42 protein-coding genes (2 of these 42 running past the window's edge) are annotated in these 57,671 nt (G+C 44.9%); 18 read left to right on the top strand and 24 right to left on the bottom strand.

What is annotated here, in order from left to right:
• The 3 genes in view from ACXAH6_RS10200 to ACXAH6_RS10190 are tightly spaced (at most 21 nt apart) and all read right to left on the bottom strand, a layout consistent with a single transcriptional unit that may run on beyond the window.
• Positions 1-1,532, bottom strand: the 5' portion of a protein-coding gene (locus ACXAH6_RS10200) for a prolyl oligopeptidase family serine peptidase (RefSeq protein WP_474876559.1). It extends 598 nt beyond the left edge of the window; 1,532 of the gene's 2,130 nt are visible here — the first part of the coding sequence; the start codon lies at positions 1,530-1,532; its stop codon lies off the left edge, out of view.
• Between the two features lie 21 nt (positions 1,533-1,553).
• Positions 1,554-4,700, bottom strand: a complete 3,147-nt coding sequence (locus tag ACXAH6_RS10195; protein WP_474876558.1) for an efflux RND transporter permease subunit — start codon at positions 4,698-4,700, stop codon at positions 1,554-1,556.
• Positions 4,700-5,905 (bottom strand): efflux RND transporter periplasmic adaptor subunit, encoded by a 1,206-nt coding sequence (locus ACXAH6_RS10190; RefSeq protein WP_474876557.1) that lies wholly within the window; start codon positions 5,903-5,905, stop codon positions 4,700-4,702. The genes ACXAH6_RS10195 and ACXAH6_RS10190 overlap by 1 nt, the downstream gene beginning before the upstream one ends.
• A gap of 365 nt (positions 5,906-6,270) precedes the next feature.
• Between ACXAH6_RS10190 and ACXAH6_RS10185 the strand changes: the two genes are divergently transcribed.
• Complete coding sequence (locus ACXAH6_RS10185) at positions 6,271-6,579, top strand: isoamylase early set domain-containing protein (protein WP_474876556.1); 309 nt, start codon at positions 6,271-6,273, stop codon at positions 6,577-6,579.
• A gap of 74 nt (positions 6,580-6,653) precedes the next feature.
• Here ACXAH6_RS10185 and ACXAH6_RS10180 read toward each other — a convergent pair whose 3' ends face one another.
• Both ACXAH6_RS10180 and ACXAH6_RS10175 read right to left on the bottom strand, forming a co-directional pair.
• Positions 6,654-7,583, bottom strand: a complete 930-nt coding sequence (locus ACXAH6_RS10180; protein ID WP_474876555.1) for an electron transfer flavoprotein subunit alpha/FixB family protein — start codon at positions 7,581-7,583, stop codon at positions 6,654-6,656.
• On the bottom strand, positions 7,580-8,332 hold the full coding sequence (locus tag ACXAH6_RS10175) for an electron transfer flavoprotein subunit beta/FixA family protein (protein WP_474876554.1): 753 nt from the start codon (positions 8,330-8,332) through the stop codon (positions 7,580-7,582). The genes ACXAH6_RS10180 and ACXAH6_RS10175 overlap by 4 nt, the downstream gene beginning before the upstream one ends.
• A 366-nt stretch (positions 8,333-8,698) precedes the next feature.
• Between ACXAH6_RS10175 and ACXAH6_RS10170 the strand changes: the two genes are divergently transcribed.
• The 6 genes from ACXAH6_RS10170 to ACXAH6_RS10145 all read left to right on the top strand — a co-directional run bounded on the left by ACXAH6_RS10170 (position 8,699) and on the right by ACXAH6_RS10145 (position 13,701).
• Positions 8,699-10,348 carry an electron transfer flavoprotein-ubiquinone oxidoreductase gene (locus tag ACXAH6_RS10170; RefSeq protein ID WP_474876553.1) on the top strand — a complete coding sequence of 550 codons (1,650 nt, stop codon included), beginning with the start codon at positions 8,699-8,701 and terminating at the stop codon, positions 10,346-10,348.
• A gap of 111 nt (positions 10,349-10,459) precedes the next feature.
• Positions 10,460-10,855, top strand: a complete 396-nt coding sequence (locus ACXAH6_RS10165; RefSeq protein WP_474876552.1) for an H-NS histone family protein — start codon at positions 10,460-10,462, stop codon at positions 10,853-10,855.
• A 50-nt stretch (positions 10,856-10,905) separates the two neighbouring features.
• Positions 10,906-11,688 (top strand): alpha/beta fold hydrolase, encoded by a 783-nt coding sequence (locus ACXAH6_RS10160; protein WP_474876551.1) that lies wholly within the window; start codon positions 10,906-10,908, stop codon positions 11,686-11,688.
• Positions 11,689-11,780: 92 nt separating this feature from the next.
• Positions 11,781-12,002, top strand: coding sequence for a DUF2788 domain-containing protein (locus ACXAH6_RS10155; protein WP_474876550.1), 222 nt, complete (start codon positions 11,781-11,783; stop codon positions 12,000-12,002).
• A 22-nt stretch (positions 12,003-12,024) separates the two neighbouring features.
• The gene (gene fldA, locus ACXAH6_RS10150) at positions 12,025-12,549 is read left to right on the top strand and encodes a flavodoxin FldA (RefSeq protein WP_474876549.1); all 525 of its coding nucleotides are present in this window, start codon (positions 12,025-12,027) and stop codon (positions 12,547-12,549) included.
• 195 nt (positions 12,550-12,744) lie between these two features.
• Positions 12,745-13,701, top strand: coding sequence for a GGDEF domain-containing response regulator (locus ACXAH6_RS10145; RefSeq protein WP_474876548.1), 957 nt, complete (start codon positions 12,745-12,747; stop codon positions 13,699-13,701).
• Between the two features lie 37 nt (positions 13,702-13,738).
• Here ACXAH6_RS10145 and ACXAH6_RS10140 read toward each other — a convergent pair whose 3' ends face one another.
• The gene (locus ACXAH6_RS10140; RefSeq protein ID WP_474876547.1) at positions 13,739-15,748 is read right to left on the bottom strand and encodes a methyl-accepting chemotaxis protein; all 2,010 of its coding nucleotides are present in this window, start codon (positions 15,746-15,748) and stop codon (positions 13,739-13,741) included.
• A 212-nt stretch (positions 15,749-15,960) separates the two neighbouring features.
• Here ACXAH6_RS10140 and fur point away from each other — a divergent pair, with 212 nt between their 5' ends.
• Complete coding sequence (gene fur / locus ACXAH6_RS10135) at positions 15,961-16,389, top strand: ferric iron uptake transcriptional regulator (protein ID WP_474876546.1); 429 nt, start codon at positions 15,961-15,963, stop codon at positions 16,387-16,389.
• A gap of 41 nt (positions 16,390-16,430) precedes the next feature.
• On the opposite strand, the gene ACXAH6_RS10130 is transcribed toward fur, so the two are convergent.
• The 4 genes from ACXAH6_RS10130 to ACXAH6_RS10115 are packed head-to-tail and all read right to left on the bottom strand — an operon-like array spanning position 16,431 to position 19,703.
• Positions 16,431-17,297, bottom strand: a complete 867-nt coding sequence (locus ACXAH6_RS10130; RefSeq protein ID WP_474876545.1) for an aminotransferase class IV — start codon at positions 17,295-17,297, stop codon at positions 16,431-16,433.
• A gap of 17 nt (positions 17,298-17,314) precedes the next feature.
• Positions 17,315-18,247: a 5-oxoprolinase subunit C family protein gene (locus ACXAH6_RS10125; RefSeq protein ID WP_474876544.1), complete on the bottom strand. Its 933-nt coding sequence runs from the start codon at positions 18,245-18,247 to the stop codon at positions 17,315-17,317.
• A complete protein-coding gene (locus ACXAH6_RS10120; RefSeq protein ID WP_474876543.1) occupies positions 18,244-18,957 on the bottom strand; it encodes a 5-oxoprolinase subunit B family protein in 714 nt (237 codons plus the stop codon). The genes ACXAH6_RS10125 and ACXAH6_RS10120 overlap by 4 nt, the downstream gene beginning before the upstream one ends.
• Entirely contained in the window at positions 18,954-19,703 is a 750-nt protein-coding gene (locus ACXAH6_RS10115) for a 5-oxoprolinase subunit PxpA (RefSeq protein ID WP_474876542.1), read from the bottom strand. Before ACXAH6_RS10115 ends, ACXAH6_RS10120 begins: the two co-directional genes overlap by 4 nt.
• A 67-nt stretch (positions 19,704-19,770) precedes the next feature.
• On the opposite strand from ACXAH6_RS10115, the gene ACXAH6_RS10110 reads away from it, so the two are divergent.
• From ACXAH6_RS10110 to ACXAH6_RS10090, 5 genes are all read left to right on the top strand, one after another.
• A complete protein-coding gene (locus ACXAH6_RS10110; protein WP_474876541.1) occupies positions 19,771-20,610 on the top strand; it encodes a CvfB family protein in 840 nt (279 codons plus the stop codon).
• Positions 20,611-20,621: 11 nt separating this feature from the next.
• Entirely contained in the window at positions 20,622-21,023 is a 402-nt protein-coding gene (locus ACXAH6_RS10105) for an OsmC family protein (RefSeq protein WP_474876540.1), read from the top strand.
• A gap of 192 nt (positions 21,024-21,215) precedes the next feature.
• The gene (locus tag ACXAH6_RS10100; RefSeq protein ID WP_474876590.1) at positions 21,216-22,292 is read left to right on the top strand and encodes an efflux RND transporter periplasmic adaptor subunit; all 1,077 of its coding nucleotides are present in this window, start codon (positions 21,216-21,218) and stop codon (positions 22,290-22,292) included.
• A gap of 38 nt (positions 22,293-22,330) precedes the next feature.
• A complete protein-coding gene (locus ACXAH6_RS10095; RefSeq protein WP_474876589.1) occupies positions 22,331-25,618 on the top strand; it encodes an efflux RND transporter permease subunit in 3,288 nt (1,095 codons plus the stop codon).
• Positions 25,611-28,676: an efflux RND transporter permease subunit gene (locus ACXAH6_RS10090; RefSeq protein WP_474876539.1), complete on the top strand. Its 3,066-nt coding sequence runs from the start codon at positions 25,611-25,613 to the stop codon at positions 28,674-28,676. The genes ACXAH6_RS10095 and ACXAH6_RS10090 overlap by 8 nt, the downstream gene beginning before the upstream one ends.
• A gap of 92 nt (positions 28,677-28,768) precedes the next feature.
• Here ACXAH6_RS10090 and ACXAH6_RS10085 read toward each other — a convergent pair whose 3' ends face one another.
• Both ACXAH6_RS10085 and ACXAH6_RS10080 read right to left on the bottom strand, forming a co-directional pair.
• On the bottom strand, positions 28,769-29,098 hold the full coding sequence (locus ACXAH6_RS10085) for a DUF3718 domain-containing protein (protein WP_474876538.1): 330 nt from the start codon (positions 29,096-29,098) through the stop codon (positions 28,769-28,771).
• A 576-nt stretch (positions 29,099-29,674) separates the two neighbouring features.
• Positions 29,675-30,469, bottom strand: coding sequence for a DUF2189 domain-containing protein (locus ACXAH6_RS10080; protein ID WP_474876537.1), 795 nt, complete (start codon positions 30,467-30,469; stop codon positions 29,675-29,677).
• 396 nt (positions 30,470-30,865) lie between these two features.
• Between ACXAH6_RS10080 and ACXAH6_RS10075 the strand changes: the two genes are divergently transcribed.
• Both ACXAH6_RS10075 and yfbR read left to right on the top strand, forming a co-directional pair.
• Positions 30,866-32,083, top strand: coding sequence for a pyridoxal phosphate-dependent aminotransferase (locus ACXAH6_RS10075; RefSeq protein ID WP_474876588.1), 1,218 nt, complete (start codon positions 30,866-30,868; stop codon positions 32,081-32,083).
• A gap of 40 nt (positions 32,084-32,123) precedes the next feature.
• Positions 32,124-32,735 (top strand): 5'-deoxynucleotidase, encoded by a 612-nt coding sequence (gene yfbR, locus ACXAH6_RS10070; protein ID WP_474876536.1) that lies wholly within the window; start codon positions 32,124-32,126, stop codon positions 32,733-32,735.
• Here yfbR and ACXAH6_RS10065 read toward each other — a convergent pair.
• Positions 32,732-33,235, bottom strand: a complete 504-nt coding sequence (locus ACXAH6_RS10065) for an RNA methyltransferase (protein WP_474876535.1) — start codon at positions 33,233-33,235, stop codon at positions 32,732-32,734. The two genes, yfbR and ACXAH6_RS10065, sit on opposite strands and share 4 nt — an antisense overlap.
• 84 nt (positions 33,236-33,319) lie before the next feature.
• A complete protein-coding gene (locus ACXAH6_RS10060; protein ID WP_474876534.1) occupies positions 33,320-34,099 on the bottom strand; it encodes a hypothetical protein in 780 nt (259 codons plus the stop codon).
• 197 nt (positions 34,100-34,296) lie between these two features.
• Here ACXAH6_RS10060 and ACXAH6_RS10055 point away from each other — a divergent pair, with 197 nt between their 5' ends.
• From ACXAH6_RS10055 to ACXAH6_RS10045, 3 genes are all read left to right on the top strand, one after another.
• Complete coding sequence (locus tag ACXAH6_RS10055) at positions 34,297-35,049, top strand: flagellar basal body L-ring protein FlgH (protein WP_474876533.1); 753 nt, start codon at positions 34,297-34,299, stop codon at positions 35,047-35,049.
• An 8-nt stretch (positions 35,050-35,057) separates the two neighbouring features.
• Complete coding sequence (locus ACXAH6_RS10050; RefSeq protein ID WP_474876532.1) at positions 35,058-36,281, top strand: flagellar assembly protein T N-terminal domain-containing protein; 1,224 nt, start codon at positions 35,058-35,060, stop codon at positions 36,279-36,281.
• A 133-nt stretch (positions 36,282-36,414) separates the two neighbouring features.
• Entirely contained in the window at positions 36,415-37,725 is a 1,311-nt protein-coding gene (locus ACXAH6_RS10045) for a Na+/H+ antiporter NhaC family protein (RefSeq protein WP_474876531.1), read from the top strand.
• A gap of 15 nt (positions 37,726-37,740) precedes the next feature.
• On the opposite strand, the gene ACXAH6_RS10040 is transcribed toward ACXAH6_RS10045, so the two are convergent.
• From ACXAH6_RS10040 to sucA, 10 genes are all read right to left on the bottom strand, one after another.
• Positions 37,741-38,592: a patatin-like phospholipase family protein gene (locus ACXAH6_RS10040; RefSeq protein ID WP_474876530.1), complete on the bottom strand. Its 852-nt coding sequence runs from the start codon at positions 38,590-38,592 to the stop codon at positions 37,741-37,743.
• 196 nt (positions 38,593-38,788) lie between these two features.
• Entirely contained in the window at positions 38,789-43,117 is a 4,329-nt protein-coding gene (locus ACXAH6_RS10035; RefSeq protein ID WP_474876529.1) for an alpha-1,6-glucosidase domain-containing protein, read from the bottom strand.
• 65 nt (positions 43,118-43,182) lie between these two features.
• A complete protein-coding gene (locus tag ACXAH6_RS10030) occupies positions 43,183-46,230 on the bottom strand; it encodes a TonB-dependent receptor (protein ID WP_474876528.1) in 3,048 nt (1,015 codons plus the stop codon).
• Between the two features lie 173 nt (positions 46,231-46,403).
• On the bottom strand, positions 46,404-47,897 hold the full coding sequence (locus ACXAH6_RS10025; RefSeq protein ID WP_474876527.1) for a tryptophan halogenase family protein: 1,494 nt from the start codon (positions 47,895-47,897) through the stop codon (positions 46,404-46,406).
• Positions 47,898-47,905: 8 nt separating this feature from the next.
• Complete coding sequence (locus ACXAH6_RS10020) at positions 47,906-49,411, bottom strand: tryptophan halogenase family protein (RefSeq protein WP_474876526.1); 1,506 nt, start codon at positions 49,409-49,411, stop codon at positions 47,906-47,908.
• A 130-nt stretch (positions 49,412-49,541) separates the two neighbouring features.
• Positions 49,542-52,322, bottom strand: coding sequence for a TonB-dependent receptor (locus ACXAH6_RS10015; RefSeq protein ID WP_474876525.1), 2,781 nt, complete (start codon positions 52,320-52,322; stop codon positions 49,542-49,544).
• A 431-nt stretch (positions 52,323-52,753) separates the two neighbouring features.
• Positions 52,754-53,626 carry a succinate--CoA ligase subunit alpha gene (gene sucD / locus ACXAH6_RS10010; protein ID WP_474876524.1) on the bottom strand — a complete coding sequence of 291 codons (873 nt, stop codon included), beginning with the start codon at positions 53,624-53,626 and terminating at the stop codon, positions 52,754-52,756.
• The gene (gene sucC / locus ACXAH6_RS10005) at positions 53,626-54,792 is read right to left on the bottom strand and encodes an ADP-forming succinate--CoA ligase subunit beta (RefSeq protein ID WP_474876523.1); all 1,167 of its coding nucleotides are present in this window, start codon (positions 54,790-54,792) and stop codon (positions 53,626-53,628) included. Before sucC ends, sucD begins: the two co-directional genes overlap by 1 nt.
• 145 nt (positions 54,793-54,937) lie before the next feature.
• Positions 54,938-56,422 (bottom strand): 2-oxoglutarate dehydrogenase complex dihydrolipoyllysine-residue succinyltransferase, encoded by a 1,485-nt coding sequence (gene odhB, locus ACXAH6_RS10000; protein WP_474876522.1) that lies wholly within the window; start codon positions 56,420-56,422, stop codon positions 54,938-54,940.
• Positions 56,423-56,431: 9 nt separating this feature from the next.
• Positions 56,432-57,671 carry the 3' portion of a 2-oxoglutarate dehydrogenase E1 component gene (sucA, locus tag ACXAH6_RS09995; RefSeq protein WP_474876521.1) on the bottom strand. It continues 1,580 nt past the right edge of the window, so the window shows 1,240 of its 2,820 coding nt (coding positions 1,581-2,820); the start codon falls outside the window, past its right edge — the gene reads right to left on this strand; it ends in the stop codon at positions 56,432-56,434.

The raw sequence follows: 57,671 nt of genomic DNA, 5'->3' as shown, positions 1-57,671 counted from the left end.
GCTAATACGTGGCCTTTTTCAATCCATGCCATACGCGTTACAGAATATCCCGGAGTGAGTGACACATTAAAACCACCGTAACCGTACAACAATGTTTTGTTGTTGCCGTCTAACTTGATGTCTTTTTTGTGTACTAAGAACATGGGGATTTTAGTGCCGTCTTTACTCGGATAAAACACTTGTTCCGTGACGAACTGTGAAAAATCTACTGGCACGTCAACAGATTGATACAGTTCACTTTCACCAGTCTTTAAGTCGTACTTATATAAAGTGCCAGGGTTGGTGAAACTACTAATACGGTAGAAAGTCACCGGGCTGTCTTCGTCACCATAAAAACCACTAATTGTGCCTATTTCATCAATTGGCAAAGTGCTTTCATGCTTGCCATCTAAGCCGTGGATTTCAATCACTGACTGAACATCTTTAAGGTACTGAAGGAACAACTTACCACCCAATAAGCTTACGCCATCAAGGGTTTCGGCGCGCGCTGCAACCACTTCTGTTACTTTATTGGAGGCCAGGTCAAAGCTAATTAATTTACCGGTAGCGGCATTTTCTGTACTGGTGAAATACAGGGTGTCATCAACTTGGTCTACATACCCATAGTTTCCGTCCCAGTCAGCAAAAACAGGTTGTAACTCGGCGTTATCATCAAGCGACAAACGGTAAATCGCATTCGCTTCATAACCGTGGAACACAGAAATAAGAATGTCTTTGCCATCATTAATAACAACCGGATACGGATTCCATTCTGGCTTGTCGACAAACCCAAAAATACGTTTGTCTTGCGTTTGATCGTCACCTAATTTATGGAAATAAATTGCCACGGGTTGGCTGTCATCCCACTCACCCGCTTCGTTTTTCGGATAACGGCTGTAAAAGAAGCCCGTTTCATCAGGCAACCAAGAGACTCCCGTGAATTTAACACCGGCTAGCGTATCGGTAAGGTCAGATTTGTCGCTAACGTTGCGAACATGAATGGTATTCCAGTCACTGCCGCCATCAGATTTTTGATAAGCGATCAAATTCGCTTTGGGGCTAACTTCATACCCTGCCAACGACACCGTTCCGTCTTCACTAAAGGTATTCGGGTCGATCAGTACTTCCGCCTCTCCCTCTAGCGAGGTTTTTGTATAAAGTACGTATTGGTTTTGAAGCCCGTTGTTATGAGAATAGAAATAGCGCCCTTCAATATAATACGGCACCGAGTATTTTTCGTAGTCCCACAACTCAGTAATTCTGTTTTTGTAAGCCTCGCGAGTAGGTAACTTTTCAAGATAAGGGCGAGACAAGGTATTTTGCTCAGCAACCCAATCTTTAACCTCTTGATTGTCCATATCTTCTAGCCAACGATAAGGGTCGGCCACGTCGGTTCCATGGTAGTTGTCGAATTGCTCTACCGTTTTCGTCATTGGATAACTCATTTGTGCTGCCACTTCTGCGGCGGGTGCATCATCTTGAGCCGGTTTAGAACACCCGGTTACCGCGAGTGCGGTAACCAGTAGGCTCATTGCTTGTATCGATTTATTCATATTTTGTCGCTATTGTCGTTGTTATGATTGTGCGTCTGTTGTGAGAGTCACAGCAGGTTTAGCGGGTTTTCGGAAAAGCCCCTTAATGTCATCTAAAATCATGTACATGGCGGGTACAAGTAGCAAGGTAATAACGGTGGCAAACAAAATGCCAAACGCTAAAGAAATTGCCATTGGGATCACCACTTGAGCCTGCAAACTGCGTTCAAAAACAATTGGCATCAAGCCCATAAAGGTTGTTAGTGAAGTAAGTACTATAGCGCGGAAACGCTGTGTACCAGCATTGACCGCCGCATCAATAATACGATGCCCCTCTTCTCTAGCGCGGTTAACAAAGTCAACCATGATCAGACTATCGTTAACCACAACGCCTGACAAGGCTATGATGCCGCAAATCGATAGTACACTTACCGCATGCCCTAATACCAAATGGCCTACAATCGCGCCAACGATACCAAATGGGATCACAAACATAATCAATATAGGCTGGCTGTAAGAGCGCAGAGGTACGGCTAAAAGCGCATAAATAGAGAACAAAGCAAATAACAAGCCCATCGCAAGCGACAACAATGCATCTTGCTGTTCTTTAGAGTTCCCTTGCAAGGCGAAATGCACGTTCGGGTAGCGTTCTAATAAATCAGGAATTACCGACGTAATTATATTCATCGTAAGCTTACCTGGTTCTACGTTGTCTTTATCCACTTTTGCAGTGATCGTCACCGAGCGACTGCCATCCACGCGGATAATTGAGTCAAACCCTTTACCAAGTTTCAACTCGCCCACTTCTTCAAAAGGTACGTCATCACCGCTAGGGGTACGAACACGCATATTTTCAAGGTGGCCCACAGAAGAACGCTGCTCTTTGGGGTAACGAACCATGACTTTTACTTCTTCGTCATCACGCTGAACTCGTTGTACTTCAGCGCCGTAAAAGCCGTACCGCACTTGCTGACCAAGATCTTGCAAAGTAATCCCCAGAGCTTCTGCTTGAGGTTTTAACGCTAACTGAATTTCATCACTGCCGCCGGCAAACGTGTCATTAATGTCATAAACACCTTCATACGTGCTGAGCTTTTCTTTGATCTCAGTAGCAATAGCTTTTAACTCGTTAATATCGTGTGAGCTAAACTCAAAACTCAGATCTGCACCACTTCCGAAACCACCGGGCGCACCAATCTCTAGTGTTTTTACACCTGCAATTTCTGGCATTTCATCACGCCATGCCTGGTGAATTTGCACGTCGGTTAAATCGCGTGCTTCGGCTTTGGTTAATTCAACAAAGACTTGTCCACCCGTACCGCCGTTGTCAAAGGCAATAACGTGTTTTACCACACCTACTCCGCTTTCACTCTCCTGCTTTTTCTCCATTCGCTCCAAGCTGTCTAATAAGGTCTGAATTGCTTGGTCTCGTTGTGCAATAGAAGAACCCGGCTGTAATTCAACCGTTGCATTCATAAAGTCATTTGGAATAGTTGGAAAGAAAACAAAGCGCACAAAACCGCCACTGAACAAGCCTATGGTCAATATCAACATACCGATAAACGCACTCAGCGTGGTGTATCTATGCTTAATACACTTGCGTAACGCTGGGTCATAATAATTAGCGATAAAGGATTTAATCCCTTCACTAAAGTAATCGCGGAATCGTTGTAACGCATTGGCTTTAGAGGGGTCGTAGGGCTTCATGCTCATATGTGCTAAATGGGCAGGAAGGATGAGTTTCGATTCGATCAGAGAAAACACCAAGCAGACAATGACCACCATGCCGATGGTTTTCCATATCACGCCGAATGGGCCTGACACCATTAACATGGGAGAAAATGCAGCGATGGTTGTCAAAACCCCAAAGGTAGCGGGCATTGCTACCTTCTTCACACCGGCAATGACGTTCTCGGTACTGTGCCCTTTTTTGTCTATCTCGGAATAAGCAGATTCGCCCATGATGATAGCGTCATCCACCACAATTCCCAACACGAGAATAAAGGCAAACAAACTTAACATGTTGATAGTCACGCCAATGCCATCGGCTGGTAACACCAAAAGCGTGCCAAGGAAACACACTGGTAACCCAACAATAACCCAAAACGCGAGCTTAATTTTCAAGAACAATGACAATACCAAGAAAACTAGCAAGGCTCCCCAAAACATGTTTTCCAACATCATGTTCAAACGGTCATTGAGGTAAAATGAACTGTCGCCCCACGTGTCAGCTTGAATGTTATCTGGGAAATCTTTACCCGCTTTGACCAAGAAAGCGTTAACAGACTTTGATATTTCCAATGCATTTTGATCACCCACTGCGCGTACCCGAATACTCACTGAAGGTTTGCCGTCAAAAGTCGCAAATGGATTGTCTTCAACAAAACCGTCGTCAATCAACGCAATGTCACCGAGTAGCAAACGCGTACCATCTTCACGCGTTAGTAACACCACTTGCGCAAACTCCCAGCCGGTGTAAGCCTGCCCTTTCGTGCGCAATAAAATATCGCCGTTATCGCTTTTAATAGAACCGCCCGGTAAATCGATAGAAGAACGACGTACTGCGTTTACTACATCTGAAAAGGTAAGGTCGTATTTCTGCAATACATATTCGGATACTTCGACTGATATTTCGTAATTGCGATCGCCCACCACTTGCACGCTGGAAATCCCAGACAAATTCGCAATGTCGTCGCGCAAACCTTTGGCAAACTCTTTTAATTCACGTTCAGACGCATCGCCATACACACTGACCCACAACACGTCTTGCTGAAACTTTTGTCGATAAACTACGGGTTTTTCGGTGTTACCGGGGAAGCTTGGAATAGCATCAACCTGCACTTTCACTTCATCTAGCAGGTTTTGGATATCGTAATCCTCCTCTGCTTCTATGGTCACGGTTCCCATCCCTTCAGAAGCCCGAGAAGTGATTTGTTTTATCCCTTCTAGATCTTTAATTGCCTCTTCCACTTTGAGAATAACGCCCTGCTCAACCTCTTGAGGCGCCGCTCCAAGATAAGGAACCCGAACGCTGATGTAATTGACTTCGATATTGGGAAACACTTGTTTTTGAATGGAGAGTGCTCCCCAAATACCGCCCACAATCAAAATCCACATAAACAAGTTTGCCGCGACATTATTGCGAGCAAACCAAGCAATCATGCCTGTTTGTGTATCAATAGGTCTCATTATTCTGTCTCGGCTTGTTCGTTAGAAGCTAATGCGGGCTTTTCGCTTTTCGGAGTTTCGCCCAACAGTCGCACCTTCATGCCATCAAAAGGATTCGGCACGGCACTGACCACCACTTTGTCAGTGGGTTTAATTCCGCTTCCAATGTATACATTGTCAACCTCTGAACGCACCACATTCACAGGGCGGATAGCCAGTTCGTTGTCTGGTGTGACAACGAGTACAGAGTTATCTAAGCGCAGTAAGTTGCGCGGTAACACCAATAATGATTCAGACTGGGTACCGCTGATCTCGGCTTGCACAAACTGGCCAAAACGGAGAATAGGGCCATTGGCGTCACCGTTGCGCTGATAAGGGTCATCAATTTCTGCCACAGCGTAAATTAAACGGTTAGACGCATTGAGTACCCCTTCAGTGCGTACCAGCTTTCCATACCAGGTTTGCGGCTTGCCGCCAACGCGAGCCGACACGGCTACGCGGTTACCTGAAGCCACGCCTTTATTAAGGTCAATGAAAGATAAATCGTTGTCGGTTAACGGCAAACGCACTTCAGCCACTTGTGTAGAATACACTTCACCAATTGTGCTTCCTACACTGATGTATTGACCTAAATCGATATCTCGAGAAACCACAATGCCGTTGTATGGGGCGCGAATTTCAGTGCGTTTTAAATTGCGTTTTGCTCTAGCGAGTTTCGCTTGGGCTGCTTTAACATTAGCTTGTTCTTTCGCTAACTGGGGCTTGCGTAAACCCAGTTCAGGGGGAACCACAGACTTCACCGAACGCCATTCATTTTCAGCCACCTTACCGCGTGCAATTTCTTCTTGCAGCGCAGCTTCCGCTTGGGCTAATTCAGCTTCGGCGAGCATGACATCAGTTTGATAATCGTCTTGCTCTAGGGTAACCAGTACGTCGCCCTGCTTGAACATGCCGCCTTCTTCGAAAATGGGTGCCACGGCAACAACCGTTCCGCCCACCTGAGCCGAAATCACGGTTTGATGTTTAGGCAACACATTACCTTGTGATTGCACGGTAAATTCAACGTCTTCTAATGACATAGGTTTTGCATCAACCAAAAATGCCTTTTCTTCGATAGGCTTTCTCTCTGGTGGTTTTTTCGACATTATCATAATGCCGGCAGCGACAATACAGGCAACCAATATAATGAGTGGTGCCATTGACTTGATCAAACTAGAGTTCTTCATTCCCGTCCCTCTGAGAGCGTGGTGGTTTGCAGCAACATTGCGAAGCGGCAAAAATTTATTTTTGTTATTGCTGTTAAGTCTATCCAGTTTTACGGAGTACCGCTTGTGATAGATTGTTAAATTTTATTACTGAATGTAACAGTCTTATAAGCCACGTCTTATCAGCTTGTTTTTTCGACGATAAAGTCACACATTTTCACCTTATCCGACTTGTCTTGGTCGTTTTTTGGGCGTAACGTATTTTTATTGACCCGACGTCATGTTGTTTTTCTTTCCCGCGGTTTGCTTTAAGGGAACCATAACACTCGTTTTATCGGGACGAATTCATATCAAAATATCACTGCCTCAATGACCAGGAGCTGACGATGAGTCTAAAAAAGCAATATCTAAAATCTAAACCCGTATGCAAAGTCACGTTCAAGTTAAGTGCTGAAGAAGCAAAAAGTGCAGAGTCAGCCAAATTAATTGGTGACTTTAATGATTGGAGTGTAGACGTAGAGCCTATGAAAAAGCTTAAAAATGGCGATTTCACTCAAACTATCGCACTTGAAAAAGATAAGGCTTATGAATTCCGCTATTTACTCGACGATGAAGCATGGGAAAATGACTGGAGTGCAGACAGCTATGTCCCCTCTCCTGTGAGTATGGAAGATAATTCAGTCGTTGCGGTATAGAAAGCAGCCTTTGCGACAACGCACAAAAAAGCCCTGAAAATAGTCAGGGCTTTTTAGTCTTTATAGCAATAGTGTTATTGCAGTGCCGCTTCTAGCTCAGGCAACACATCAAACAAATCGCCCACCAAGCCATAATCAGCCACTTGGAAAATTGGCGCTTCTTCGTCTTTGTTAATTGCTACGATAACCTTAGAGTCTTTCATACCGGCTAAATGTTGAATAGCACCGGAAATCCCCACCGCAATATACAATTGAGGCGCAACAATTTTACCAGTTTGACCAACCTGCATATCATTGGGCACAAAGCCAGCGTCAACCGCAGCACGAGATGCACCAATTGCAGCACCTAATTTGTCGGCAATACCTTCCAACAAACTGAAGTTCTCACCGTTTTGCATACCGCGACCTCCTGAAATGATCACGTCTGCGGCAGTGAGCTCTGGACGCTCAGACTCAGTCAACTGAGCAGAAACAAACGATGACGTTTCAGATGCAATCGCATCTGCCACTGTAACGACATCAGCACTCCCGCCTACTGGCGCTGCATCAAACGCCGCTGCACGTACAGTAATAACTTTGACTGTATCGTCAGACTGCACCGTGGCGATAGCGTTACCAGCATAAATAGGGCGAACAAAGGTGTTTTCGTTTTCTACATCGATAATGTCAGAAATTTGTGCCACGTCTAGCAAGGCTGCAACGCGCGGCATAAAGTTTTTACCTGTAGTGGTAGCAGCGGCTAGCACATGGGTTTTTCCTGCAGCTTGCGCCACCACTAACTCTGCGATGTTTTCCGCTAGTTGATGCTCATACGATTCGTTGTTAGCCAATAGTACTTGGCTCACGCCTTCAATTTCCGCTGCGGCTTGGGCAACCGACTCACAGCCGAAACCCGCCACTAAAACGGTAATGTCAGATGCCATTTTTTTGGCCGCTGAAACCAACTTAAGAGTTTCAGGCTTCAACTGCGTACTGTCATGCTCCGCGTAAATTAACACACTCATGAAATCACCTTCGCTTCGTTTTTAAGTTTAGCTACCAACTCGGCAACATCTGCTACCTTCACCCCACCTTGACGTTCAGCGGGTGGCGTTACTTTTACGACCTTCACCTTAGACACTAAATCGACACCAAAATCAGCGGCGGCTTTTACCGCTAACGGCTTGCGCTTCGCTTTCATAATATTAGGCAAAGAAGCATAACGAGGCTCATTTAAACGCAAATCTGTGGTAACCACTGCTGGTAACGTCAAACTCACGGTTTGCAAACCGCCATCTATTTCGCGTGTTACTGCCACTTTACCGTCGGCAATTGCAACTTCAGAAGCAAAGGTACCTTGTGGCATTCCGGTGAGTGCAGCGAGCATCTGGCCAGTTTGGTTGTTGTCTGAATCAATAGACTGTTTCCCCAAAATGACTAATTCAGGTTGCTCTTCTTCGACAACTTTACTAAGCAATTTTGCGATTTGCAGTGATTCTAAGCCAGTGTCATGTTCAATATGAATGCCACGATCAGCGCCGAGCGCCAGCGCCGTACGAATTTGTTCCTGACACGCCTTTTCACCAATAGAAACGACCACGATTTCCGAAGCCACACCCTTTTCTTTTAAGCGAACCGCTTCTTCTACTGCAATCTCACAGAATGGATTAATTGCCATTTTGGCATTGGTGAGATCAACACCCGATTCGTCAGGTTTTACGCGCACTTTTACGTTGTAATCAATTGCGCGTTTTACCGGTACGAGTATTTTCATAATTACCTCAATAACTCAATCACGAGCCAGTTATTACTCATCAATTAGTCTGCGACACATTAGTTATTGCACTATATTTAACAAAACCGCAATAATTCAAACACTTGTTTGAACCCTATACAACAAAGCCCGACAGACTATCCTTAAAAAACAATTATAGTGTGTTAATTGCGGAAAATACCCAAAAAACACGGCTAAAAGGCGACACTTTACGTTTACGTCAACAGCTCGACTCTACTTACTGTTGACGTAAACGTCAACCTGAATTACCTTTAGCTGCGACATATAATTTACATCTTATTGACAAGTATTAGTAATTTGTTTCTTCAATAGTTTTCCATAAAACAACTCAATAAGGAGCCGACCGTGGAAAGAGAATCGATGGAGTTTGACGTAGTCATCGTAGGTGCTGGACCGGCAGGATTATCGACCGCATGTCGCCTTGCTCAACTCGCGCAGGAGGCACAGCAAGAACTCATGATTTGCGTGGTTGAAAAAGGCTCCGAAGTGGGTGCGCATATATTGTCTGGTGCCGTTTTCGAAACCCGCGCACTTGACGAATTATTCCCCGATTGGAAAGACAGAAATGCACCATTGAACACCCCTGTTATTGGCGACGATATTTATTTTTTAAAAGACGATGTGGCGGGTACAAAAATTCCCGGTTATGCCACGCCAAAAACCATGCACAACGAAGGTAACTACATCGCCTCAATGGGCAACATGTGTCGCTGGTTAGCCGAGCAAGCGGAGCAACTCGGCGTAGAAATTTTCCCTGGCTTTGCCGCTGCAGACATTATTTATAACGAAGACGGCGACGTAGAGGGTGTGATCACCGGAGACATGGGCGTAGGTGCAAACGGTGAAGAAAAAGACGGTTTTATGCCGGGTATGGAATTAAAAGCAAAATACACAGTATTTGCCGAAGGATGCAGAGGACATTTGGGGAAACAACTCATTACCAAGTACTCACTCGATAAAACGGCTACGCCCCAACACTATGCAATTGGTTTTAAAGAAATTTGGGATATCCCTGCAGAACAACATCAAGAAGGCTTGGTGGTACATAGCGCTGGGTGGCCGCTTAACGAATCAAGTGGTGGCGGTTATTTATACCACGCTGAAAACAATCAGGTTTACGTGGGACTGATCGTCGATTTAAATTATGAAAACCCCAATTTAAGCCCTTTCGATGAATTTCAGCGCTTAAAACACCACCCCGTTTATAAACAATATTTAGAAAATGGAAAACGCGTAGCGTATGGCGCTCGTGCCATTGCCAAAGGTGGGTTTAATTCACTACCTAAAATGACTTTTCCCGGCGGTTTATTAGTAGGTTGTGAAGCGGGAACGTTAAATTTTGCCAAAATTAAAGGCAATCACGGGGCAATGAAATCAGGCATGCTGGCTGCCGAAAGTATTTTTGAAGCGCTTTCACAAGCAACCCAGCAAACGAAAGATTTAACTGCATTTACCGAGAATTTTAAAGCTTCGTGGCTGTACGACGAATTATATCGGTCACGTAACTTTGGGCCAGCATTGCATAAATTTGGTACATTTTTAGGTGGTGCCTTTAATACATTTGATCAAAATTTATGCAAAGGCAAACTCCCTATTACGTTAAAAGATGAAAGCCTTGATTACGACCAATTAATGCATATTTCTAAAGCGCGGCAAATAAACTACCCTAAACCTGATGGAAAATTGAGCTTTGATAAACTGTCATCAGTTTTTTTATCAAATACGAATCATGAAGAAGATCAACCTTGTCATTTAAAATTAAAAGACAATAACATTCCAATTACGGTCAACCTCGATATGTTTGATGAACCGGCCCAGCGCTATTGCCCTGCGGGAGTGTATGAAATAATTGCCGATGACAATAATCAACCTCAATTACAAATTAACGCACAAAACTGTATTCACTGTAAAACATGTGACATTAAAGACCCATCGCAAAATATTACATGGGACGTACCTGAGGGAGCAGGCGGGCCCAATTACCCAAATATGTAATCATTTACGATTAATTTAATTATAAAGCGGTTGAACTCCGCTTTTTTTTTACACTTTTATTAACTATTATATGTGGGAACTAATTGAAGTTTAATTTTACAAGGCGAATTAATGAGCGAATTCTTAGATATTTTCACTCATGGAAGAAGACTACAAGGTGCAGTAAAGGAATTATCTGTAGAAGAACTTGAAACCGTTGCAGATAAATTAGCAACGATTATAGAAAGAAGAAAAGAGCAAATATTACTAGACCAAAAACAAGCGGAAGAAAAAAAACTGAAGCTTGAAGCCATTAAAAAACAAATGGAAGAAGCGGGTTTAGACATTAGCGATTTACAAGAAGTAAGTGCTGAAAAACCAAAACGTAAAACAGGGCAAAAACGCCCAGTAAAATACAAAATCACCGTTGATGGTGAAGAGCACGCTTGGACCGGTATAGGCCGTATGCCTCGGGTCTTCAAAGATGTAGTAGATAGCGGAAAGTCACTAGAACAATACGCTATTTAATTTAAGAGCCTGGTTAAAACCGGGCTTTTTTCTTTTACTTGCCAAAAACAATGAATCACGAATTACATTTTCAAACATTCCTTCACGATGAAAAGTCCCCTTGGGTTGTATTAATTCACGGACTTTTTGGAAACTTAGATAACCTCGCGGCACTTCGGCGGCATCTCGAAAGCCAATTTAATGTGTTGGCTATCGACCTCCCCAATCACGGATTATCAAAATGGGTATCGTCTTTTTCGCTGCAAGATTGTGTTGAAAAAACCGATGCGTTATTAGCCCAACTACATATTGAAAGCGCATTTTTTGTCGGCCACTCTCTTGGCGGTAAAGTGGCTATGATGATGGCATTACAATTTCCGCACCGCGTAAAAAAACTGATTGTCGCTGATATCGCTCCTGTGAGTTACCCGCCTCATCATCAAGCTGTTTTCAAAGGTTTAAGCAATACTGATTTACATCAAGTTAAGTCTCGCTCAGATGCGGATAATCAATTACGTCAATTTGTAGAAGAACCTGGAACAAGGCAGTTTTTATTAAAAAGCTTGTATCAGGATGAACAAAAACAATGGCACTGGCGATTTAATTTTAAAGGTCTTGAACAAGACTACCACGCCATTGGAAATTGGCCGGAAATAAATACCCAATATCACGGTGATACGTTATTTATTAAAGGCGGTAAGTCCAACTACATTATGCCTGAGTATAAAGAAGCAATAACAAAGTACTTCCCCAACGCAAAAGCACACGTTGTGGAAGGCACAGGGCATTGGCTACACGCGGAAAAAGCGCCAGTGTTTAATAAAATTGTAGAACGCGCGCTAACAAAACCTTAATGAGAATTATTATTAAGAAAATAGGCCCAATCGCATAGTCCGACACGACCACTCTGTGATATAGTGCTCGGCGCTTTTAGTAGAGGTACACCATGCTGGCTGAAAACTATGAACAGATAGAAGCGATCGTATTCAATATAGCCATGATTGGGCTGTTTTGTTTGATGGGCTATGCCGTGCATGATGTGCTGAGTAAAAATAATGTCCCCAAAATGGGCAGGTTTGTTGCCTATGGCGTACTGTTTTTAGGCGCCGCAGGTTTTATTGCGAAAGGAATAATTCAGTTATTCTGGCAAAGCAATGGTATTGGTTAAAGATTTAAAATAGAGGTTATATATGGCAAGTGTTGGCCTTTTCTTCGGTAGCGACACTGGTAACACTGAACATGTTGCCAAAATGATTCAAAAAGAATTGGGTAAAAACCTGATTGCGGTGCACGACATTGCCAAGAGCAGTAAAGAAGACATCGCGGCTTTTGATCTACTTATTTTTGGTATTCCTACTTGGTATTACGGTGAAGCGCAGTGCGACTGGGATGACTTTTTCCCCGAGCTAGAAGACATCGATTTTACAGACAAGTTAGTCGCCATTTTCGGTTGTGGTGACCAAGAAGACTATGCAGAATATTTTCTTGATGCGATGGGTATGGTGCGCGACATCGTTGAAGCCCGCGGCGCAATTCTGGTTGGCCAGTGGTCAACAGAAGGTTACGACTTCGAAGCTTCAAAAGGCATGGCAGACGACAACCATTTTGTCGGTCTTGGTATTGATGAAGATCGTCAGCCAGAACTCACTGACAGCCGAGTTAAGGCATGGTGTGCACAGTTAAATGAAGAGCTTTGCCTCGCAGAACTAGCTTAAGCCTCGTTAACACTTACTTGAAAAGCAGCATTACGCTGCTTTTTTTAATCTCATGCCCTCTTTTATCCACTTATATTTATAAACGCTTTTGGTTCAATAGCCTCAGCTCTATTTTTTGCAACATTTTTAACCAAATAGTGATAGTATCCCTGTCGAAACAATTATAAAAATACCATGTTGAACGAAGGTAGGCAGATGCCAATCTCTAAATACGATATTAATAAAAATACTGGGGAGCCGACATCACTGTTTTCAAGAGAGAAACCTCGAGTACTTATCGTTGATGACTCTGAAATTAGTGTGTCTTTTTTGTCAGAACTATTAAAAGAGCAATACACCATTGATACGGCTAATAATGTGAAAGATGCACTAACGCTGTGCTTGTCTTTCGCGCCAGATTTGGTGCTTGTTGATTACCAATTAAACGATGCATCAGGTGTAGAAGTTTGCCGTCAAATAAAGCAGTCTCACTATACTGAAAATACATCGGTGATCATGATCTCTGGCGAAAATGATTTAGAGTCAGAGCGACTATGTTGGGAAGCGGGGTGTGTCGACTACATCAACAAGCCCTTCATAAAAGAGTCATTGCTCCATCGCGTCGCAGCGCATACTAAGCTCAAACAAATGACCGACAAACTGCGTCAGTTATCAATGATCGACAACGTGACCAACGTGTTTAATCGTCATTATTTAGAGCAGTACATGTACCAAAATTCGGTACGCTCAGAAACAAACGCTGTGTCTCTTTTCTTTATCGACATCGATTACTTTAAACGATACAACGACCACTACGGCCATTTAGCCGGCGATATTTGCCTTAAAGAAGTGGCGAAAGCAATAGAAAAGAACCTCAAGCGTCCCAGTGATTTTGTGGCTAGATATGGTGGTGAAGAGTTTGCAATTATCCTACCGTCTACCGTGTATGAAGGCGCGACTATGCTGGCGGACAATATTATTAACTCAGTATGGGAAGCTGACCTCCCCCATGCGGCTTCTCCGCTCGGGAAAATAACTGTTTCGGTAGGTGGCGTGACCTACGATGAACCATTATTGAATTGGAAAGAAATGTTGCTCAAAGCCGATGAGTTGTTGTACAAGGCCAAAGAGTCAGGCAGAAACCAAATTCAATTTGAACACGTTAAAGCATGACAAGAGGCGCTAATGTTAGCGCCTTTTTCTTTGGTCGTTAACTCAGTTTAAAACGTCTAACTGCGTTTCTCAGGCTTTCCATCCCACTGTCGAGTTGCAGTGTTGACTCGTTCGCTTTACGTGTACTCTCTGCGCTGGCCTCAGCTAAATCAACAATGCGCTGTAAGCTTGCTGCTACGTCGGATAACAAATCGTCTTGCTGCCCCGAGTCGGTCACAATTTGGCCGTTGATTTCTGTGATTTGACCAATGATTTGCGTGATATTAGTGACTTCTTCAGTGACTTTTTCGGTAATTTCAACACCCGATTTAGCTTGCTCATGACCAACATTTATTGCCTTCACCGCTTGCACTGCATCTTTTTGCAAGTTGGCAATCATATTTTCAATTTCTTCCGTTGAGTCGTGAGTACGATTAGCCAAAGTTCTTACCTCATCTGCCACCACAGCAAACCCACGCCCCTGCTCTCCTGCTCGCGCAGCCTCAATGGCCGCATTAAGTGCGAGTAGGTTTGTTTGTTCGGCAATCGTTTTAATCACATCCAAAATACTGCCAATGTTGCGGCTGTTCTGGTCAAGCCGCCCGATAATATCGGCTGATTGTTCAGCTTGTTTCGCTTGTTGATTAACTTGCTCTCTGTTTTTCTCAACTAACTGCGCGACGTGTTGGCTCTGCTCTGATACACGGTGTAACGCTTCCATCGACTGATTGATTTGCTGCAAGTTACGGGCGCTGGTTTCTCGTACATTTTGCGTATTGTCAGCGGTTAAACCAATTTGTTGGCGCTGTTCATCAACCTGTCTTAGGCTTCGATTTCCCATATCAACACTTTGCTTGGTCATTTCTTCAAGGTGTTTCTCTTGCTCAAGAATATTCCCCACCAGTTCTCGTAAGCTCCCAGTTAACGCATTCACCTTGGCGGCTAAGCTGGAAAACTCGTCATTACCCAACTGCTTCAAACTGCGTGATAAGTCGCCTTCGCTAATATGAGTAAGCCCTTTGTTCACTCGCGCTAGAGGGATAGCAATACTTCTGGTTGCAATAATAGCTAAAGCAATAGCTGCAATAATTCCGGCAACAGAGACCACCGCATTGCGCACAACATTGTTTTCAACTGTATTGAGTATGTCTTCTTGGCCTTCTAAGGTGCTCTTGCTGACTTGCTCTGATAATCGATTGATGTCGTCTAACGCTCGGTCTAGTGCATCTTTAGCAGATTTACGACGGTCAATGCTGTCGGCGATAAATGTTAGCTTTGCTTGCTGAGTTTGTATCAAGCCACCATCGCCAGTGAGTTGCGATACCAGTGTATCGTACTGCTCATTAAATGATGCAATGATGCCATCGGTATCCACCTCTTGAGCTAGCCGATTTAAATAGTCTCGGTCAACTTGTAGGTTACTTATCTGGTAATCGAGATCTTCAATAATAATCTGCGTTTGTTGTGGGTCGTTCGACTCTCCAAGCTCTTTAATACCTGTGTTCATGGTCAACAATTTATTGTCTATGTTTGTCCCCGCGCCTATCAGCGTGGGCAAGGTGGGAGAATTGCCCTCTAGATAACTCAAATCCAACATTAATGCGCTGGCTTCATCGGCCGAAGCCAAAACGTCTTCGGTAAGCGTGGCTAATGCCGTTTCAGTTTTCATTCGCTCTGCAAGAGCAACATACATGGCCGAGCTTTCAGATAAGTACAATTCAGAATCAACTTTGGCTTTTTGTGTGTGCTGCCCCTGCCCTAATAGCACTGTTAAGGCAGCGAGTTCGTCGGTGAGCGTTGCCGCCGACGCTTCGAAACGCTGTTGATTTTGTGCGAGTGTTTCCAGAGAGGTCTCATGAAATCCGTTAGCCGTCACTGTAGCTAACGTCAATATCGACGTTTTTACCTCGTTCATTTTCGATTGGATCGGCATTTTTTCTTCTACCACTGTTACGGCAGAATCACGAATCTCACTCAAGCCTAAATAGGAGAGAATACTCATCATCAAGAGTAAACCGCCGATCAATGCGAAGCCTAAACTTATCTTATTTACCACTGTTAAGCGCATCAGACACCATCAAATTGATTTAAAACAGATATTACAACCGATTAACAATATTATCTTACTCTTATAAACAATAGACAATAAAGTGTTAATTAGCGTAATCTACGATTAAATTTCCAACGAATTGCCGAATAGCGGTCGCTTTTTCTTTTAAATCTGTACAAGTTACCTATAATAGCGGCTAATAAAGCTAGGCAAATAAAGAATACGTGCTCATGGATCAAAACAAAGAATTGAAAAAAGCTGGCCTAAAAGTCACGCTACCTCGCCTGAAAATACTGCAAATTTTGCAGGAACCGAAGAACCAACACATCAGTGCTGAAGATGTGTACAAGATCCTAATCGAACAAGGTGAAGAAATTGGTCTTGCTACCGTTTACCGTGTTCTTAACCAGTTCGACGACGCCGGTATCTTAAATCGTCACCATTTTGAAGGTGGTAAATCGGTATTTGAAATTAGTCACAAAGAACACCACGATCACTTGGTATGCCTCAAGTGTGGCAAGGTTGTAGAATTTGAAGACGAATTGATCGAAGAACGCCAAGAACAAGTGGCTAAAAAGAACAATATGAAACTGACTCATCACAGTTTATACCTGTACGGTGAATGTACTGACGGTAACTGTGATTCTTCAGAAGATTAAGTGTAAAAAAGGTGCGTTCACTCACGCACCTTTTTTCATTGTTAATAGTTAAATTTACCTTCCGCGTAGCACTTTATTGCATACGCCCAGACATCCCCTGCTTTGCCGCTACCAATCTGATGACCATCCACATGAGTAACCGGCACTATTTCTTTACTCGAACTGGTGATCCACACTTCGTCAGCAGATAACAATTCATCAACCGTTACTCTTTCCTCAACAACAGGGTAAACCCCATCTGCATTCAAAATGCTAATAACAAGTTGTCGAGTAATACCCGGTAATAACTGATTATCGAGGGGCGGCGTTTTAATTTTCCCGTCTTTCACGATAAAAACATTACTTGAGCTAGCTTCTGTAATTTCACGGTGTTGATTGTGTAACAGCATTTCAAACTGGTCTTGCGACCTAGCTTGCTGATAATGCATCACATTGCCCAGTAAGGCCGTAGACTTAATATGGCAGCGCTGCCACCGTAAGTCTTCTGTCAGACCACAGCGCCCCCCCGTCGTCGCTTCTGCAGCAGTCGAGAATGGCGCACCAATAGCAAAAGCATAACCAAACACAGTGGGCATGACATTGTCTGGATAAGCGTGATACCGCTTGGTGTCAGCACCGCGAGAAACATGCAAATAAATGCCGATATTTTCTCCCAAACTCTGTTGGTTTTGGGTTATTAATTCATCTACCAACGCATGCCATTCAGCGTCACTTTTTTCAACGCGAATCTCAATATTCGCTAATCCCTTTCTCAATCTGGCAATATGCGCTTTCAAGCCAACCGCTTTCCCTGCATAACTCGGGATCACTTCATAAATACCATCACCAAAAAGAAAACCACGATCTAAAGGCGAAATACGCGCTTCATCGAGTGGTAAAAACTGGCCATTTAAAAATGCTATTGTCATGGATTAACCAAATAAAATTAAAATAGAGAAAGAAGTTTGTTCACTTCTAGTAACCATAGCGCCCGCGCGTTTGCAGCATCAATGGAGGTAAACCGAATACGATCTCCAGGAACGGATTGAGCAAAGCGAGACAAATCACAACGCGCCACTGCGCCTATTTTAGGATATCCACCTAGTGTTTGCCTATCCCTCATCATCACGATGGGTTGGCCATTGGGCGGAAATTGGATGGCACCCAACGCAATACCCTCGGAAGACAATTGTTGAATACGACTTTGCACTGCAGGGCCACTTAAACGATATCCCATACGGTCTACAGACTGTGTGACTGTGTAATCGCTGGTATAGAAGCGCATTTTGTCGAGCTGATCAAACTCACTCACCTGATACCCTTCTACCACCCGTATAGGTTGAGATAAACTGTACTGTGGGCGTAAACAAACTGGCACCTCACAGTGACCGTGCTCAGTGTGAGGGATCACTGGCAAATTAAACGCAATTTGGTCTTCGGTTTTGACTGGCGAGCCATTCAAGCGTATGCCGCCTAGTTGCTCTCTAATAACCGTACACGCGGAATCAAGTGCCTGTGGAAATGCAAAACCACCGCTCACCGCGACATAATAGCGCTGACCAATGGATGCTGAAGTAATCTGGATCTGTTGCCCTTTATTCGCCCTGAAGCGTGACCATGACGGTACGGTTAAACCGTCAACCTGTATATGTATATTTGGCCCGCATACAGCGAAATACCCCGATTGCATTATGGCAAAACGCACCTCCCCCATCGCTTCAAGCGCATTTTCGGCTTGCATACCGGCTAATTTTAGCGCCCAACGATACGCTAGCTCATCCATGGGGCCAGACTCAGTATAACCTTGAGATAAAACGCCTACTCGCCCTTTATCAACAGTGAGTATAGGTAACAGTGCTTGTTGAACGATTAAGCTCACTCCGTCACCTCCAAGGTCATGCCATGCTGTGTAGCAATTTCGTGCGCCCGGGCTTTGTCAACGGCGTAAAAACGTACCGTATCGCCCGTAGCCAATAACGCGCTGCCATTAGGCTGTATCATGGGAACAGGGCACACTCCTAAAAGGTGCCAACCTCCCGGCGACGCTGCTGGATAAACGGCCGTTTGCCGATCGGCAATAGCAACAGCTCCCGGTGGAACTCGCTTTCTAGGCTCTTTCATACGCGGCATTGATAAGCCTTTGGGTGTCTCTGCTAAATAACCAAAACCGGGGGCAAAACCCACCGCGTAAACCCGTAAGGTGTCTTGAGTGTGAGCTTGAATGATTTGTTGGTCAGTTAAACCCGTTTGCCGACTGATTAAAGCAAAGTCGTTATAGCCGTTTGCGCCATAAAACACGGGTAATACATGGTGTTTCCCTGCTTGCGACTCAGTCTCACTTTGCCAATTCACACTTACGAGTGCTCGATACACATCATGGTGGTCAGCCGTTTCCAAGTTAAAATACACCAACACACTGTTATAGGAGGGTATCACGTCTACCAGCCAGTGATATTGCTGTGCTAATAAGGCGTTCTGACATTGTGATACTAACCGATGGTTAGCGAGAACATCGCCTTCATCAAAGTAAACAATCACGCCGCTATCGCCGGCAAATTCAATGTCAGAGAAGGGTTTACACACCTTCATGGGCGCTCACCACCGCCGTGCTGGTCAATAAAAGCTCGTATACGCTTAACCATTGTCACTGCGCCGGGAGAATCACCATGCACGCACAGTGAATCCACTTTTAACGGCAAAATATTCCCGTGTTGTGAAGTCACCGCCCCCTCATTAATAATCTGGCAAGCCTGTTCAAAAGCCTGTTGATCATCGAGTACAGCGCCGGCTTCCCTTCGGCTGGTTAACAAGCCCGCATCCGTATAGCGTCTATCGGCAAATGCTTCAAACAATAGCCTAATGCCCATCTTTTCAGCTCTGGCTTGAATTTCCTGCCAGTCTGGCGTGGCTTGAATCATCAAAGGTAAATTGGGATCTAACTCGGCAATCGCCTGCATAACATGCTCCATGATGGCCGAATCACGCATCATGTCGTTGTACATGGCACCATGAGGTTTAACATAACCAATGTCGCTACCTTGAATGTTTGTCATCCCTCGTAACGCGGAAATCTGATAGTGCAAGCATGCTATCAGTTCCTGTTTAGACAACTGCATGCTGCGACGGCCGAAGCCTTGTAAGTCGGGATAAGAAGGATGCGCACCAATATTAACGCCATGGGTTAAGGCAAGCCGAATCGCATGTTGAATGGCAACCGGATCGCCAGCGTGAAAGCCACATGCAATGTTAGCTTGATTAAGATAGGCCATCACTTCGTCTTCTACGGGCATCTTCCAAGCACCGTAACTTTCACCTAGATCACAATTGAGCTGCATAATCGCTGTGTTCTCCTTCGAAAATTCGCGTATCATGTTACCTGTTCTAATCAAAAAGTCAGGTCTGATGATAAACATTGGCAAAATGAATCAGCTTCACGTAGAAGCAAGCTTTCCATTTGGGTACCAACTCCTAAGCCCATACGATCAAGACACTACGGTTGTCTTGCCTCATGAGCATGCCCCTGAAGGGATAAAAATTGGTGATGTACTCAATGTGTTTGTGTACAACGGCGAAGACGGTAACCTTGCCGCCTACCCTCATGAGCCTGACATCGAAACAGGTAAAATATTTAAACTAAAAGCCGCTGGCGCCACTGCGTTTGGAGGCTTTTTTGAATGTGGTTTACCACGTGATTTGTTGGTACCCAAAGATCTGCAAGAAAGTACCATCAATCCAGGTTTTTACTATCCTGTTTATGTTTTCTATGACGAAAAAACCGATAGATTGCTGGGCGCCACCAAATTACATCCCTTTTTCCGCGAGCGAAACCCAGAATTAAGCGAAGGCGAAAAAGTCGATTTGATGGTGTACGCCAAAACTGACCTCGGTTTCAAAATGGTTATTAACAATACCTATTTGGGTTTGTTGTTCCACAGTGATGCCTACAAGCATTTGAAAATTGGCGATACCACCGAAGGCTTTATCAAAAGTATTCGTGAAGATGGAAAAATAGATGTCGCGCTACAATTGATCTCCAAAGCCGCGCGAGACGAACTCCAACAGGCAATTTTGGACGATCTTGAAGCCCATGGCGGTTTGTCTACGTTAACAGACAAAAGCCCAGCCGAAGAAATTTATCAACGCTTTGGTGTGAGTAAAGCGGCTTATAAAAAAGCCATAGGCGCACTGTACAAGCAACGCAAAATTACCCTGAGTAAACAAGCCATAACATTGGCGAAATAACGGAGCATATAATGAAGGCAAACGTAGTTTGGCGTAGTGACCTCACTTTCGATGGCACCATGGAGAATGGCCACAGTCAAGTGATGGATGGCAACGGTAATACCATCACGCCAATGGAGTCAGTTTTATTAGCAGCAGGTTCATGTTCTAGCATTGACGTTGTCGACATCCTGAAAAAGGGGCGAAATGAAGTGACATCGTGTGAATGTGAACTTGAAGCGACAAGAGCTGAGTCTGCACCTCGTGTATTCACAGCCATTCATGCCCATTACAAAGTAAAAGGTGAAGGCTTAACCGAAAAAGCCGTGGCACGGGCCGTTCAACTCTCAGCAGAAAAATACTGCTCGGTGATGCTTATGTTAAAAGGCAATGTAGATATCACGACCTCTTTCAGCATCAATTCAGACCAATAAACTAGACTTTAGGCTAGTAAGTGGTGAAATTCGCCAACCCTTTGTGAATGATATTTCACCACTTCATTCGAAATCAAACGTAAAGCATTGTAAAGTAACAGTTTTAAATATTTCACTTGAAGTTGGCACGTACCATGCTGTTAAGGGCTTATTAACATAATAAGCACATAACACAGGTACTTTTCCATGGAGATGAAAAAATCACATATTGCTAAAGCCGTTCTATTCGCTGGAATGTTTGGCTTAGGAGCAAACCTTACTGGATGTGGTAATGCTGAAGCGATCGACTCGGCAGCACAAGAAAAAGAACAAGAAATCGTGGTTACCATTCCGGTTGAAGCGTCAGCCCTTCAACAAGGCAGTATTACTTCAAGTTACCATACCACTGCAATCCTAGAGGCAAAGGAAGAAGCCTTTGTTGTTGCGCGTGCTTCGGGCATCATCGAACAAATATTAGTGGAAGAAGGTGATTACGTCGAAAAAGACCAAGTACTAGCAAAACTAGATCGCAAACGTTATGAACTTAACCTACGCAAAGCCGAAGCCGACCTCACCAGTATTGAACAAGAATTAAACCGAATAAACAAAGTGTATTCTAAAAAGCTTGTCAGTGATGATAGTTTCGACAAGCTCAATGCACAGTATGAAGGAGCTAAAGCGGTACTTTCGCTGGCCGAACTAGATTTGGCGGAAACGATTATTAAAGCCCCAATTTCCGGTTTTATCGCTGAACGCAATGCCAAAGTCGGGAACTTAACCGAGTCTTTTCAACGTGAACGCATGTTCCATATCGTGCAGCAAAAAGAATTACAAGGCATTGTATACCTTCCTGAAACCGAGTTAGAGCAAATCCATAAAGGCCAGTCGGCCTCGTTAAAAGTAGCGGCCTTAGGTAACAAGGTTGTTACCGGTTATGTGTCGCGCATTAGCCCTGTTATCGATTCTGAAACCGGCACATTCAAAGTTACTCTGCGTGTTCCCAATGAAACAGGCCATTTGAAATCTGGCATGTTTTCAGAAGTAGAATTGAACTACGAAACTCACGACAACGCGACACTCATCCCACGCAAAGCCTTGATCGCCATTGACGACAGAACCAGTGTTTTTGTTATCAAAGACGGCCTAGCCTTTAAACAAGACGTACAAACAGGTTTTGAACAAGACGACCTGGTGGAAATTATCGCGGGTCTTGAGGGCAACGAAACCGTAGTGGTTGTTGGCCACCATAATTTGAAAGATGAAGCTCCTGTAGAGGTGGTAGGTAGCTAGTTTGCCGCCTGCTCTCACAATTTAATCAGGAGACAATGATGAAAATTATCGATTTAGCGGTGAAGCGCCCCGTCGCCATCGCCATGTTTACTTTTGCCATTTTACTGTTCGGGGTGGTGTCTTTAGGTCGACTCTCAGTCAACTTATTACCAGAGCTGTCCTACCCTACTCTCACCATTCGCACAGATTACGATGGAGCTGCGCCCGCTGAAGTTGAACAACTGGTATCAAAACCAATTGAAGAAGCCATAGGTGTTGTGAAAGGCGTACGTACTGTCACATCTACATCACGAGCTGGCCAATCAGATGTAGTATTGGAGTTCACGTGGGGCACTGAGATGGATTTTGCCAGTCTTGAAGTCAGAGAAAAACTGGATGTACTGCAACTTCCTCTCGATGTCGACAAACCTCGCTTATTGCGTTTCAACCCTAGTTTAGACCCCGTCATGCGATACGGTTTGAGCCTCGCAAACGCCGATGATCTCAGTAATGTTGAAACTTCAATGAAAAACCTGCGTACCTATGCCGAGGAGCAAATCAAACGCAAGTTAGAATCGATTGAAGGTGTTGCGAGCGTGCGTATCGGAGGCGCGCTAGAGAACGAAATTCAAGTTTTGATCGATCAACGCAAAGCCAGCCAGCTCAATATTACCATTGATTCCATCATTACCCGTTTGCGCGACGAAAATATCAATACTGCTGGCGGCCGTGTAGACGATGGTGCCCAAGCTTTCTTAGTAAGAACCTTGAATCAGTTTCAAAGTTTAGACGAAATTCGAGACCTTTATGTGGCTAACCGCGATGGCAAAAACATTCGGTTGCGCGACATTGCCATTGTGGTAAATGCTTATAAAGATCGCGATGCGGTAAGCCGTTTTGACGGCAAAGAAGGGGCAGAGATTTCGATTTATAAAGAAGGTGATGCCAACGCGGTAGATGTTGCTACGCGTATTAAAAGCCAACTCCCCCGTATTACCGAGTCGCTACCTGACACTTATGAACTTAAAGAGGTGTACGACCAAAGCGCCTTTATCAAGCAAGCCATTGACGATGTGAAATCGGCTGCGGTGATTGGCGGTATATTAGCCATGTTGGTGTTGTATTTGTTTCTGCGTGATTTTTGGCCGACGTTAATTATCTCTATTTCGATCCCCGTTTCGATTGTGGCGACATTTAACCTCATGTATGCCAATAACATTAGCCTAAACATCATGAGCTTAGGAGGTATTGCTCTGGCAGTAGGATTACTGGTAGATAGCAGCATAGTAGTACTAGAAAATATCGACCGTCATCGCCAACGCCTCGTGGACATAGTGAAAAGCCGTGGCAAGGCCGCCATCGAAGGAACTAATGAAGTTTCCGGTGCTATTGTCGCGTCTACGCTTACCACTATGGCCGTGTTTGTACCTTTAATCTTTGTTGAAGGGATCGCAGGGCAATTATTTGGCGACCAGGCTATGACGGTCTCTTTTGCGTTGATTGCCTCTCTTATCGTTGCGTTAACCCTGATCCCCGCTCTAGCTGGGCGTGATAAAACAGATAAACCTGCACACTCAGATACGTTCACCACCGAAAAAGTGGAAAAGAAAGGTATTAAAAAGTGGTTTAGTTACCTCGCCCTTATCATCACCTTTCCCCTTAAAGTCGTATTTTATTATATCCCTCTTGTACTATTCACAGTGCTACTTGCTACGTGGAAGCTCGTATCTAAAGCGATGCATTGGTTATTCAAGCCACTCGCGATTTTATTTGAAAAAGCCTTTGCACTACTCGCGCGTTTCTATCAAACCAGTTTACACGCTGCTCTACAGGCTCGTGCCTTAGTGCTAGCTATCGCAATCGCGCTAACGGTTGGTGCTGTATTCTTACTTCCACGAGTAGGAATGGAGCTTATTCCAAGAATGTCTCAAGGTGAACTATTCGTCGAAGTGACTTTGCCAGCGGGTACACAAGTAAGCCAAACAGATGCGTTATTAGAGTCCTTGGGTGATTATGCAAGCACACTACCGCAAGTAGAGCGCACATATTCCATTGCCGGCACTGGCAGTTTATTGAGCGCGTCACCTTCACAAGGTGGCGACCACTGGGGCAAACTTAATCTGGTACTCAAATCGGGGGCAACGCCCGCCGAAGAAGAACGCGTAAAAACCGCATTGCGTGACTTCCTCGCTGACAAAGCGGGTGTACAGAGTAAATTTGGTTATCCCGAATTATTCAGCTTTGCTTCACCAATTCAAATTGAATTGCAAGGATACGATTTACGCCAGCTTCAAAGCGTGAGCGACCAAGTTATGGAAGCGCTGGGTACCAATAACCGTTTCGCAGACATCACTTCTACCCTAAGAAGCGGTAACCCTGAACTTAAAATTGACTTTAATCACGCCAAGCTGGCACGCCTTGACCTTGATGCGCCAACGGTATCCAACCTGATCGCAGCTAAAGTCGGTGGTGAAATAGCTACGCAATACAGCATGGAAGACAGAAAAGTAGATGTATTGGTAAGAACTCAAGATCAACAACGCGACAATATCAATGATATTCGCAGCATTATTGTAAATCCTGGTTCTTCTCAACCTATTCCGCTTCATGCCGTTGCCGACGTTTATATGAGTGTTGGCCCCAGCGAAATTACCCGAGTTGGCCAACAACGTGTGGCAATAGTGCGGGCGAACTTGAGCTATGGTGATTTAGCCGATGGAGTTGCGGCCGCGCAAAAGGTACTTGATAACAGTTCATTACCCTTGAGTGTGAAAGCGCGAATCGCAGGCCAAAGTGAAGACATGAAACAGAGCTTTGCGTCGTTACAATTAGCCTTGATACTCGCGGTGTTTATGGTGTACGTAGTGATGGCTTCGCAATTTGAATCACTGATGCATCCACTATTAATTTTGTTCGCTGTACCACTTGCAGGCGCAGGGTCAATTTACGGATTGTGGCTGACAGGCACTAATATCAGTGTGGTCGTGTTCATCGGCCTCATCATGCTCTGTGGTATTGTCGTTAATAATGCCATTGTACTCATCGACCGCATTAATCAGCTTCGTTCACAAGGGATGGACAAACATCAAGCAATCATTGATGCGGGTATGACACGCCTTCGTCCTATCATTATGACTACGCTAACCACCATTCTTGGACTTCTGCCCATGGCCATTGGCTTTGGCGAAGGTGCAGAAGCTCGCACTCCGATGGCGATCACGGTTATCTTTGGGCTGTTGTTCTCAACATTACTCACACTGGTATTACTGCCAGTGCTTTACGACCTGTTCGATACTAAACGCTTTGCTGTTACCAGCCCAGAAGCCGAGGAGAAGGTCTATGGATAAGTTCTCTGACGCAGGTGCGGCACTGGCAAATTTTGCCTTGCGCAAACCTGTCACAGTTTGCATGTTCTTCTTCTCGTTTTTACTTTTTGGTATAGCTGCGAGCCGCATGTTGCCGTTGGAAAAATTTCCCGGCATCGACATTCCACAATTGATGATCCAAGTGCCCTACCCAGACGCGACTCCGTCTGAGGTTGAGCGCATGATCACTCGCCCGGTAGAAGAAGCCGTAGCAACTATGTCAGGTATTAAACGCTTGCAGGCTTTTTCGCACGAAGATCGCGCTGACATTTTTGTCGAATTTGATTGGTCTACAAACATCAAAGCCAAAAGTATCGAAGCGAGAGAAAAAATTGACGCTATTCGTCATCTATTACCCGACGATGTCGAGCGTATTTTGGTGTACAAGTTTAATACCAATGATATGCCGATTTTTCAATTACGGGTGTCGAGTGAACGTGATTTGTCGAATGCTTACGACTTGTTGGACAGAAACCTAAAACGTCCAATTGAGCGCGTTGCAGGCGTATCTCGGGTCGAGCTTTATGGGGTGATGAAAAAACAAATAAGCGTGCGAATTATTCCAGAAAAACTCACAGCCCTGCACGTTAATGCCCAAACCCTTGGCAACCGCTTACAGCAGGCTAATTTTTCAATGACGGCAGGGCACTTCTTTTCCGGCGATCAGAAAATTATGGTCAACCCACAAGGAGAGTTTAAAGATATTAGCGACATTGAAAACCTGTTGATTCAGCGTGGCGTGAGATTAAAAGATATTGCCGACATTCAATATGAATTGCCAGAGCGTGGCGAGGGACGACACCTAGACCGCACCTATGCGGTGGGCTTTAATATATTCAAAGAGTCTGGTGCGAATTTGGTTGACGTTTCTGAGCGTGTGATGGACGTTATTGAAAACGCCAAGAAAGATCCCGAATTTAACGGTATCAGCTTGTTTGTGATGGAGGACACTGCCGACAGTGTTAAATCGTCGCTCGGAGACTTAATTTCTGCTGGCTTAATTGGTGCTGTACTTTCAATCGCCGTACTGTTTTTATTCTTACGTCAAATGACCCCTACCCTCATAGTGGTGCTGTCGGTGCCCTTCTCTATCTGCATCACCCTCGGATGTATGTATTTGATGGGCTATACCCTGAACATACTGTCGTTGATGGGGCTGATGCTCGCCGTTGGTATGCTGGTTGATAACGCAGTAGTTGTTACCGAAAGTATTTTCCAGGAACGTGCAAAAGACGATAACACGGAGCGGGCGACAAAATCTGGCGTAGCAAAAGTGAGCTTGGCTGTCATTGCCGGTACGACCACCACAGCGATTGTTTTTCTGCCCAATATTGTAGGTGTAAAAATTGATATCACCGTGTTTTTAGAACACGTGGCGATAGCAATCTGTATCTCATTATTTGCATCACTACTTATTGCACAAACCTTAATCCCATTGTTGGCGTCGCGTATCAAAGCCCCTAAAGCCAACCAAATCAAAACAGCAGGTTACATTACAGGTTATGGAAAAGTATTAGGCTGGACAATGCGTCATCAAGGCTGGACCGCGGTGATTGCCCTTTTGTTATTGGCCTCTGCCGCTATCCCATTGGGAGCAATAAACAGTGACGATGAAGGCGGCGATAACCAAGAACGTATTTGGCTGAACTATCACATCCAACAAAACTATACCTTGGAAGAAGTTGAAAAGTCGGTGAACAAGATGGAGGCCTATTTATATGACAACCAAGAGCGCTTCCAAATTAAACAGGTGTATACGTATTTTAATCCTGGCCATGCAGTATCCGGTATCACCTTGAATGACGAACTAACTGTGCCGATTTCAGAGATCAAGCGTATGATTGCCGAGGATATGCCAACCTTCGTAAGAGCCAGACCGTCTTTTCGATGGAACGAAGGAAATGGTGGCGGTGTACGCATCACTTTACTCGGTGAATCCAGTGATCACTTACGCGAAATCGCTGACCGTATTATACCGATGATTGCCAACATCAATGGCTTGACCGACGTAAAGGCCGATGTAGGCAGCGAGCGTGATGAAATTCAAATTCGCGTCGATCGGGAAAAAGCATACAAACTTGGCTTAAATACAAAAGAGGTAGCCAATCTCATTGCCACCGCCCTACGAGGGAATAACCTGCGTACCTTTCGCTATGGCGATGCCGGTGAAGTGTCTGTGCGCTTAATGTACGGTGAAGAAATTCAATCTTCTCTGGCAAAGCTTCGCAACATCAACCTGTCTCAGCGCGAAGGTCAGCGTATCACCCTTGATATGGTTGCTAACCTAACCGTAGTGCCACAACTTTCTCAAATCAACCGATTCTATCGTCAAACAGCGTTGAGTATTGGGGCTAACCTCAATGAAGAATTCAGTATGTCTGAAGCTCGCGAACAAATTGAAAAAGTCATGGCTTATGTAGACTTGCCTGATGGCTATCAATGGACACTTGATGGAGGGTTCCGCCGTCAAGACGAAGCCTTTGATGTCATGGTAGTAAACATGATCTTAGCGGTTTGCATGATCTATATTGTGATGGCGGCATTGTTTGAATCTTTACTATTACCGACCGCAGTGATTACTTCACTACTCTATTCTTTCACTGGCGTGTTTTGGGCGTTTTTATTCACAGGTACATCAATGTCAGTCATGGGAATGATTGGTATGTTGATACTCATGGGCATTGTGGTGAACAATGGCATTGTGTTGGTTGACCGTATTAATCAACTCATCAATGAAGGAAAAACGTTAATAGATGCTGTTGTGGATGGGTGTCAGTCGCGTATTCGACCAATTTTGATGACAGTTGCAACGACAGTACTGGGCCTTGTACCTCTCGCTATCGGTACCACACGCATAGGGGGCGATGGACCACCGTATTCCCCAATGGCCATCGCCATTATAGGAGGACTACTCTTCTCTACAATTACCAGTTTATTCCTGGTGCCGTTGACTTATGTGCTTTTGCTCAAGCTCAGATTCCATGTAAGTTTGATGCTCATTAAGAGCCGCACTTGGGTAACCCGCTGGGTAAGGATATGACCCCAGTAATACCTGCCAACAATAGCCGTTGATTCGGGGGCGATTCACCTTTTTAGGTGTGGTCGCCGCCCGTCTCTTTAGCCAGCGCATGCTTAGCTGCGTTGTGTTAGGTACTGATAAACAGAGTCAGCGTTACGCTCTACTGAAAACTCGATTAGGTTAGTACCGTTACAAGTCATGCCGTCTTCTGCAGTTACTAGGCGAAGTACTTCACGTTGGCTAGCTGCAATACGACCTACGTTACGCGCTAAAGATGAACGAAGTAGACGGATATCATCTTTTACGATAGCTTTACAGAAACCTGCGAAATCTGTGTCACCTACAAAACGAACTGATTTTACTGGTGCATCAGCCATCGCTTGGCTAGAAAGTGCTGCGGTTGTTGCTAGTGCTACTAGAGTGGTTTTAACTAGGTTTTTCATTGTCGATTCCTCAATCAAAGTAAACAATTTAAATTTTCGTGTTTTGGCAAACTCTATAAAGCAACCAACTTGATGACGTCGTTCCCATCTCGCTGGTGCACTATATTTATGCCCCATCTAAAAATTATTTGCTGTAGCAATATTGTTTAAGCTGCGTAAACCACTGGTAAAACCATTTGTTAACCATTTTTAACACTAGTAAGCTATTGATTTATTGTTGTTTTAATCAATTAACATAGGGTTTTAATTATTAAAAGATCCATCTATATTCTAATTAATTCTAAAAAATCAGGTTAAACTGACCCAAAAATTACGTAAGAAAACTACATTTTCACAAATTAACACCGACTTTAGGTGAATTTATCGGTAAAAACGGACTTTATTAATGTAATAAAATTACAAAAATGACATCAATCACATCAAAAGAAGGATCAAAACCGGTCTGTTCTAAACAAAAAAGTGACGTAGTTAAAGAGAGGAAAACGCCACAACCACTCCATTGTGCATAGTGACGTTTTATTTTTAAAAAAGGGGGAGAAACACCTCTATACTGCGCTTAGTGAAACTAAGCCAAAGCTACACGTAGTGACGCTCTCGTTTTGTTTCAATTGTATCGATATACGCATGCCAAGATGCATAGCCAAGCAGTGGCATTAAGAATATAAAGCCTATAAAACCGGTAACAAAACCAATAGCAACCATTGAAAAGATAATGCCTCCCCAAATTAACATAGGTACTTTATTCACCCACACCGCATTCACACTGGTTAACACCGCGGTTGCCAAATCGACTTTGCGCTCCATTAAAATAGGTTGAGTAAAGGCAGTAACAAACAACATGCCGACAGTGAACACGCCACCAACTATGGTTCCAAGTGTTAGAAACGGCAATAAACTGTCAAATGACAAGATTTCTTGTGACGGATAGAGGGCGTGAATCAGTGACGCTACCCTTAACCAAAAGATCATCAGTACCATGAGCATGATACCAAAACCCCATTCGTTAACCGCGTTTCGGCTGATTGCGTGTAGTGAATGAGACAAGGAAGGTTTGTGCCCTTTTTCCATTTCCCAACTGACATCGTAAAGCCCTGCAGCCAAAAAAGGCCCTAACAGCATAAAACACACAATAGCGGGCAATATAATTAAGTGCCAACCTGTCAGCGCCACCAAATAAGTAATCACCCATGGTATCGCCGCAAATAGCACACCATAAACAACGGACAAACCGGGTGTGCGTAATAAATCTTTTAGCCCTAAACTTAGCCATTTAATTGGATCTGCCAAATCCAACTCTTTACACGGGATAACCCGTGCAATACCACTTTGTGTAATGGCGTTTTCTGGCGTTTCTTTGAAGTGATGTGACATGCCAAGCCTCACCTGACTAATTTTCGTATTCAATCGGACGACATGACGTACCGACCCCTAGTACAAACATAGGATCACCATCAACAATTTACAATTTATTAACGATTAATTATTGAACAATTTACACGCCCGCTAGCAATTCAACGTTACATTGCTCTCATGCCACCATATTTAAAGAAAGGTTCCCCTTGCCTTCTAATGCGTAAGCGGAGTGTAGTCATGTGAAAAGCGCTTTGTATTTATTGCCAATACAAAGGGTCAATTAGGCAAAAATCGATTAGTAATAGGCGTTATCAGAAATATTTTTCCTCTGAATGGGGATATTTGAAAATAGTACTTAACACAAGGGCTTGGCTTGCGATACTCTGACGACCTGATCAACTGAACAAGTAAATGATGAAAGCTGTAAATCAATCCCATAAATTGGATAATGTATGTTATGACATTCGTGGTCCTATTGCGGCACAGGCTCGCAAGATGGAAGACGAAGGGCACCGAATTTTAAAACTGAACATTGGCAACCCTGCCCCGTTTGGTTTTGAGGCGCCAGACGATATTGTAAAAGACGTCATTCATAACCTACCTCGAGCCCAAGGCTATTCTGATTCAAAAGGGATTTACGGCGCTCGCGTTGCTGTGATGCAGTACTATCAACAAATGAACGTCAAACACGTACGTGTTGATGATATTTTCATTGGCAATGGCGTAAGTGAAATGATCATGATGGCAATGCAAGCCTTGTTGAATAGTGGTGATGAAGTGCTGTTACCCAGCCCTGATTACCCGCTATGGACAGCAGCGGTCAGTTTGTCGTCGGGTACGCCAGTGCATTATCGCTGTGACGAGCAGGCTGATTGGTTCCCTGATATTGATGATATTAAAAGTAAAATCACACCTAAAACGAAAGCGATTGTATTGATTAACCCAAACAATCCCACCGGTGCAGTTTATGATGAAGCACTACTTCAGCAGATTATTGAAGTTGCTCGCCAGCATAGTTTAGTGATCTACAGTGATGAGATTTACGACAAAATTCTCTATGACGGGCGTAAGCATACTTGTATCGCATCTCTAGCCGATGACGTATTTATCGTAACCATGAGTGGCCTGTCAAAAAACTATCGAGTGGCAGGTTTTAGAGCCGGTTGGTTAATGGTTAGTGGCAATAAGCGCGTGGCAAAAGGCTATATTGAAGGCCTCAACATTTTGTCTTCGATGCGCATGTGCGCCAATGTTCCTTGTCAAACGGCGATCCAAACTGCACTTGGCGGTTATCAAAGTATCAACGACCTGGTCAGACCCGGTGGCCGACTGCAATTACAGCGCGACTTAGCCGCAGATATGCTCAATCAAATTGACGGTGTACACTGTGTTAAACCGAAAGGCGCCATGTATTGTTTTGCACGTGTCGACGCTGAGAAATTTAATATTTCTAATGACGAGCAAATGATCCTCGACTTGTTAAGCAGCGAAAAAATTCTGTTGGTACACGGTCGTGCATTTAACCTAAATGAAGGCACCTATTTCCGATTGGTGTTTTTACCTCACAGCGATGAATTGCGCCCAGCTCTTGGGAAAATAAACCACTTCTTCCAGCATTATCGTCAGGTTTAATCACCTGCGATAATGCCACTACTAACCTTGGACCCATTTAATGACTAAGCAAAGCACCTTTCTCGCCTGGATATTGCGTATGCCCCTCATTAAACGATGGGCGTTAATGCGTTCTATAAAAAGCGAGAACATCGCTGAACATTCGCATCAGGTAGCGGTGATTGCTCATTTGTTGGCGGTGATAAAAAATCAATATTTCCAAGGCACTATTAACGCAGAACGCGCCGCAACAATCGCGCTGTATCACGAAGTCTCAGAAACCAAATTACAAGACATCAACCACGTCACTAAATACCACAATCCTGAACTCACCCGTGAGTTCAAGAAACTCGAGCAAATTGCAGAGTTGGAATGTTTGCGGTCATTACCACAAGCGCTGCAACAAGAGTTCGCACCACTGTTGGTACAAGAAAATGTTGATGCTGAATACAAAAAGATCGTCAAAGCCGCTGACTTGCTCTCCGCTTATTTAAAAGCGTGTGATGAACTGCGATTCGGCAACGCAGAATTCGCAATTGTCAAAACGCGTCTTGAGGGAATGTTAGCCCACTACAGAACCTCGATGCCTGAAGTTGACTACTTACTCAATCACTTTGCCGAAAATTGTTTCGTCAGCGTAGATGAACTGGCCCAACTAGACACCAACGATTAACGTTTAACTCTGTGTTGGTTGTTGTTGTCTCGGCTATCTCGAATAAGCGCATCACCAGACTCAAAATCACTTTTAGCGAGTCGGTCATACAGTACAACGTTTGCTGTTGCAGCTAAATTCATACAGCTAAAGGTGGGAATATAAACTACGTGATCGACCCACTCTAATACCTCCGGGCCTACGCTGCCATCTTCTGGACCAAAAACATAAAACGCATTTTCTGGATGAACAAACTCAGGTAAAGGAACTGCGCCTTCAACCAGTTCAATGGCTACCGTTGTTGCGCCTTCGGGAACCGCTTCGGCAATATCTGGAATACGAATTGTTGGAATTTGTTTGTGAAAGCCTTTGGTATCAGCATTAAACTCTTTGGCATAGGCATAGCGTTGCCCAGTGTAAAACACACTACTCACGCCATAACACCCTGCAGCACGTAAAATAGACGCCACATTAACGGCAGATTTTGGGTTAAGTAAACCGATACTGACTGTTTTCTTCACAACTAGACTTCTGAAATTCGAGAGGCGCGTAGACTACCAGAATGTGAATTCGCCGCCTAGTTGCAAACAACTTTATCTTGTTGGCTATTCTTCAGATGTCGAGGCAGCCTTATTTCTGGCTTGAATTTCAGCTGAGGTTGTCGCATTACCGCTAAACCACTCTGTCGAACCAAAATCTACCACATTATCAGTAATCGACTTACCACTATAATTCTCGACTAACATATCTGCCACCGAGTAAGCGACACCCAATGGACCGGCGAAGAGGAAACTGCCTACCAGACTCGCGCCTGCATCGACCGTATTGCCGGTAGAGGCTTGGTAAATATCAGACACAACAGGAATATGGTTTAACACATTCACCGAGTCAAACACGTCATCGAGCGTAAAACCGTCTTCTCCCAAGGTCCAAGTTGCCATACTGTCAAAAATATCTGTGCTGGATTCAGTACTACTCGTTTCAGTTGTCGTTGCCGTGCTATCGCTACTGGTTCCGGTCAGCCCTCCAAAGAGGTTGGCTTGAAGAGAGGTGAGAAATGCACTCTGCATTGAAGACAACGATGATTCAGAGGTCATATCACTCAACGTTTCGTCACTTAAATCTCCGAAACCCAGCGCGGAATACAACTGCTTTTGAATACCTTCAATGCCGGTATCACTAAATAGATTACTGGCCGCCGATTCTGCATCGGAGCTATCACTGTCAGTTGATGTTTGCTCTTGACCAAAACTCAACAAACTCGCAAATAACGTACTCGCTGCTGTTTCAGGCGTGCTCGTCTGTGAATCAGTACTCGCATTCACTGTTGAGTCAGATGACAAATTAAACCCAAGCCCTTGCTCAATACTTGAAAGTAAACTCATACGCGCCTCATAGTTATGTCAGCCAGTGTAAAGGAATGGTCATGGTTGTAAATATTTCGAAAATTTCACTTTATTATCAAGACGATACGTGATTTTCAAATATGATAATAGGCGAAGAGCCAGTATATGTAAATGCAATAAATGCTTCGTTAGAAAGCATCTGTATTCCAATTTTCCAGCAGTAAGGTTATATCCAGATGAGAATAATTACGCAGAGTTTAACGACCTGCTTATTATCTACAGTGCTCTTTGCGTGCAGTCAAACCGCCACGGTAGAAGAACAGGTCGTGGAGTCAAGTCACACTAACCCATTAGTTGATCAGCGCGCTATTGATACAACGAACAAAGAAGTCATGCCTGGCGATCCAACGTATCGTCCAATTCGCATAGACCCCGTAGAAACGGTTCAAGTACCAACGGGCTCTCTGTTTAATCCGCAAAGTGCGGTGGGCTTGTATGAGCTTCATCGAAAATACCGCGTGGGAGACATGATTTTAATCCGCCTTGATGAAAGCACTTCGTCGAAAAAGTCTCTCGACTATAAGCGCGACAAAAGTGGTAGCTTACAAGTTGGCCCAATGACGGTTAATGCTGGCCCAATTCAAATCAGCGAAGATGATTTTGGTGTTGAGCACGAACACGAAAGCGAATTTGATAGCTCGGCTGAAACCAGCCAGTCAAATTCACTTGAAGGTGATATTACCGTATATGTGAAAGAGATTTTGCCCAATGACAATTTAGTTATTGCTGGCGAAAAATGGATAACTCTCAACAAAGGCCAAGAGTATGTCCGTTTTTCTGGCGAAGTACGGATCAAAGATATTGAAGTAGATAACTCGGTGAGTTCTTCAAAAATCGGTAACGCCCGCATTGAATACAGTGGTAAAGGCGACCTACAAGACAACCAAGATCCGACACTCATCGGTAAACTATTCTCTATCTTTGATTGAGTCATTACATGTTGCCGATTACCTCTCAACGTTTACGCAGGCTAAGCCTGTACGTGGCCTTATTGGCTTGTTTTACAACAAGCCCTCATGCTCTTGCAGTATGGGTACAAGGTGAAGCCAGCATAGCGATAAAAGACGCCGACGTAGCTGACGTTCGCATTATGGCAATTAAAAGCGCCGTTGCTGATGCGTCTTACAAAAATGGTAGTTTTGTGGTGGCTGAAGACATTATGCTTGATGGCCTACTGGTTAGCAGCAAGTCTCACATTCGCACACAAGGTCGTATTCAACGTGTTGAAATTCTCGACGAAAATATTGATGAAGACAATGTACTGAGCGTCACTGTACGCGTTGACATTACGCCCCTTTTCGATTGTGCAAAAGACGACTACGCAAGATCTATTTTAGTTACCCAGTTTCAACTGCAAAGACCAAGTCAAGCCAGCTATGGTGGGATCTTCGATTTTGGCCGTCAGATCAGTAAACGATTTGAAAACCAGTTGAGAACACAAACTCAAGCACCGAATGTATTGCTGATTGATAAGGCGTTTTCTTCGGCCTCTGCTTATGACGACATTAACTTACAAGATGCGACAGACAAAGCTCTGTATTTAGCCAATCAGTACGGTAGACAGTTTATTTTGTTTGGCTTCGTACGCGACATCAGCTTGTTTGAACAAGTGCAAGAAGCGCTGTTAAGCGACGATGTAACCTTGCGTCGAAATTTTACGGTGGAAGTGTACGTACTCGATGCCTATCGTCACACGATGGTTTATCAAGAAAGTTATCACAGTGAAGGCGATTGGGAATTTGACGATGACTACACCGTAGACACTAATAACAGCTTATTTTGGCGAAGTGATTATGGTCGTGTTGTGTTAAATACCATTCACGGTGCAGTGCAAGACGTTACCAATGCCGTAACCTGCGAAAAGGGATTCGCGCAAGTGATAAATCGCAATGGTGACCAAGTAACGATAAGCATGGGCAGCCGTGACGGTATTCGACCCGGAGACACATTCGAAGTGTTTAAAAAACAAGTAGTACAAGCAGGTTTTGGCAATACCGCTCCCCTGCTACAAGCGGCAGCAGATGACAATTTGACGGTAGTGAGGGTCAACGACCAAACCGCAACCTTGGCACCAGCGAACAATACGCATACCACCAGCGCAGACTTGTTTGATTTGGTCAGCCCAATTGGTCTGTTTAGCTCCGATAAGCCGTCACCATAATCACGCTTTTTATGACTGATAATCAAAAAGTCTAACTGTTCTGATAGCAAAATATTGCATATTTCTGGGCACAGATTATCCTGCGCCCAAATTATCAAAAATACATCGACAGAACATCTCCTAAGGGCATATTGTGCAACAGTCTCCCATACCCAATTTTTGGGGTTTAACCCCTATTTTTATGTTTGTCATTCTGGTGGTTTTCACTGGTTTGATTAGTAATGACATCACAGCGATGCCAATTTTGGTTGCCTTTTTCCTTAGTGCCGGTTACGCATTACTACTGCAACCCAAAGATAACAAATTGACACTCAACGAAAAAATTCAAACTTTTTGTACCGGAGGGGGTAACAAAAATATCATTTTGTTGGTGTTGATATTTCTCTTAGCCGGCGCTTTTTATGCACTCACTATCGATATTGGCGCAAGAGATGCCACGGTCAATATGGCGTTGAATTTTGTGCCTACCAGTTTGATATTGCCCGGTTTATTTCTTATCTGCTGTTTTATTTCGTTTTCCATGGGCACGTCAATGGGCACAATCACTGCTCTCACCCCTATCGGTGCTGGGCTTGCCGAGAGTTTAGGTGTATCAGCTCCTCTCGCTGTTGGAATTGTGGTGGGCGGCGCTATGTTTGGCGACAATTTGTCTTTTGTATCAGATACCACCATTGCAGCCACCCGCAGCCAAGGTGTGAAGTTGACGGATAAATTTAAGGCAAACTTACTAATTGCATTACCCGCTTCCCTCATTACCATCGCCCTGCTTAGCTTTGTCGATGTAACCACCAGCCAAGCGATACAGGCTGATGATTTTGATTTGTATAAGGTATTGCCGTACTTATTGATCATCTTAAGCGCGTTGGCTGGACTAAATGTGATCTTGGTACTCACTGTGGGAATTGTCAGTGCTGGTCTTGTTGGTTTGCTAGACGGCACATTTGATTTACTGGCGTTATTGACCAGCGTGCACAAAGGCATGGGCTGGATGCAAGACCTCTCTATGATAGCAGTGACAATAGGAGGGATTGTAGGCCTGATGCACGCCTATGGCGGTATTGCGTGGTTAATTAAAGTGCTCACCCAACGCATTAACTCTCGCCGTGGTGCAGAATTTAGTATCGCAACCCTTGTCAGCGTACTTGACCTGTCGGTGGCCAATAACACTATTGCGATAGTAACGGCAGGCCCCATTGCCAAAGACCTTAATGATCAATATGGTGTAGATCCTCGTCGAACTGCCAGCTTACTCGATGTATTCTCTTGCGCATTTCAGGGGATGGTACCCTACAGTGCACAGTTGCTCAGCGCCGCTGCGATTGCCGGTATTTCACCATTGGCCATTGCGGCCTATTGCTGGTATCCCATGCTGATTTTATTCATTGGGGTTTTATCTATCGTGTTTAACTTTCCGCGCTTCTCTGCGCCACTAGAACAAGAATAAGTGCTGATGTTGTGCCTAGGCGCGTTGTCGACTAGGCACTGCTTGCTGTTCACAGAACCCTTTCGCTGCGCGCATACCCGCTCGATACCCATACATTAACTTACGTTTATTCATGGTTAAGCGTTTCACACAAAACGTATCGTCAGGCGCAATAATATTGATTTTTACCCCTGCTGGCGGATTTTTAATAAACGCCAATGTGTCGTTATAAATTTGATCACGCTTGAGCATAGTGGCTAATAACGCGGGCTGGTGCTGATACATCTTATTGATAAGCCACGTCGCCTTTGCCGGTTTTTTTGTGTACCCCAGTGGTTGAGACAAAATAACAGTAATGTCTCTCGCCCCCTTTTCGTAAGCTTGAATTACGGGAATGGGGTCGGCAACGCCGCCATCAACATAGCGTATGCCATTAATTTCAGGTTGTTCACGATAAGACAGGGGTAATGCACAGGTTGCGACCATCAGACTATCGATGTTGTCTTTAGTAACGGGTAAATAGTCACATTGGCCCGATTCTGTATTCGTTACGCCAACAAAGACCTGCATTGAGCGACGATTATCGTCTACGGGAATAGGCAACGCATTTTTACAATGGTGCCACAACCAATGCACATCCGTCATATGGCCGCCCTTGATAAATCGAATAGGATCGAAGAAATCACGTGTTGTGGCATAGCGGGTAATAATGGTTTTACTCACCCCCTTACTGCCCGACACATACGTAGAGAGATTGGTCGCTCCAGCCGACACACCTATGGCGAAATCAAAATCGGTCTTTCCGTGTTTTAAGAAACCATCTAAAACACCTGCAGCAAATATACCGCGCATCGCGCCGCCTTCAACCACTAACCCTTTTTTCATCATGTGCTCCTTAACGCTCAACCTACTCCTCCGATCAGTTACGTTAAGTGTACGCCACACTTTTCGTCAAGGGCTAGTGAATAAATTTGGATGAGTTAATTCATTCTTTCGATGAATTACGGCAAAAAAAAGGCCCCGCATTGGCGAGGCCTTCTACTTTCTCACTGAGAACAACGAGTCACGGGTGCAATATACGCGACTAGTTTTGGCTCACGGTTAACCTTGGTTGACTGCCATCAGGGCCGGAAACCGTAAAGGTGTAGGTACCCGCGGCTACATCAATCAAGAGGTTATTATTGCTGTTACCTAAGGTTTTTGGTGTATCAATCGCAACGAGGTTACTGTCGGCATCGTTAGGATTACCAAAATTCACCGTAGACCAATCTTCTGACGCCACTTTAAACTCAGTTGCACCACCACCTAGTTCAACGGTAACCGAATAGGCGCCATTTCCTTGATAAACAAATTCATCATCTGCTCCCCACCCATTCATGCCACCACGCAAGAACACAGGAGTGGTACCAAAGAATGCTTCTTTAAACACGCCGATAGTGAGCGAATTACTGTCTGACGCGTTAAAGACAAACACATAGTCCGCAGACTCTTCAATTGTGAGTACCAAGTTGTCATTCGTCGCTGCGATAAACTGGGTGTTCCCGGGCGACACGGCTTTGTCTGCATCATCACCAGACACCGCGCCAAAGTTCACCGTCGCCCAATCTTCAGAAGCAACTTTAAATTCATAGGTACCCGGCTCCAGCGTTGCCGATACGGTATAAATGCCATCACCCTGATAACTAAAGGCCTGTTCTGTGCCCCAGCCATTCATTGCCCCGCGAAGATACACTGCGGTACCAAAATACGGTTCATCATAATTCACCGTTAATAGCGGCGCATCAGCAATACTAGCGTCTAACATAAATCGATAGGTGGTAGTCTCTGGCGCAGTAAATGACAAGTTATTGTTCGATTGTGCCAACGCAAAGTCAGTGGCAAACACAACTGTGCTATCGCCGCCGTCAGGCCCACCAAAGTTAACCGTCCCCCAGTCTTCAGAGGCCACCTTAAATTCATAAGATTCCCCTGCATTGAGTGCGATTGTCACTTCATATTTACCATCACCTACATACTGCATGGCATCATTGGTCGACCATCCATTCATGCCGCCTCTGATATACACAGTGGTATCACCAAACGGTACAACATCAGGGGCACCAGACGTTGCGGTAGCCGCTAAGCCGTAGGCTTGAGCGCCCATCTGTGGCTTAACAAACACAGCGGTGGTTAACGCTGGCACGGTGAAGGTACCGGCAGTTTCACCTTCAGTGAAGTTTGCACCACGAACTACCGTATCAACAGAATTCATTTGAGTTTGGTGTAACTCAAATCCTACAGCGGTTGCCACTTCAATGGATTTTTCTTCATAACTGGTGTTCACTACCACCATGATGGCATCAACCATTGGATCAATATCGGCAAGTTCAGGGCCCGTATCGCCGTTAGCGCCATCATCAATACTCATAGCAATCAGACCGCGCTGTTGACGCTCGCCTAAATTGTGAAAACCAATTCGATTGTTTATCGCTTCTGCGGTAGTTAAACGAAACAGTGGTGAATCACGGCGAATGGTCAAAAACTCATTGAATACGCTCGACGCAAATTCAATTTCGGTCATGGTTGCCGCACGCTCTGGCGCATAGACAAACTCGCCCATCTCAGCCCAACGAGATTGATTGTCTTGTGCTAGTGGCAGGCCAATATTCCAGTTGTTGCTTTGTTTAGTGAAGTCAACGCGGTTAAACCAATCACCCGCATCATAGGTATTGCGGTCCATAGACTTGGAGCGAAGCATGTCGCCACCCATTTGCAAAAATGGAATACCTTGCGACATCAATGGCAAAGTAATACCCATGTTTTGCGCACGCACACGCTCAGCAAGGGTCAAGGTATCTGGTAATACATAGTTAAACTGATCCCACAAGGTTTCATTGTCATGCTTAGACACATAGTTAATGATATCGGCCGGATCAGTAGCATAGCCACCTAAGTTACTCGCTTGGGTCGTATTGCCACTAGACGTGTTCAAGCGAAAATCGGTCAAGGTGCCTGCCAAACCCACTTTTAAACGGTCTTGATCGTAAAGCAATGAATCACTGTCTGGTTGGAATATATTACCTTGGCGAATCGCCTCGCGAATACGGTCGTTATAAGTACCAATTTCTGTACCTGCCATATTCAACTGATTCGCTTGCTCATAGCCGCGGTCAATTTTATTCCACCCTTCACCATAGAAGTAGTTGTCTTCGTCGATGGCTTGAATCGCATCGCGCAAACGTACCATGGTGTCTTTGGTCGCTTGGCTCATGATGTCAAAGCGGAAAGAGTCAAACTTATACTCAGTGGTCCACATCATTAGTGAATCCAACATGAGTTTTTCCATCATCTTGTTGCGTGGTTCCGTGTCTTCACAACAGGTTTCTTGCACCATTGCGCCAGTTTCTACGTCATAGCGATGGTAGTAACCTGGAACCACCTTATCGAGTACTGATTTTGAGTAAACACCCGATTCGTTGGTATGGTTGTACACCACATCCAATGCCACACGTAGGCCCATCTCATGAAGCGCTTGGTTCATGGCACGCATTTCAACAATGCGTGCAACACCATCAGCATCTGACGCATAACTGCCTTCTGGCACATTGAAGTGATGTGGATCGTAACCCCAGTTGAAGGTATCGTGGCTGCGCATATCATTCACGAGTGTTTGCGCTTTACCCGCTTCAGACAAAGGATCATAACTGTTGAAAACATCGATCAGTAGCGTGTTTGATGCCTCTTCTTCACACACAGCGGCATCGTTATTCAATAGACACAAATCGCCTACCGTGCTGTTTAAGTCTACGGTTTTACTCGTATCTTCATTTATCGAGGCAATATCGGCAGCTGGCAGCATATGGAAATGCGTGACACCTGCTTCCACCAGCTCCATTAAATGGGCGACAGGCAAAGAATTAGACTCGGTAAAGGCTAAATACTTACCGCGATTTGCCTCAGATGTTGATTCATCCAGTGCACTGAAATCGCGAATATGGCCTTCGTAAATCACCGCATCTTCGAAGTTTTCAATGGTTGGGATGTTTTGCGTATCCCAGCCTTCTGGCTTGAGGTCGTCGTCGCTGAGATTAACAAAACGAGAGAAACGCCCATTGGTTGAAACAGACACAGAATAAGGGTCTGTGACTTCTAAAGTTTCAATGCCTTCTGTCACATGGTGATACACAGTGACTTCATAGCGATACAAGGTGCGATCTAAAGTCGAATCGCCTTCATAACGCCATACACCAGAAGTGTCGTCGCGCACCATGTCAAAGGCGTTGGTTTGCACTTTGCTATCGTTATACGTTAATAGACGCACAGATTGGGCCGTTGGCGCCCAGACTGCGACGGTAATGCCTGAATCAGTATAAATCGCCCCCAGTTGTGCTTCATCGGCATCTTCTTCACCTTGAGTGTACAACGTATCAAGTACTACTGGAATTTGCACGCCCGTGGCCGCAACTAATTTATCGTCGCTGTTGTAACCGCCGAGTACCACTTGACCACGCAAATACATTTTGGCGTCGTCATTTGTCCAATCCCCAGCAAAGGCACTCATAGCGCTAAGATGCGGAGCAAGCGCAGTTTGTTCGTCAGTTAAGGTAACCGCCGACATAGCCAACGCCGTGCCATTGAGGCCGTTTTCTAGCGTGGTTTCAAGGCCAGCATTTGCGCTGTAATGCAATCGCACCGTTTCAACTTCTTCTGGTGTATTCCACAGTATGGTTTGTCCATCGAGCCAGTGTGCGCCACGCCCTTCAATGTCTACTGGCTGCTCGCCGAGCGACATAATGGGATATTCAAAAATACGTGGCTCACCAGACAAGGTGAAATTCATTCTGACGAAGGTTTCATCATCCTGAACCAGAGAGCCTTGGAAATCGGCGCCACCCATTTCTTTGCCGGCATCATCGGTGCCTTTATGAATAATAAAGTTGTGACAATCCGCGTATCCTTCTTTTAGATCCAGTACCCAATATGCGCCATAATTGGGGTCAATGGCCGTAGGCTGACGCCCGTTGGCCCAATCTGTGTCAGCATCGGCATACGCATCACAGGCGTCGTTATTCCAAGTGTGCAGTAGCCAGCCTTCGTATTCGCTGTCATTGGGGCTATTGTCAGCCCCCACCGCTGCGCGGTTGTAATACAATACAGCTTGATTTTCCGCAGGAAAAAATACTGGGTCAGGCAGTGTAGGATCAGCCCCAACAACGCAATCGTCGTTGGTTGCATTGGGTACAGTCGGAGCTGGACATTCGATGGGTTCTGGCTCAACGCAAGCCGTTCCATCATCATTGGGTACAAGTGGTAAATCACACACTAAGATGTCATTGGAGCCAGGTTTAACATCACTGCCTCCACCACAGGCGGACAGCATCAATGCGCACATTACAAGCAATACAGCGGCGCACAATCTAGATAAAGCGTTCATATTCAGATACTCCTGAATTCTCATTTGGATAACGTGTTTTCTCAGCATATTGGCGTGTGGTTGTTTCATAGTGAGTACGTCATCCCCAAGAAGTATTGGGTGCCAAAGAATTGAATGGTGCCGGTTTGTTCTTCAGACGAAAAATAGCTTCGTGTAGGTTCATCAGTAAGGTTATTTACTTGGAACAGCACGCGCATATTTTCAGAAATGTCATAAGACGCTTGATAGTCCACCACCAACTCATCATCAAAATTCACGGTTTGGTCATTCACCGCCACTTGCTCAGAGACAAAGGCGTCGCGGTAACGCGTAGAAACGCGAGTTTCAAAGCCTTCCCACTCCCAGAATAAAGTGAAGGTTGCAACGTTCTCTGATAGGCCTGGTAAACGACTGGCATACACGCTGTTGCCTGTTGTGCGTTGAATTTCACTTTCGGTGTAGGAATAACTGGCATTTACGCCTAATCCAGACAGTGCGCCGGGTAACATGGAATAAATTTGAGTATAGGCCAGCTCGATACCACGAATGTAACCCCCTTCGGCGTTGTTAATCGCGGTTTCATAACGGCCATTTTGGGTTGGCACTGTCACATAGATAGGGTCGTTATTTGCATCTAATGCGAGTTCTGGTGCTTGGCCTGCAAATTCAAGTTCAAGATAAACTGGCACTTCTACCGACTCAGGTACCACAAAACCGTTACCCGTAAAATCGTAGGGTTCTATCGCGATATTTTCGATAAACGATTCAATGTTTTTATAAAACGCTGCGGCAATGAAGGCGCCGTCAGACTCACTAAAATAGTACTCGTAGGACAAGTCATACTGCGTTGCGTAAAACGGGTTAAGATACGGACTATTTTGGGCAGACCCATTCACTCTGGCGTAGGGCTGCGACAAAGTAATTTCCCCTGAATCCCTATCCATTGATGCCGTGATGGTTTCAACATTCGTCGAGGCATTGGCTGCAAAGCGGTTGATTGGCGCTCGCCCCATCACCTTTGCAGCAGCTAGGCGCAATTGTGAATCGTCGGTCAACTTGAAATTCAAGTTTATCGATGGGAGCCAGTCATCGTATTCATGAGTAAGAATGGTCGAACGATAGAAATTATTGATGTATCCCAATTCGTCCATGATGTTTTGCGCGCCTGCGCTGGGGTCACTAACTTCTTCAGACGAACCCGGTAAAAATTGTGTCGCTCTTTGGAGTGTTGTAGAAGCTTGTTTTGAACGCACATATCGCACACCAATATTACCTGTGATCGGTAAACTCCCAATCTCAGTGTCAATATTCGCCATCAAATAGGCTGCGTTAACAGTTTCAAATACTTTGCCACTTTCCAGTACTGACCACGCAGTGGCTTGTGTTGCCCCTTCCTCACCATTAATAACACCTGCTGCAGCTGGCCCCCATGTTTGCGCTGGTTGAGGCACGCCATCGGGGAACCACGCATTCAACGCACTGTTGAGATCTACCGATAAATAGCTGGGGAAATAACTAAAATCTCCTTCCCAATCAACTTGCTCAACCAAATCACTGGTTAGCGCTAATGGTCCTTCGCTAATTGAAAAGCCACTGTCGTTACCATACTCAAACACCGAGCGGTCATTGGTGTACTCGCGATCAGAATAACGGGCACCAAACTCTACAGAAGATAAGAACGGGTTATCCAAGTAATATTGGAAATCCATGCGATAGGCATCAAGCTCATCAGTATTTTCATAAGGATAAATGCCGTACTTGCTGACCATTACACGGCCTAGGTCAGTAAAGGCGTCGGCCTGATTGAATGCAACATCAGGTAAGTTTAAGCCGTTTAGCTGATAGCTAATTTGCACATTGCGGTCAAATACAGGGCTGGCAGCCGTGGCATCTTCAGACACCAGTGACCACAATAAACCATTGCGGAAATTGCTCTCGGCTTTTGACAATGACACATCAAATTGGGCTGCCAAATTCTCGGTGACTTGCCATTCGGCTTTCACACCGTAGCTTTCTACCTGATCAAAATCTTGATTGTCATCATTGACCAATTCAACGCGGGTATCACTTTGTTTAGAACGAGAAAACGTGCCGCCTACTACGCTGTTATTAACAATAACGGGGTTGACGATATCGGCATTCACGCCGCCTAATTTCACTCGAAAGCCCCGCGCAAAAGCCTCTGAATCAAATTTAGAAATGAATGCGTCACCCTTGAGTTTGAATACATCATTAGGCGCCCATTCAATGGCTGCAATATAACCATCTCGGGTTTCTTCACCGCCCTTGTGCTGCATTTCAAACCCTTCGCTGATCAGTTCACATTCCACACATTGTTGTTCTTTAGGAATGTCTGAATTAGGGTTGTAATTTTCTTCGTCACCTTCAACGTGATCCACATCTACCTCACCGTTATAGGCAAAACCTATGAACTGCGTGGATACGCTGGGCTGGAACAATCTGGCATAACCTAACGATACGCCCAGCGTGTCATCCATAAACTTTCCTTGGTAAGAAAAGCTGATGCGATGACCAAATTCGGTAGCATCGGACACTTCTGAAGCGCGGTCGTTATACATGCCTCGAATATTGGCATTAAAGGTATGAGTTTTCTCATTCGCGAGCGCGCTAGCGGTTTGCAATTCAACCGTTCCTGCTACCCCACCTTCAATCAGAGACGCTTTGGGTGATTTGTATACCGCAGCTGAATTGATCAACTCGGAAGGGTATTGATCAAATTCAATAGCACGGCTTCCACTGGTAGACACCTGCTCTCGCCCATTTAAGGTAGAGAACACAAAATCACCGGCTAAGCCGCGAATGTTAATTTCAGCCGCTTGACCACCGGTTCTAACAGCAGAAATACCCGGTAGACGTGTTAACGCATCCGCCATTGAAACATCGGGCAAACCACCTAGGTCATCTGCTGATATTTGCTCTGATACGGTATCGCCAAAACGTTTTTGGTTGAGTGATTGAATTAAGCTGGTGCTAAAACCTTTAACTTCGATACGTTCGATGTCTTTGGTTTCATCACTTGAAGGAGTGTTTGTTTCCTGTGCTTGTATGGGCAAGGAAATCAAACCACCACTGATCATCGCAGCCATGATCAGGCTGGGTCTGAATGTTGTCATGAGTCCAATCTCGTATTGTTATTACGAGAGCTACCAAACCGTAGCCCCGTTTATTAATCCCAATACGATACTAGCCGTATGCACAATTTATCGACAACCAACTGCATACGTATTCATTTACATTTAAATTACTTTTTATTAATTATTTTTACTTTTAAGTGCTTTATTCGCTATTAAGACGGCATTAGTTGTTGTAATGCATTGTGATGAGAGGGGAAATTTAACGCACATCCTTGCATAAAACGGGCAATGTCTTGATCTTTGTAGAGGTCGCCTTTACCCGGTTGATTCGGCGCTAAGGCGGGATAGGCGCCATATCCCGACAACAAACAATGCCAAGAGGTCGCACCAAAATGAGAGGCGAGTTGCTGACGTTCAATTTCCTGCTCTAAGACTTCTCGTTTAAACCACACATCAAGTAACTGACCGAGTGAATCTGAAAAATGGGGGTTATTTCGGTTGTCACGCCAGTAATCCGAATCGTGTCGTGTGTTGAGCTTGTAGTGAGCGACAATGTAATCTCTCACCCTGTCAAATCGCTCTCGCACTCTTTGATTGTACTCCTTGGCGAATTGATTAGTGAATTGCCCTTTGAGCAAATAGTCAGCGAACATTTCTATACAGATTTGCACTAGATGCAAGGCTGTGGCTTCTAAAGGCTCAATAAATCCTTGGGAAAGCCCCAAACCAATACAGTTTTTACACCAATGTTGAGCGCGCTGCCCCACTCTCATCTTAAGATGACGGGCTTCCACGTCTGCATCGAGTAACCCTAATTCTCGCCGCAATTCAGTTTCAGCGTCATCTTTTTTCAGATAGCCATCGGCATACACATAACCATTGCCAAACCGGTGTGTTAGAGGAATTTTCCAGCGCCAACCACATGCCATAGCAACGGATTCGGTTTGTACTGGAATATCGTTTTCCATTGACGTAGGCAACACAACTGCCGCGTTGTTAAACAAGTTATCGCCAAAAGATTCAAATGGCACACCCAGGGTTTTCTCTAGTAAGACCGCCGCAAAGCCCGAGCAATCAACAAACCAATCTCCGTTGATAACTTCTCCATTGTCACAACGCAGCGACGCTATACTCCCATCAACATGCTGTTCAACTGTTGTTACCCGAGTTTGGTAATGTGTTACGCCTTTTGATACTGCACGTTTAGCCAAAAATCCGCCTAACAGGTGGGAATCAAAATGGTAGCCATACTCCATTCTGAAAGGAAAGTGTTCCGGCGTAATTGGCGCTAGCCCCTTTTGTGCGAGTACACCATTTAATAAAAAGGAATCAGGTAAAGTGTGGGTGTCTAACCCCAAACGCCGAGTACGACAATTGGTGTAAAATGCTCGTTCTGTGAAGGTATCAACCTGAGAAATAAACGGGTGACTGTAACTCGTAATACCCGATTGAGGAGACCAACCAGTAAACTGAATATTCGATTTATACGTGGCGTTGCATTCGGGCATCCATTCAGATTCTTTAATGCCTAGCATGTCGAAGAAACGTTTCAGCGTGGGCGTTGATCCTTCCCCCACCCCAATAATACCGACTTCAGGTGATTCAACTAGCGTAACGGTAACCTTGTCGGCTGGTAACAGGTGATGGAATAAATTTGCTGCCATCCACCCCGCTGTGCCGCCCCCCAATATCACTATGTTTTGCATACCTTACCTCACAGCGTTACAGCGGATGAGCGAACTAACGATGCGAGATAATCATCGTGCGAAGGCAATGATGATAAAGGCTCGTTTTTCAGGGCTTTAATGCGATCTAGTGTCGTCAGCAATTGCTGATCCGACATATTGTTAACAACAGGATGGTAGTCTTGAGGTAATATCCCTTGCCCTATCATCACTTGTAGCCAAGACCCTTCCATAAACAAATCATTTTGATCTCTAAATAATTTACCATTCGCCGCAAAAAGTGCCATTTTGTGTTTCAGTGTCTCAGGCAGGTCGACTTGGCGTCGGTCACGCCAAAATGCTGAGTCATTACGCTCGTTCAAATAATAGTGCATGACAATAAAATCTCGAATTTGCGTAAACTCGCGTTCCGATTGCGCGTTGTACTCAGCTTGTACTACTTTATCAATGCCCTGATGGGGAAAGAGTTGCAGTAACCTAACAATACCTGACTGGATCAAATGAATACTAGTAGACTCAAGCGGCTCTACAAATCCACTCGACAAACCAATAGCAACAACATTTTTGTTCCACTGCTTGCGCCTTCTACCAGTGGTAAAAGAAATCACTCTCGGGTCGTCTGTCGCGGGTGTATCTAAATGATTAAGTAAAATCGCACTGGCCTCATCGTCACTCAAATAACGAGAGCAATACACATGGCCATTGCCGTTTCTATGCTGTAATGGAATTCGCCATTGCCAGCCAGACTCGTGTGCAATGGAACGCGTGAAAGGTGCGGTGTGTTTATGTGGCTCAGAAGGCACTGCAATGGCTTTGTCACACGGTAACAAATGGGACCAATCGTCGAATCCTGTGCCTAATGTTTTTTCAATCAAAAGAGCACTAAACCCCGAACAATCGATAAAAAGATCGCCGTCTATCATCTGCCCGCTATCAAGAACTAAACGCTGTACATCGCCTGACACAGGATCGACGATAACTCGGTCTACTTTGCCCTCTGTGCGTGTTACACCGAGTTTCTGGCTGAATTGATTAAGGAATTTTGCATACAAAGCGGCATCAAAATGATAAGCGAAAGGCAGTGACAATGCGGGATCTTTGGCGTTAATTTGCGAAAACTTGCCCGCTTCACAACACAAATAGTTTAGGTCGTAATCCCACAGGGATTCTGTTCTCCCCAGCGTTTTCGCTTTTAACCATAAATGATGAAAATGACAAAACGCCATGCTTTTACCAGGGGAACCAAACGAGTGATAATATTGCTCGCCTTTCACTCGCCAATTTTCAAAACGAATGGCAAGCTTAATTGTGGCTTGTGTTTCACGAACAAACTCGGCTTCGTCCAACCCCAATACATTATTCACCAATCGTATAGGCGGGATTGTGGCCTCTCCCACCCCCACCGAGCCTATGGCATCAGATTCTACTAACTCGATATCGACCGCAACGCCCAGTACTTTTTTCAATAACGCAGCAGACAACCAACCTGCGGTACCGCCACCTAAAATCACCACTTTGTTTATCGGCTTTTTCATGCGCTAATTCTTACCTTTACACCACTTTCACTCACTAACATCTTGAGTACAAATAAAAAAACCACTGCTAAATTAATAGTAGTGGTTTTTTAGTCATACGGGGAAGTTTATCCCCTATGCGAGCCGTTACTTAAAACTCGTAGTTAAAACCGAGCAAGTAGTTTGCTCCAAAGCTTTGATACTTAGTCACTTCACGCGGATCTGCATTAGTTTGCAGCGTATCTTCATCCGTTAAGTTCTGACCTTGCAAGGTGATACGTAACCCGTCGAGCATTTCAATGCCTGACTCACTAAAGTCATAAGCAATCTGTGCATCCCATAATTCAGAACCTTGATCAATGGTTTCTTCTAATGCCAAGCTCAGACCACGGACTTCAGTGGTAAATTCAGAGCGTTTACGACCAGAAACACGGAACTCCCAACCATTGCTCTCGTAGTAAGCCGTGAGCTGATAGGTCTCTTCTGAAAGTCCTGGTACATGGGTTCCATCGTCCATTTTTCCGTCCAGGAAGCTGGCACTCGCTACGATCCCAAAGCCTTCTAAACTCTCGTGGATAACTTCAAGCGGTACGCTAGCCTGTAACTCCCAGCCGCGAACAAAGCCTTGTAAACCGTCTTCTTTAGCACTTACAAAGCCCATGTAAGTCGCAGGAGTTTGCCCCTCAGAACCTTGGTGATAGCTAGGAATGTACAAATCACTGAAATCTTCTAGCAAGCTAGAATCACGGTGCCAGTTACGCAAGTCTTTAAAGAAGAAAGACACTGCAAAGTAGCCCGCATCAGCAAAATAGTTTTCATACGCTAGGTCGAACTGATTCGCTGCCAAAGGACGCAGATTTGGGTTGCCTGAACCGCCACTCCATGGACCATTTTCAGGATCGGTCGAGGTAATGTTATTGTCATTGAATGAAAAGCTTACCTGAGTATTAGGGCGCATATCATCCATACGAGGACGGCTCTCTACACGAGACATGGCAGTACGAATAAACTGGCCTTCAGCAATTTCAAAGCTCAAGTTCAAGCTTGGTAAATAGCTGCGATAGTCTGCCCCACCGGAAACAGGTGTTGCTTCGGTGTACCCGTCGGCATTCGATACAGTACTAAAGCCAGTTGACGACTGGTCCTGATCAACAATTTGCATGCCGATGTTACCGCGCATGAACACATCACCAAATTCAGCTTCCAGGTCAACTTTAGTGAATAGGGTCAGTAGCTTTTCTTGTACTTCATAGGTGTCACCTAGACGACCGTTGTCTACAAGTGCTGCGTCATTAGCCGTGTAGTAACCACTGTTGTACAAGCCAAGCGCGTCATACGCCAAAATACCTTCGATGCCGATAAAGCTCAGGTCTGCTACACCCAGTACATCAGGAATTGGACCATCATCAGGATATTCTGGTGCAGTCAGGTAATAACCTTGGTTTACTTTGCTCTTTGAGCGATCAGAATAAACTAGGCCTGCTTTAATGCCTGTTACGTAGCCGTAATCAACAAAGCCTTCTACTTCAATACGCGCTGTGTCTAAACTTTCTTCAAAAACAGGTTCGTTTACGTAACCGTCTTGTGCGTCACTACCAAACAATGGGTTACCCCAGGCTTGTGGACCCGCCAAAGTAATTAAGCTTTCATCGGTATAATCTACAGGGTCAATAGTGGGGTGATCAGAATACATCACTCCGGTTGATGTCATGGTCCAAGAGCGAGCAGCCATTGGGCGACCGTCTTGCCCTGCACGACCGACACCTGAATAACTCTCAATATTTTGAATCGTTTTATCAACATCACCAGTAGACAAATCAATGGTTGCTGACCAATCATCACTAATGAGATATTCCACATTCAAACCAAATGTAGTGAGCTCTGCGTCTTTGCTCTCCGCATCGTTGCGGATCACTGAATAATAACCGTCGTAATAACCAGACGTTACAAAGCCGTCTTCCACGCCAGTAATGGTATATTCAGACGTACCCCACTCGGCACCACCTTCTTCAAGACCACGGAAAACTTTGTCTTCTGTAAAGTCGATATAAAGTGCGTCTAATTGAAAAGTGAGCTTGTCAGTGGGCGCATATTGGACCACTGCAGCAATTGAATCACGCTTCATCATCGCTGAACGTACAAAAGAATCATGACCACCCAATATGGTGGTTCCTTCTGGTACGCTAACACCTTCAGCCGCGTTGTCTGCGTTAGCAGTGGCATAACCCCAACCACGGAACTGCTCTTCTTGTGAAGGCGACTCCATCGAAGCAATCGTTAGTGCAACTCCTAGCGTGTCGTTAGCAAAGGAATCAACATAGTTCAAAGAGAAACGATGGCCGTTATCATCAAAATCAGGGTTAGCTGATTCCATACCGTTTTGTTCAAACGAACCGTTGAAGGTAATAGAGCGTTCTTTACCCAATGGTTTAATTGTCTGAAGATCTACCGTGCCGCCGATACCTTGAGCCATCAAGCCCGCTTCAGGTGTTTTATACACCAGTACATTGGCAACAATTTCAGAAGGGTATAAATCGTATTCAACACCACGGTTATCACCCATTCCAAGCAATTCACGCCCGTTGAGTGATGTACCTACGTAGTTCTCATTAAAACCGCGAACTGACAAACCGCTACTACGGCCGTCACGACGTTCACCTGCCAAACCTGGCAAGCGTGCAAGTGACTCTGCAATACTGGTGTCGGGTAATTTACCGATATCTTCCGCTGAAAGCGCCTCTACAACAGACGTATTGTCCATTTTAATTGCTTGTGCACGCTGTAGACTGCCGCGAATACCTGATACAGAAATCACTTCTACATCTTGTACCACTTTTTCATTTTCTTCTTGCGCGAGTGCCGGTGAAGCGGCAAAAGCAACGCCACTTGCAATAAACGCAGCTTTAATAAGGTTTGGTTTAAAGTGTGTCATAGTTTTATGTCCCGTGTGTTATCACAGAGATTGCCTAACTGCGCCCTACGCGAACAAAGCAATCGTCTGATTTCAGGAGCATACTACTCTTGCCCTCCCCCCCACTCAATTATATGCATACGTATTCAATAAAATTAGTACACATCTCATTAACAGCAAAGGTTGTTTTTTAACCTTGAGCCAGGCCACAAAAACAAACCCAAACCACTGTTTTTAATTAACTTTATTTTTTAGTAAAATTTTTAAGAAAGACTAATGTTAAGTTAAATGAGATACCGAATTAAACCAAACAAAACCGTTAACTTTACATTTACACGTAATCAAGAACACATTAATACCGTGTTTGGATGGCATTTTGATGGGAAATAGATAGGCATAAAAAAACCCCGGATAAATCCGGGGTTATTGAAAGCTTTACGAAAACGCGTTGATTACCAACCCGTTGTTTCGCGTAGCGCTTTACCGATATCAGCAAGAGAGCGAACCGTTTTAACACCTGCATCTTCAAGTGCTTTAAACTTCTCGTCTGCTGTACCTTTACCGCCAGCGATAATCGCACCAGCGTGGCCCATACGTTTGCCCGGAGGTGCCGTAACACCAGCAATGTATGAAACAACCGGCTTAGTCACGTTAGCTTTAATAAACGCTGCCGCTTCTTCTTCAGCAGTACCGCCGATCTCACCGATCATAACGATAGCTTCAGTTTGAGGGTCTTCTTGGAACATCTTCAAGATGTCGATAAAGTTAGAACCAGGGATAGGATCACCACCGATACCAACACAAGTAGACTGGCCGAAACCTTCGTCAGTTGTTTGCTTAACCGCTTCGTACGTCAACGTACCAGAACGTGAAACAATACCAACTTTACCTGGCTTGTGGATATGGCCAGGCATGATACCAATTTTACACTCTCCAGGAGTAATAACACCTGGACAGTTAGGACCAATCATGCGTACGCCTTTCGCTTCAACGTACTCTTTCACATAAAGCATATCCAATGTAGGAATACCTTCTGTGATACAAACGATAAGCTCAATACCTGCGTCTGCAGCTTCAACGATAGAATCTTTACAGAATGGAGCAGGAACGTAGATTACTGTTGCGGTTGCACCAGTCGCTTCTACTGCTTCACGTACTGTGTTGAATACTGGCAAACCTAAGTGCTCTGTACCACCTTTTCCAGGTGTTACACCGCCAACCATTTGCGTACCGTAAGCGATAGCTTGTTCAGAGTGGAAAGTACCTTGACCACCAGTAAAACCCTGACAGATAACTTTGGTATCTTTATTAATTAATACTGACATTATTTGCCCTCCGCAGCTGCAACAACTTTCTGTGCTGCATCCGTTAGCGACTCAGCAGCAATAATATCTAAGCCAGAGTTAGCAAGTACTTCACGGCCTAGTTCTGCGTTTGTACCTTCTAGGCGTACAACTACAGGTACTTCTACGCCAACTTCCTTCACTGCACCGATGATACCTTCAGCGATCATGTCACAACGTACAATACCACCAAAGATGTTAACCAATACGGCTTTCACGTTGTCGTCAGAAAGGATGATTTTGAATGCTTCAGCAACACGTTCTTTCGTCGCGCCGCCACCAACATCCAAGAAGTTAGCAGGCTTACCGCCGTGTAGGTTTACGATATCCATCGTACCCATTGCAAGGCCAGCACCGTTAACCATACAACCAACGTTGCCGTCTAGTGCTACGTAGTTAAGTTCCCACTGAGCAGCATGAGCTTCACGCGCATCTTCTTGCGAAGGATCGTGCATCTCTTTTACTTTAGGCTGACGATATAGTGCGTTGCTGTCGATACCTACTTTAGCGTCAAGACAGTGCAAGTTGCCATCTGTTTTGATCACTAGAGGGTTGATTTCGATTAGCGCAACGTCTAGGTCTTCAAACATCTTAGCAAGGCCAAGGAAGATCTGCGTGAACTGCTTGATTTGCACGCCTTCAAGACCTAGTTTGAATGCCATTTCGCGAGCTTGATAAGGCTGAGGACCAACAATTGGGTCGATTTCAGCTTTAAGGATTTTCTCTGGCGTTTCTTCAGCAACGGTTTCAATTTCTACACCGCCTTCTGTTGAAGCCATGAAAACAACACGACGTGATGTACGGTCAACAACTGCACCTAGGTACAATTCGTTAGCGATGTCTGTGCAAGACTCAACCAAAATTTTGCTAACAGGCTGACCATTTTCATCAGTCTGGAACGTCACCAAATTTTTGCCTAGCCAGTTATCAGCGAAAGCGCGGATGTCATCTTTACTCTTAACTAACTTTACACCGCCAGCTTTACCGCGACCACCGGCGTGGACCTGACATTTTACTACCCACTCGTTACCGCCAATACGGTCAGCCGCTTCGACAGCACCTTGAGCAGTATCAGCTGCGTATCCTTCAGAAACAGGCAAGCCGTATTCTTTGAATAGCTGCTTACCTTGATATTCATGCAAATTCATGGTGTTTCTATCCGATTTTTATTTAAACAAAAGCCGCTTATGCGGCTTGATTCAACAACGCTGGTAGGTGTGCCCCAAATACCAGCTGTGAGAAAGGCAACACTAACACTAGGTTGCCCTTCACACAAAGCGAGACTGAAATCTCTTACACATCAAGCAGTAGACGAGTAGGATCTTCCAGCATTTCTTTAACTGTGACCAAGAAGCCAACAGATTCTTTACCATCAATGATACGGTGGTCGTATGACAACGCCAAATACATCATTGGGAGAATTTCAACTTTACCATTTACTGCCATTGGACGATCTTGAATTTTATGCATACCCAAGATTGCGCTTTGCGGCGGGTTAATGATTGGCGTAGACATCAAAGAACCGAAAACACCACCATTTGTGATAGTGAAGTTACCGCCTTGTAGCTCAGCCATAGACAGCTTACCATCTCGGCCCTTAAGTGCGAGTTCTTTAATACCTTTTTCAACACCAGCCATACCTAGTGTATCTGTGTCTTTCAACACTGGAGTCACTAGACCACGAGGCGTTGAAACGGCAATAGAGATGTCGAAATAGTTGTGATATACGATGTCATCGCCATCAATTGACGCGTTAACTTCTGGGAAGCGCTTCAACGCCTCTGTTACCGCTTTAACGTAGAAAGACATAAAACCAAGGCGAATACCGTGGCGCTTTTCAAAGCTTTCTTGATATTGCTTACGAAGCTCCATAATTGGCTTCATGTTAACTTCGTTAAAAGTAGTCAACATAGCCGTAGAGTTTTTAGCTTCTAGTAAACGGTTTGCAATTGTCTTACGCAGACGTGTCATAGGCACACGTTTTTCAGAGCGCTCGCCCGCAGGTGCAACTGCCGCTTCTGTTTTCGCTGGCGCAGAGGCTGGTGCCGCTCCGCCTTTTAGGTGCTTCTCAACGTCTTCTTTGGTGATACGACCATTTTTACCTGTGCCTTTAACACTGGCAGGATCAACGCCTTTTTCAGCAAGTAAACGACGTACTGATGGGCTCAATGCATCGCTTTCTTCTGCAGAAGATTCTTCCTGCGCCGCCGCAGGAGCTGCAGCTGACGCTGCACCTTCAACAAACTTAGCAATCACAGCTTCAGCGGTCACTGTCGCGCCTTCTTCTGCTAGTACTTCACTGATTGAACCGTCAGCCGGAGCAACCACTTCTAATACTACTTTATCGGTTTCAATATCTACCAAATTCTGGTCACGGCTTACCGCTTCACCAGGTTGAACATGCCATGTTGCGATTGTTGCGTCAGCAACAGATTCAGGCAATACAGGAACTTTAATATCCACTTCTTTACCACCAGAGGCTGCAGGTTTTTCTTCTTTCTTCGCTGGTGCTGCTTCTGCTTTCGCAGGTGCCGCTGCACCACCCTTTTCTAAATGAGCAATGACTTGTTCGCCAAGTACCGTTGCACCTTCTTCATCGAGAATGTCGCCAATAACACCATCTTCAGGTGCGACGACTTCCAATACTACTTTATCAGTTTCAATATCAACCAAATTTTGGTCGCGTGTTACTTTGTCCCCGGCTTTTACGTGCCAGGTTGCAATGGTAGCATCGGCAACTGACTCAGGTAGAACCGGAACTTTAATCTCAATTGTCATCTCTGTTCCTTATTTGATAGTGAGTGCGTTTTCAACCAGAGCTTTCTGTTGCTGGTTGTGAACGGATACATAACCGACCGCAGGCGAAGCTGAAGCTTCACGGCCAGCGTAGGATAATTTCGCGCCATCTGGGATCGCTTGCCAGAAATGATGCTGACTGCAATACCAAGCACCTTGGTTTTGTGGCTCTTCTTGGCACCAAACCCAATCTTTTACATGACTGTATTGAGCAACAATTTTCGCACATTCTTCTTGTGGGAATGGATATAGTTGCTCTAAGCGAATAATCGCTACGTCATCTTGCTCGTTCTTACGACGTTGTTCTAGCAAGTCGTAGTAAACCTTACCAGAACACATTACAACGCGTTTCACTTTGCTTGGTTCAAGGTCATCAACTTCGCCAATAACATTGTGGAATACGCCTTCTGCCAGCTCTTCCATTGATGAAGTAGCAAGCGGATGACGTAGCAAAGATTTAGGCGACATAACAATCAGTGGCTTACGCATTGGGCGCACCACTTGACGTCGAATCATGTTAAATACTTGCGCTGGCGTAGATGGTACACATACCTGCCAGTTGTGGTCAGCGCATAGCTGCAAGAAACGCTCTAAGCGTGCAGAACTGTGCTCAGGGCCTTGTCCTTCGTAACCGTGAGGAAGTAAAACGGTCAAACCGCACAAGCGGCCCCACTTTGCTTCACCCGAGCTAAGGAACTGGTCAAATACCACTTGAGCGCCATTAGCAAAGTCACCAAATTGCGCTTCCCAAATGGTCAGAGTTTCTGGCTCTGCCGTTGCAAAACCGTACTCAAATGCCATTACGGCTTCTTCAGACAGCACTGAATCGTAGATTTCAATTTTGCCTTGATCATCGGCAATATGCTGAAGTGGCATGTAATCTGTGCCATCAGTCTGATTGTGCAATACCGCATGACGGTGGAAGAAAGTGCCTCGGCCTGAATCCTGACCTGTCATACGAATATCGTTACCTTCGGCAACAATGGTCGCATAAGCAAGCGTTTCAGCCATACCCCAATCTAACAAGCGTTCACCGGCAATCATTGACTTGCGATCTTGATATAGCTTGTTTACGCGAGATTGAAGTTTGTGCTCTTCAGGATAAGACGTGATCGCTGTGCCAAGCTCTTTTAAACGCTCAACACTCAACGCACCATCGTATGGCGCATCCCAGTCATGCCCTAAGAAAGGACGCCAATCAACTGAGTGCTCAGTCATTGGGCGCCATTCT

It is taken from the genome of Alteromonas sp. ABE4_545 (assembly GCF_056161325.1).
Note: the sequence above shows the minus strand (reverse complement) of the source record. Positions and strands in the feature narration are given on the sequence as shown.

What these genes read in the sequence shown, in the direction of transcription:
- ACXAH6_RS10185 (WP_474876556.1), top strand. Translation starts at nt 6,271, where the DNA reads ATGAGTCTAAAAAAGCAATATCTAAAATCTAAACCCGTATGCAAAGTC.
- ACXAH6_RS10195 (WP_474876558.1), bottom strand. Translation starts at nt 4,700, where the DNA reads ATGAGACCTATTGATACACAAACAGGCATGATTGCTTGGTTTGCTCGC.
- ACXAH6_RS10030 (WP_474876528.1), bottom strand. Translation starts at nt 46,230, where the DNA reads ATGACAACATTCAGACCCAGCCTGATCATGGCTGCGATGATCAGTGGT.
- ACXAH6_RS10140 (WP_474876547.1), bottom strand. Translation starts at nt 15,748, where the DNA reads ATGCGCTTAACAGTGGTAAATAAGATAAGTTTAGGCTTCGCATTGATC.
- ACXAH6_RS10120 (WP_474876543.1), bottom strand. Translation starts at nt 18,957, where the DNA reads ATGAAGGTGTGTAAACCCTTCTCTGACATTGAATTTGCCGGCGATAGC.
- ACXAH6_RS10090 (WP_474876539.1), top strand. Translation starts at nt 25,611, where the DNA reads ATGGATAAGTTCTCTGACGCAGGTGCGGCACTGGCAAATTTTGCCTTG.
- ACXAH6_RS10100 (WP_474876590.1), top strand. Translation starts at nt 21,216, where the DNA reads ATGAAAAAATCACATATTGCTAAAGCCGTTCTATTCGCTGGAATGTTT.
- ACXAH6_RS10055 (WP_474876533.1), top strand. Translation starts at nt 34,297, where the DNA reads ATGAGAATAATTACGCAGAGTTTAACGACCTGCTTATTATCTACAGTG.
- ACXAH6_RS10095 (WP_474876589.1), top strand. Translation starts at nt 22,331, where the DNA reads ATGAAAATTATCGATTTAGCGGTGAAGCGCCCCGTCGCCATCGCCATG.
- sucC (WP_474876523.1), bottom strand. Translation starts at nt 54,792, where the DNA reads ATGAATTTGCATGAATATCAAGGTAAGCAGCTATTCAAAGAATACGGC.
- ACXAH6_RS10115 (WP_474876542.1), bottom strand. Translation starts at nt 19,703, where the DNA reads ATGCAGCTCAATTGTGATCTAGGTGAAAGTTACGGTGCTTGGAAGATG.
- ACXAH6_RS10025 (WP_474876527.1), bottom strand. Translation starts at nt 47,897, where the DNA reads ATGCAAAACATAGTGATATTGGGGGGCGGCACAGCGGGGTGGATGGCA.
- ACXAH6_RS10075 (WP_474876588.1), top strand. Translation starts at nt 30,866, where the DNA reads ATGAAAGCTGTAAATCAATCCCATAAATTGGATAATGTATGTTATGAC.
- ACXAH6_RS10110 (WP_474876541.1), top strand. Translation starts at nt 19,771, where the DNA reads ATGATAAACATTGGCAAAATGAATCAGCTTCACGTAGAAGCAAGCTTT.
- ACXAH6_RS10060 (WP_474876534.1), bottom strand. Translation starts at nt 34,099, where the DNA reads ATGAGTTTACTTTCAAGTATTGAGCAAGGGCTTGGGTTTAATTTGTCA.
- ACXAH6_RS10145 (WP_474876548.1), top strand. Translation starts at nt 12,745, where the DNA reads ATGCCAATCTCTAAATACGATATTAATAAAAATACTGGGGAGCCGACA.
- ACXAH6_RS10085 (WP_474876538.1), bottom strand. Translation starts at nt 29,098, where the DNA reads ATGAAAAACCTAGTTAAAACCACTCTAGTAGCACTAGCAACAACCGCA.
- ACXAH6_RS10035 (WP_474876529.1), bottom strand. Translation starts at nt 43,117, where the DNA reads ATGAACGCTTTATCTAGATTGTGCGCCGCTGTATTGCTTGTAATGTGC.
- ACXAH6_RS10175 (WP_474876554.1), bottom strand. Translation starts at nt 8,332, where the DNA reads ATGAAAATACTCGTACCGGTAAAACGCGCAATTGATTACAACGTAAAA.
- ACXAH6_RS10190 (WP_474876557.1), bottom strand. Translation starts at nt 5,905, where the DNA reads ATGAAGAACTCTAGTTTGATCAAGTCAATGGCACCACTCATTATATTG.
- ACXAH6_RS10165 (WP_474876552.1), top strand. Translation starts at nt 10,460, where the DNA reads ATGAGCGAATTCTTAGATATTTTCACTCATGGAAGAAGACTACAAGGT.
- ACXAH6_RS10020 (WP_474876526.1), bottom strand. Translation starts at nt 49,411, where the DNA reads ATGAAAAAGCCGATAAACAAAGTGGTGATTTTAGGTGGCGGTACCGCA.
- fur (WP_474876546.1), top strand. Translation starts at nt 15,961, where the DNA reads ATGGATCAAAACAAAGAATTGAAAAAAGCTGGCCTAAAAGTCACGCTA.
- ACXAH6_RS10080 (WP_474876537.1), bottom strand. Translation starts at nt 30,469, where the DNA reads ATGTCACATCACTTCAAAGAAACGCCAGAAAACGCCATTACACAAAGT.
- yfbR (WP_474876536.1), top strand. Translation starts at nt 32,124, where the DNA reads ATGACTAAGCAAAGCACCTTTCTCGCCTGGATATTGCGTATGCCCCTC.
- ACXAH6_RS10180 (WP_474876555.1), bottom strand. Translation starts at nt 7,583, where the DNA reads ATGAGTGTGTTAATTTACGCGGAGCATGACAGTACGCAGTTGAAGCCT.
- ACXAH6_RS10050 (WP_474876532.1), top strand. Translation starts at nt 35,058, where the DNA reads ATGTTGCCGATTACCTCTCAACGTTTACGCAGGCTAAGCCTGTACGTG.
- odhB (WP_474876522.1), bottom strand. Translation starts at nt 56,422, where the DNA reads ATGACAATTGAGATTAAAGTTCCGGTTCTACCTGAGTCAGTTGCCGAT.
- ACXAH6_RS10155 (WP_474876550.1), top strand. Translation starts at nt 11,781, where the DNA reads ATGCTGGCTGAAAACTATGAACAGATAGAAGCGATCGTATTCAATATA.
- ACXAH6_RS10160 (WP_474876551.1), top strand. Translation starts at nt 10,906, where the DNA reads ATGAATCACGAATTACATTTTCAAACATTCCTTCACGATGAAAAGTCC.
- ACXAH6_RS10040 (WP_474876530.1), bottom strand. Translation starts at nt 38,592, where the DNA reads ATGATGAAAAAAGGGTTAGTGGTTGAAGGCGGCGCGATGCGCGGTATA.
- ACXAH6_RS10105 (WP_474876540.1), top strand. Translation starts at nt 20,622, where the DNA reads ATGAAGGCAAACGTAGTTTGGCGTAGTGACCTCACTTTCGATGGCACC.
- fldA (WP_474876549.1), top strand. Translation starts at nt 12,025, where the DNA reads ATGGCAAGTGTTGGCCTTTTCTTCGGTAGCGACACTGGTAACACTGAA.
- ACXAH6_RS10130 (WP_474876545.1), bottom strand. Translation starts at nt 17,297, where the DNA reads ATGACAATAGCATTTTTAAATGGCCAGTTTTTACCACTCGATGAAGCG.
- ACXAH6_RS10015 (WP_474876525.1), bottom strand. Translation starts at nt 52,322, where the DNA reads ATGACACACTTTAAACCAAACCTTATTAAAGCTGCGTTTATTGCAAGT.
- sucD (WP_474876524.1), bottom strand. Translation starts at nt 53,626, where the DNA reads ATGTCAGTATTAATTAATAAAGATACCAAAGTTATCTGTCAGGGTTTT.